Origin of the sequence: uncultured Parabacteroides sp. (genome assembly GCF_947855115.1) — a bacterium.
Lineage (GTDB): Bacteria > Bacteroidota > Bacteroidia > Bacteroidales > Tannerellaceae > Parabacteroides.
The window spans coordinates 1-53,381 of record NZ_CANTZW010000029.1 but is presented as its reverse complement, the minus strand read 5'-3'; the positions used below and the strand labels follow the sequence as shown (position 1 = coordinate 53,381).

Annotated in this window: 34 protein-coding genes, 1 tRNA gene and 1 pseudogene; 14 read left to right on the top strand and 22 right to left on the bottom strand. The window is 44.3% G+C overall.

The genetic code is table 11. From position 1 onward, the window contains the following. The first annotated feature begins 359 nt into the window (after window positions 1-359). Window positions 360-447 (top strand) — tRNA-Ser (locus Q0110_RS15175). A 135-nt stretch (window positions 448-582) separates the two neighbouring features. Here the strand turns inward: Q0110_RS15175 and msrB are convergent. From msrB to Q0110_RS15135, 8 genes and pseudogenes are all read right to left on the bottom strand, one after another. After that, window positions 583-1,026, bottom strand: a pseudogene (gene msrB / locus Q0110_RS15170) (peptide-methionine (R)-S-oxide reductase MsrB); the annotation flags it as partial. A 396-nt stretch (window positions 1,027-1,422) separates the two neighbouring features. Beyond that, entirely contained in the window at window positions 1,423-3,201 is a 1,779-nt protein-coding gene (locus Q0110_RS15165) for a RagB/SusD family nutrient uptake outer membrane protein (RefSeq protein WP_297908223.1), read from the bottom strand. A 39-nt stretch (window positions 3,202-3,240) separates the two neighbouring features. Continuing rightward, window positions 3,241-6,531 carry a TonB-dependent receptor gene (locus tag Q0110_RS15160; RefSeq protein WP_297908220.1) on the bottom strand — a complete coding sequence of 1,097 codons (3,291 nt, stop codon included), beginning with the start codon at window positions 6,529-6,531 and terminating at the stop codon, window positions 3,241-3,243. Window positions 6,532-6,910: 379 nt separating this feature from the next. Further along, window positions 6,911-8,554 carry a diphosphate--fructose-6-phosphate 1-phosphotransferase gene (locus Q0110_RS15155; RefSeq protein WP_297908217.1) on the bottom strand — a complete coding sequence of 548 codons (1,644 nt, stop codon included), beginning with the start codon at window positions 8,552-8,554 and terminating at the stop codon, window positions 6,911-6,913. 139 nt (window positions 8,555-8,693) lie between these two features. Beyond that, a complete protein-coding gene (locus Q0110_RS15150; protein ID WP_297908214.1) occupies window positions 8,694-9,413 on the bottom strand; it encodes a hypothetical protein in 720 nt (239 codons plus the stop codon). A gap of 1 nt (window position 9,414) precedes the next feature. Then, the gene (locus Q0110_RS15145; protein ID WP_297908210.1) at window positions 9,415-10,434 is read right to left on the bottom strand and encodes an AAA family ATPase; all 1,020 of its coding nucleotides are present in this window, start codon (window positions 10,432-10,434) and stop codon (window positions 9,415-9,417) included. After that, on the bottom strand, window positions 10,434-11,585 hold the full coding sequence (locus Q0110_RS15140) for a DUF262 domain-containing protein (RefSeq protein WP_297908207.1): 1,152 nt from the start codon (window positions 11,583-11,585) through the stop codon (window positions 10,434-10,436). Before Q0110_RS15140 ends, Q0110_RS15145 begins: the two co-directional genes overlap by 1 nt. A 132-nt stretch (window positions 11,586-11,717) precedes the next feature. After that, a complete protein-coding gene (locus Q0110_RS15135) occupies window positions 11,718-16,691 on the bottom strand; it encodes a type ISP restriction/modification enzyme (RefSeq protein WP_297908204.1) in 4,974 nt (1,657 codons plus the stop codon). A gap of 556 nt (window positions 16,692-17,247) precedes the next feature. Here Q0110_RS15135 and Q0110_RS15130 point away from each other — a divergent pair. The 11 genes from Q0110_RS15130 to Q0110_RS15080 all read left to right on the top strand — a co-directional run bounded on the left by Q0110_RS15130 (window position 17,248) and on the right by Q0110_RS15080 (window position 28,740). Then, window positions 17,248-18,372, top strand: a complete 1,125-nt coding sequence (locus Q0110_RS15130) for a TlpA disulfide reductase family protein (RefSeq protein WP_297908201.1) — start codon at window positions 17,248-17,250, stop codon at window positions 18,370-18,372. A gap of 9 nt (window positions 18,373-18,381) precedes the next feature. Then, the gene (locus tag Q0110_RS15125) at window positions 18,382-18,828 is read left to right on the top strand and encodes an OsmC family protein (protein ID WP_297908198.1); all 447 of its coding nucleotides are present in this window, start codon (window positions 18,382-18,384) and stop codon (window positions 18,826-18,828) included. 123 nt (window positions 18,829-18,951) lie between these two features. After that, window positions 18,952-19,644: a hypothetical protein gene (locus Q0110_RS15120; protein ID WP_057329343.1), complete on the top strand. Its 693-nt coding sequence runs from the start codon at window positions 18,952-18,954 to the stop codon at window positions 19,642-19,644. Further along, on the top strand, window positions 19,637-19,828 hold the full coding sequence (locus Q0110_RS15115) for a hypothetical protein (protein WP_297908193.1): 192 nt from the start codon (window positions 19,637-19,639) through the stop codon (window positions 19,826-19,828). Before Q0110_RS15120 ends, Q0110_RS15115 begins: the two co-directional genes overlap by 8 nt. A gap of 8 nt (window positions 19,829-19,836) precedes the next feature. Next, on the top strand, window positions 19,837-20,838 hold the full coding sequence (locus tag Q0110_RS15110) for a GGGtGRT protein (RefSeq protein ID WP_297908190.1): 1,002 nt from the start codon (window positions 19,837-19,839) through the stop codon (window positions 20,836-20,838). Between the two features lie 390 nt (window positions 20,839-21,228). Beyond that, the gene (locus Q0110_RS15105; protein WP_297908188.1) at window positions 21,229-21,993 is read left to right on the top strand and encodes a hypothetical protein; all 765 of its coding nucleotides are present in this window, start codon (window positions 21,229-21,231) and stop codon (window positions 21,991-21,993) included. A 142-nt stretch (window positions 21,994-22,135) separates the two neighbouring features. After that, window positions 22,136-26,725 carry an FtsK/SpoIIIE domain-containing protein gene (locus Q0110_RS15100; RefSeq protein ID WP_297908185.1) on the top strand — a complete coding sequence of 1,530 codons (4,590 nt, stop codon included), beginning with the start codon at window positions 22,136-22,138 and terminating at the stop codon, window positions 26,723-26,725. A gap of 7 nt (window positions 26,726-26,732) precedes the next feature. After that, window positions 26,733-27,011: a WXG100 family type VII secretion target gene (locus Q0110_RS15095; RefSeq protein ID WP_297908182.1), complete on the top strand. Its 279-nt coding sequence runs from the start codon at window positions 26,733-26,735 to the stop codon at window positions 27,009-27,011. 12 nt (window positions 27,012-27,023) lie between these two features. After that, window positions 27,024-27,512: a hypothetical protein gene (locus tag Q0110_RS15090; protein WP_297908179.1), complete on the top strand. Its 489-nt coding sequence runs from the start codon at window positions 27,024-27,026 to the stop codon at window positions 27,510-27,512. 29 nt (window positions 27,513-27,541) lie between these two features. Beyond that, on the top strand, window positions 27,542-27,772 hold the full coding sequence (locus Q0110_RS15085) for a hypothetical protein (RefSeq protein ID WP_297908176.1): 231 nt from the start codon (window positions 27,542-27,544) through the stop codon (window positions 27,770-27,772). Between the two features lie 107 nt (window positions 27,773-27,879). Then, window positions 27,880-28,740: a nitroreductase family protein gene (locus Q0110_RS15080; protein ID WP_297908173.1), complete on the top strand. Its 861-nt coding sequence runs from the start codon at window positions 27,880-27,882 to the stop codon at window positions 28,738-28,740. Window positions 28,741-28,748: 8 nt separating this feature from the next. Here Q0110_RS15080 and Q0110_RS15075 read toward each other — a convergent pair whose 3' ends face one another. Beyond that, on the bottom strand, window positions 28,749-28,925 hold the full coding sequence (locus Q0110_RS15075) for a DUF4250 domain-containing protein (protein WP_297908170.1): 177 nt from the start codon (window positions 28,923-28,925) through the stop codon (window positions 28,749-28,751). A gap of 163 nt (window positions 28,926-29,088) precedes the next feature. On the opposite strand from Q0110_RS15075, the gene Q0110_RS15070 reads away from it, so the two are divergent. Then, window positions 29,089-29,541, top strand: a complete 453-nt coding sequence (locus Q0110_RS15070; protein ID WP_297908167.1) for a copper resistance protein NlpE — start codon at window positions 29,089-29,091, stop codon at window positions 29,539-29,541. A 91-nt stretch (window positions 29,542-29,632) separates the two neighbouring features. On the opposite strand, the gene Q0110_RS15065 is transcribed toward Q0110_RS15070, so the two are convergent. The 4 genes from Q0110_RS15065 to Q0110_RS15050 all read right to left on the bottom strand — a co-directional run bounded on the left by Q0110_RS15065 (window position 29,633) and on the right by Q0110_RS15050 (window position 32,572). Further along, window positions 29,633-30,637, bottom strand: coding sequence for a M20/M25/M40 family metallo-hydrolase (locus tag Q0110_RS15065; RefSeq protein ID WP_297908229.1), 1,005 nt, complete (start codon window positions 30,635-30,637; stop codon window positions 29,633-29,635). 233 nt (window positions 30,638-30,870) lie between these two features. Continuing rightward, a complete protein-coding gene (locus Q0110_RS15060) occupies window positions 30,871-31,032 on the bottom strand; it encodes a hypothetical protein (protein ID WP_297908164.1) in 162 nt (53 codons plus the stop codon). A gap of 186 nt (window positions 31,033-31,218) precedes the next feature. Further along, window positions 31,219-31,761: a carbonic anhydrase gene (locus Q0110_RS15055; protein WP_297908161.1), complete on the bottom strand. Its 543-nt coding sequence runs from the start codon at window positions 31,759-31,761 to the stop codon at window positions 31,219-31,221. A 34-nt stretch (window positions 31,762-31,795) separates the two neighbouring features. Further along, window positions 31,796-32,572 (bottom strand): Cof-type HAD-IIB family hydrolase, encoded by a 777-nt coding sequence (locus Q0110_RS15050; protein WP_297908226.1) that lies wholly within the window; start codon window positions 32,570-32,572, stop codon window positions 31,796-31,798. A gap of 174 nt (window positions 32,573-32,746) precedes the next feature. Here Q0110_RS15050 and Q0110_RS15045 point away from each other — a divergent pair, with 174 nt between their 5' ends. Beyond that, window positions 32,747-33,916 (top strand): porin, encoded by a 1,170-nt coding sequence (locus tag Q0110_RS15045; protein ID WP_297908158.1) that lies wholly within the window; start codon window positions 32,747-32,749, stop codon window positions 33,914-33,916. A gap of 225 nt (window positions 33,917-34,141) precedes the next feature. Here Q0110_RS15045 and nifJ read toward each other — a convergent pair whose 3' ends face one another. From nifJ to Q0110_RS15000, 9 genes are all read right to left on the bottom strand, one after another. Continuing rightward, window positions 34,142-37,693 carry a pyruvate:ferredoxin (flavodoxin) oxidoreductase gene (gene nifJ, locus Q0110_RS15040; protein ID WP_297908156.1) on the bottom strand — a complete coding sequence of 1,184 codons (3,552 nt, stop codon included), beginning with the start codon at window positions 37,691-37,693 and terminating at the stop codon, window positions 34,142-34,144. A gap of 37 nt (window positions 37,694-37,730) precedes the next feature. Further along, the gene (locus Q0110_RS15035; RefSeq protein ID WP_297908155.1) at window positions 37,731-38,909 is read right to left on the bottom strand and encodes an AAA family ATPase; all 1,179 of its coding nucleotides are present in this window, start codon (window positions 38,907-38,909) and stop codon (window positions 37,731-37,733) included. Window positions 38,910-39,031: 122 nt separating this feature from the next. Beyond that, window positions 39,032-39,241: a four helix bundle protein gene (locus tag Q0110_RS18345; RefSeq protein ID WP_366139686.1), complete on the bottom strand. Its 210-nt coding sequence runs from the start codon at window positions 39,239-39,241 to the stop codon at window positions 39,032-39,034. Between the two features lie 189 nt (window positions 39,242-39,430). Further along, window positions 39,431-40,453 carry a branched-chain amino acid aminotransferase gene (locus Q0110_RS15025; protein ID WP_297908152.1) on the bottom strand — a complete coding sequence of 341 codons (1,023 nt, stop codon included), beginning with the start codon at window positions 40,451-40,453 and terminating at the stop codon, window positions 39,431-39,433. A 257-nt stretch (window positions 40,454-40,710) separates the two neighbouring features. Continuing rightward, complete coding sequence (locus Q0110_RS15020) at window positions 40,711-43,287, bottom strand: M14 family metallopeptidase (RefSeq protein WP_297908149.1); 2,577 nt, start codon at window positions 43,285-43,287, stop codon at window positions 40,711-40,713. An 8-nt stretch (window positions 43,288-43,295) separates the two neighbouring features. Continuing rightward, complete coding sequence (locus tag Q0110_RS15015) at window positions 43,296-44,894, bottom strand: RagB/SusD family nutrient uptake outer membrane protein (RefSeq protein WP_297908146.1); 1,599 nt, start codon at window positions 44,892-44,894, stop codon at window positions 43,296-43,298. Window positions 44,895-44,912: 18 nt separating this feature from the next. Further along, window positions 44,913-48,149 (bottom strand): TonB-dependent receptor, encoded by a 3,237-nt coding sequence (locus Q0110_RS15010; protein ID WP_297908144.1) that lies wholly within the window; start codon window positions 48,147-48,149, stop codon window positions 44,913-44,915. Between the two features lie 417 nt (window positions 48,150-48,566). After that, window positions 48,567-50,195, bottom strand: a complete 1,629-nt coding sequence (locus Q0110_RS15005) for a RagB/SusD family nutrient uptake outer membrane protein (RefSeq protein WP_297908142.1) — start codon at window positions 50,193-50,195, stop codon at window positions 48,567-48,569. Window positions 50,196-50,208: 13 nt separating this feature from the next. Next, window positions 50,209-53,223: a TonB-dependent receptor gene (locus tag Q0110_RS15000; protein WP_297908139.1), complete on the bottom strand. Its 3,015-nt coding sequence runs from the start codon at window positions 53,221-53,223 to the stop codon at window positions 50,209-50,211. Window positions 53,224-53,381: the final 158 nt, after the last annotated feature.

The following is a 53,381-nucleotide window of genomic DNA, read 5'->3' as shown; positions in this document are numbered from 1 at the left end:
AAAAATGATGTTTCGTTTGATATTCATAATTGGGTGCGTTTGAAATTCTACACCCAAATATACACCCAATATTTGGAATAGCAAAAGATATTCAGAAAGATTTAGATTTACTATGTATTCCAAATTGTGTGTGATTATCAGTAATTTGCAATTTTATGATATTTCTTGAATGTATAGGTTCGAGAGCCTGTCTTTCCGCTGAAAGCAACTAGAAATAGTTGCTTTTTTTATTTCTACCTCACCATTTATCCTCTCAAACACAAGCCCTGAATTCTCCTAAAAAGATAAAAGAAAAAGGAACCGACCCCTTGCATATTTGAAAAAATTCAATACCTTTGCACCCGATTTCACAAGACCTTGGAGAGATGCTCGAGTGGTTGAAGAGGCACGCCTGGAAAGCGTGTAAACCCCTAAAGGGTTTCGCGGGTTCGAATCCCGCTCTCTCCGCGATAATATTGAAATATCAATTACAAGACTTACCCCCTTTTAACGTAAAAGCAGGAAATGAGATTTATACCCAATACGGTATAAAGTATTCACTTAAAATAGAAAAAGAAAAAACTAAATCATATAAATTTATTTTCATAGCAAATCCAGATATTCCTCATATCCTTCCTCACGCATCTTTTCTTCAGGAATAAAGCGTAAAGAGGCACTATTTATACAATAACGCAAACCACCCTTGTCTGATGGTCCATCCGTAAAGACATGCCCCAAATGGGCATTTCCCGTATGACTGCGAACCTCAACCCGTTGCATACCATACGATGTATCCCGATGTTCCGTGACTACATCCTTCTTAATGGGTTTCGAGAAACTTGGCCAACCACATCCGGAATCAAACTTATCTGTCGAGACAAATAAAGGCTCTCCGGTTGTAATATCTACATAAATACCTTTACGATGCTCATTCCAATACGCATTCTGGAATGGACGTTCAGTGGAGTTCCGCTGGGTTACGGCATATTGCTCCTCTGATAAAACGGAGCGCAACGTCTCATCATCGGGTCTCTGATAAATTTTACTGTTTTTGGGCATAGTATCTTCTTTCTTTATTTTAATTGTATCGGACTGGGCCTTACTGATTAATGGCCCTAATAACAATATGATTAATAAAACTATTATTTTCATCTCGACATATTTTATATATAACAAAGACGACGTAGTTTTTGTTACCTATACCGAGCCTCCTTACCGGATAAGCGATGTAACGCTCAATTTACAAGACAACAAACCTTACATAAAAAAGGATTTTCATCTTTTTACCTTATCAAAAAAGGTATAACCAAGATAAACCCAGCTTTACAGGATAAAATAAAAAAGAGAGAGAAACCACATATAGGTCCTCTCTCCCCTTTTATCTTATCCAGAACTTTCTCTTTCATTTATTAAGAAAGCCCTAAAAGAAATCTATGGAATCTATTATCTCCAAGCCTCCGGTTGTACCAAGTACGGAGTACCTGTAGCCGGATCTGTACCCATTGTTAAAATCTCATTATCCGGAATAGGCAACATTGTCTTTTCGGCAGGCAGATAAGAAGCTCCGGCAAACTTAGAGATATAATTCTTCTCATAATCTATATAAGCTTTGATCTCGGCAGCCATCACATCACCACCCCAACGAACCAAGTCGAACCAACGTTCACCTTCCATCGCCAATTCTAGTTTACGTTCCATACGAATAGCCTTCTCGCACATGTCTTTGTTAGAGAACGCCGCATGAGAAGAGGGATATTCAGCGATTTTATAATTAGCGGCAGGCGTGCCATCGGCTTTCTTAGTGATGTTAACCTCCAAGGCCGCACGACGACGGATCTTATTCACCTGTTCCATCGCCTCTTTCAATTGCCCGTCATTCGCCAAACACTCCGCATACAACAACGTCAAGTCACGAACGTTCAAATATTGGATATTCATAGCCGAACCCGGAGCCCAACCACCATACATGCGGTACATTCCGGCATCTTGCTCTGCCTTACTTAGAATAAACTTCTTAGGAAGGAAAATACCACCATTCACGGGGTTACGTACCCAGTCGTTTGCCGGTTCACCCCAATCTTTATAAGGTATACCATAACGACCGATAGCGAAATCCAAACGAGGATCCACCGCAGCATCACTATTGATAGCCAAGACAGCCCCGGTTACCTCGGAAGGATTACGTTTTGACACAGATTCTTTCGTGCGATACTCTCCGTTCAAATAAGGCAAACCGTTTTCGTCTACCTGGAAAGAATTTGCCAGTTCATAAGAAGGCTGGAAGAAGCCACAACATCCTCCGGGACCCGAGTTATGCGGATAACACAATGTCAAGCAAGCCTGAGCGTTATTCTCATCGGCCGCAGAATATTGGATAGAGAAAATAGACTCCTTGCCATTCTCAGTCAAAGCATTAAAGTTATCGTAGATATAATCCTCCAAACCTAAAGATATTCCGCTTGAGTTCATTCCATTCTCCAAAACATCCTTCAAGATCGGCTTAGCTCCCTTCATATCCTTACGATACATCATGATTTTCGCCTTCAAAGCCTTTGCCGCCCATAGATTCGCACGGCCAATCTGCCCGGCATCAGCATCCGCTAAAGTTTCTGGCAACCCAGCTATAGCTGCGTCCACGTCGGCGATCACATTCTCATAGATATCCTTGTCGTTATGTACCAAAGGATTATTTTCCTCATAAGTATCATCTATCCAAGGGATATACGGACCAAACACGCGCATACCCTCAAAATACCCCAACGCACGCAGGAATCTCAACTCCGCCGTACGTCTGGCACGGGTAGCGTCATCCAAATCTTCTGCCAAATCCATTGTCTGAAGAGCCAGGTTTACACGTTTAGCCATCATATAAACCCATGCCCATTTCTGGTCAAGATATCCATTCGTAGACATGGTATTATAAAGCTCGATCTCATTCACCACAGACTGGTCACCAGGGTCAGACCCCTTATTGGCATCACCTCCATAAATACTTCCCCATACCCAGTTAAACGGAGATGCCTGATAAGGATCTTTATTCTCTACCGGGGTAGATAAAGCCGCATAAGCGCTGGTTGTAAGCAAATCCACACCTTGCGCATTAGCCAAGGCTTCCGGGGTCAAGGCTCCTTGCGGTTCCTTACCTAAGAAATCATCGCCGCAAGAACCTAAAGTCAGCATTCCGGCAAAAGCTAACGCATATATATATTTGTTATGTCTCATAATAAAATTCATTTAAAAAGTTAATCAACCACACTTTTTTTAGAAAGCAAAATTCACGCCGAACAAGAAACGCATTGTCGTAGGCCATCCCCCCATATCGACACCTCTCTGCAAGTCTCCACCACTCTCTTTGCTCATATCGGCGTTTGTATATTCAGGATCCAAGCCATCATAACCGGTAATTGTCAGCAAGTTCTCAGCTTGTACATACAAACGTAAGTTTTGAATACCAACCTTAGATAATACAGTCTTCGGAAGCGTATATCCTAAAACCACATTCTTCAAACGCAAGAAAGAAGCGTTCTCCACATAATAGGAACTTGAGTTTGTACCAGAATAGGTATCACCATAGTCAAGAACCGGCAAAACGGCATTGCTATTATCCGCACCCGGCTTCCAAGACAAATCACGCATACGTTCAGACTTATTACCCTCGAACAACCAGAAATCCGTAAAGTACTTATTATTATTGAACAAGTCATTACCGATCGTCGAGTACCAGAACATCGTGAAATCCCAGTTCTTCCAAGTAACCGTAGCGTTCAACCCGGCAATCAAGTCCGGATGAGGAGAACCGATAAAAGTACGGTCACTCTCTGACAGCTTACCATCTTTATCCACATCCTCGAACTTAAACTTGCCGACCCATCTCTTTGCGGACTCAGCGTCTGTAACCGTTTGTCCCAACGGAGGCAAAGCCAACACCTCTTCTACGCTCTCGTAAAATCCATTTACCTTATAGCCATAGAACTCAGAGATCGCATGGCCCTTGGTTGTACGGGTCACGTTGCCAGAAAGACGTGTACCACTACCCCAAAGAGAAGCATCGTCAGACTCAGAGATCCTCAACACCTCATTCTTATAATGAGAAAGATTCAGGTTAATATCCCAAGACCAATCGCCTTTTGAATCCCGATAATTTAGATTCAAGTCAACACCCGTATTCTTGATATCACCGAAATTAATATACGGCTTGCCAATCTCAGGATTAGCCAAAGCAGAATATTGGGCCTCAATCAACATATCTGTAGTCTTCTTCCAATACCACTCGGCACCGATATTGAATTTTCCATTCAAGAATGTAGCGTCCAAACCGACATTCCACATCTCGGTCGCCTCCCATTTCGTATCCTCATTACCATATTTATCAAGAATATAACCATTTACGGTGGAGGTATTCATTCCGTTAAAATCATATCTCGAACGTTTCGGGTACGTACGATATTCCATCGCATAATTCGTTTTACGAGGAACCTCAGAGTTACCAGTTTGACCATAACCAACACGTAGCTTCAAGTCGTCCAGCCAGTCACGGGTATTTTCCATAAAGGCCTCTTGAGAAATACGCCAACCTAGAGAGACAGACGGGAACACGCCATAACGGTTAGATTCTGAGAAGCGAGATACACCATCGCGACGGATAATACCTGTAAACAAATACCGGTCATCGAAAGAATAATCCACACGCCCGAAAATACCGAACAAGGCGAACTCTCCTTTATACTCGGAATCAGCGATACGCTGGTTATCATTCTCTCCCATATTCAAGACCCAAGTATCGGTATTATCCTCATATAAATAGGTATAACGACGTCCTGTCATCTTCCGGCCCAGACCATCACGAATAGCTTCCGTTCCCAACAAGACGGTTAACCTATGCACGTCGTTGAATGTCTTATTATAAGTCAACGTATTAGTCCATACCCAACGATAATTGAACTCCGAGACCTCCTCCAAATTATTCTGTTTTGTATCCTCCGAGAATTCCGGCGTATACTTATTCATGCGATATGAATAATTGTTCGTATAATCCAATCCGAAATTCGTACGGAACGTCAACCCCTTTATGATATCAGCCTCAGCCCATAAATTTCCGAAAATACGATTATGAGAATAAAAATTATCCTTATTCCGGACTTGGTTCGCTACCGGGTTCTGGAAGTTACCGGTACCGGCAAATTTCGAACCGGCAAAATTACCTTTGATATCATAAACCGGTACATAAGGAGACGCACGATAACTCCAAGAATAAGGATTTGATTCCGCACCATTGGCACTCAACCCATTATCTTTCGTGAAAGCATAGGTCATGTTCTCTCCTACACGTAACCAATCACGCACGTTAAACGAGGTATTCGCACGTACTTGATAACGTTGGTAATACGTATCTATCACCGTACCATCTTGCTTGAAATAGTTGGCGCTCAAATTATACTGGCCTTTTTCCGTACCACCCGACAAACCGATCTGGTGATTCTGGATCATCGCTACCCGATCGATCTCATCCCACCAGTTCGTATCGGAGAACGGGGCATATGTATTACCCGGGAAACTGTAATCACTCGGATCTATATCTTGGGAACCATTCGCCCCTGCCTGTGTCAAATAATTAGGGATTATCGGACGTTCACCTGTACCGAACTGTACATGGGAAGGATAACCACCCGCATTGGTCAAATCGATCTGATTCTTCTTAGCGTCCCATTCCAAATTCAAACGATCCATGGAATTCAGTACATCATATCTCTTGCCTGTCTTTTGCAAGCCGACATATCCGTCGTACGTCAATCTGGGTTGTCCGCTTTTCGTACCTTTCTTCGTCGTGATCAAGATAACACCATTCGCAGCCTGCGCACCATAGATAGCGGCAGAAGAAGCATCTTTCAACACCTGCATACTCTCGATATCGTTCGGGTTCAACGAACTCAGATCTTGATTACGGGTGGAAACTCCGTCAATTACATACAACGGGCCGTTATCATTCACCGTATTGATACCACGGATACGAACCATAGAAGGAGAACCCGGCGAACCGGTCTGACCGATATATACACCGGCAGCCTTACCTTGCAACTGTTGCGTAGCGGAAGATCCGGAAGAAGCTAACAAGGCCTCGGTATCCACTACCGCCACGGATCCCGTAATATCTTTCTTCTGCTGCGTTCCGTAACCTACTACCACTACCTCATCCAGGTTCTGCGTATCTTCTTTCAATACTACATTTACCACTTCACCTGAAGCGGGAATTTGCTGAGATACATAACCAATGTAGGAAACAATCAAAATGGAATTGGGCTCAACTTCCAAGGAATATTTACCGTCAAGGTCGGTAATCGTACCATTTGTAGTACCCTTCACTACAACATTTACACCCAAAAGGGGCTCCCCCTTTGCGTCTGTCACCGTACCGGTAACTTTTCGAGCTTGTTGAGAGATTGACACATTAGCATTAGATGCTTGGATAGGAGGAGTTACACCCGCACCGACCATAAGGAAACAAAGTGCCAAACCCAGCCCGCTTTTAACAAAAGCCAACTGTTTGTTCATCATAACACAAAAATAGGTTAACATTAATATTTATATCCACACTTCGGATATGGTTACAAATATAAATTATTATTCTTAAAAAGAATAATGATATACATATTTTTTTCATATATCCTCGAAATTCCCGATATATATACATACAAACATAAGCAGTATATCTAAAAAGGGTTATTCTTGTTAACAAAAAGACACCTTTGCGAGAAGTAACAATATGTTAAAAAACATGTTTAAAAACATCATCTATTCCTAATTTTCCCAAAGTCATTTAACCTGATAACCAATCCATAGCCAGAGAATAGGCAAGGAGATTCATATAAAAGAAAAGAGGATACCCAATAGATGGCATCCTCTCTCTCGCTTATATATATTAATGTAAAGTCTATTAAGCTTGCTCCAACTGCAAAGTCTTAGTCGGCTGGTCGCAAACCTCCGTCGGACCGAAATACTGGATCGGACCCGGATATACGTAGCTAGTAGTCAAGGCCCACTCGTCACGCTTGGCGGCGAATGTCTTGAAAGGAGCACCGTCAAGCTTAACCAAAGCCTTCTGGATAACCGGCTTCATCTCGCCATGACGTTTTTCCATGTTCATCATCATAGTAACAGGGATACCACCGGCGATCCATTGATCAGCGGGAGCGGTCGTGTTACGTACGGAAGACATGTAACCCGTCTTTCCTGCGGCGATCAAGCAAGATGCCGTGTAACCCAAAGAGTAGCAGTAGTCTGCATCGTAGTTAGACGGAGCGGCGCAACGACCCTCGTAACCGAAGAAGTGGTGTTGTGCGGCGAACTTGCCTACGTACTTGCCCTCGGCTTTCCACTCAGCCAATTTCTTACCAACCATCTCCGACAATAATTTCTCAGTCTCGATCAAAGAAACCTGTACGTTTCCGTGCGGGTCGCGATCCAAAGACAACTGACGAGCTACACCTTCTGGAAGAGAAGCATACAGATCTGAGTTCTCTTTCGTCAATTTGCTGATGATATAAGCACGTTGCTCGCTCTTCTTGATCATCTTGAACTCTGCGTCATGCTTAGCCAAGAAATCGTTCAACTCTGCGATCAAGCGTTTCATGGCCGGAACGAACTCAATCAAGCCCTCAGGGATCAATACCGTACCGAAGTTGTTACCCTCGGCAGCACGCTTAGCCACGATATCCGCGATATAAGTAACGATATCATCCAAAGACATATTCTTTTCCTCCACTTCCTCGGAGATGATACAGATGTTCGGTTGAGTCTGTAAAGCGCATTCCAATGCGATATGAGAAGCCGAGCGACCCATCAACTTAATGAAATGCCAATATTTCTGGGCTGAGTTACAGTCACGTTGGATATTACCGATCACCTCAGAATAAACCTTACAAGCGGTGTCGAAACCGAAAGATGTCTCGATCTGAGCGTTCTTCAAGTCACCATCGATAGTCTTCGGACAACCGATTACCTGTACACCGGCACCGATCGCCTTGTAATACTCGGCCAATACGCAAGCATTCGTATTGGAATCGTCACCTCCGATAATAACCAAAGCCTTGATATCTAGCTCCTTCAAGATTTCAAGACCTTTATCGAACTGCTCTTTCGTCTCTAATTTCGTACGTCCGGAACCGATCATATCGAAACCACCCGTATTACGGTATTCATCGATAATATCAGCCGTCAGTTCCATATATTTATGATCAATCAAACCGCCCGGGCCAAGGATAAAACCATACAGACGAGAATCTGCGTTGTGGGCCTTGATACCATCAAACAAACCAGCGATCACGTTGTGACCACCGGGAGCCTGACCACCGGAAAGGATCACACCTACATTCATAACGGGCATAGCCTTAGCCTCATTACTCTTCTCGAAAGTAATAACCGGCATTCCGTAAGTGTTCGGGAACAATTTCTTGATTTCTTCTTGATCGGCTACTGATTGAGTATACTCGCCGTCAACGGCTTTCACTGCACCTTTCAACGCAGCGGGTACCTTCGGTTGGTAAGCTGCTCTTGCGATCTGTAATGCACTCTTTGTCATTTCTTAATTGATTTATTTAGAAATTATTTGATACGTGTTCAAAAGTGACGCAAATATAAGGAAAAAAATCCGTATTAATAAAAGAGAAGGGGGATATGTTCATTGAAAAATCACCCTAAAATTGGTTCCGAAGGAATGATTAACACTTTACAAGCCGATTTCCTAAAACAGGTCTGACAATATAGGTCAACTCCTTCATCGTCCGCCCCAAATACATAAAACCGCTCGATAATATAATCTCCATTTTATCGTCTATTATAATATACCTGTCATGATGGGTGAGCAACGAATTATTTCCCCTGAAGCTCCATTGCGGACAATAAGTCCCCAAGGCTATTATATCACTCATAGCCAGCTGATCCGGATGATAAATAACCTCCAATTCCTTTCTTGGCAAAAACAATTTTAGGATATCCGTACTTTGGTTTAAATACTTATCGTATAAACACACCTTTTTAGCTCCTTTACATAAAGACTTTATATGCATGCAAGCTTTATCCCTAGGTGTATCTCTATAATAACATCCGGCTATATAGCTGCTGATAGGGTCTGACATGATACTCACATAAGGAAAATCCACATTATCATCCAAAGATAATATTAATTTATAATCGGTTTTCTCTGCCAGTTCTTCCAATGATTGTTGTCTAAAACCCGCTTTATATAACGATATATGAAGAGAAGGAGAAACTTCCTTATCCACCCCTATATTAACCAATTGCCTCACGTTTGTCAAAAACTCACCTGTATAAAACTTCAGCAAATGTGATATAATTTCTTTATCATAATTTTGATGTGTTTTAAACAGGTAATATTGCTTATACAGAACATCAGACAAGACAAAACTATATTTTCCCATATCATTCCATTTCTAACAGCTCACTCAAAGTAGCATCGAAAAAACCTTCCGGGAAATCACGGGTAAACTTACCCTCATCATTATAACCGATCTGGAGGAAAGGCAACTGAATGCCTTCTTTATACAAAATTGTCACATTCTCTTTTGAGAACCTTTTCTTATATACCTCATACCCTACCCTATAAATAAGATGCTCACAATGTGTCTCTATAATCACCTGAATACCCGCATTTACGATAAACGCAAAAAACTCTCCCATTTTCGCTTGGCTAAATGGATGTAAATGAATCTCAGGATTCTCGATAATAACTATATCATTATTCTTCGCTCTCAAGCAAGTTACCAATATTTTAGTCAAGTAACTCACTCCTGCCCCTAATTGAAAAGGAGAGATATTCCCTAACCCATCACTTTTAAACTGAACACCAACCACATCATCAAGCCGTCGCTCCGTTTGTAACTCGGTTGGTATATTTAAGATATAAGACAACCAATAATTAACTTGAGAGGATAATGTATACGAAGCATCATCCTTTACCAACGCCATTCGTAAAGGGCTTGTTTTCTCATTCTCAAAGGTTCCAAGCACATATTCGCCGACTGTTCCTATTTTAAAAACAGGAGAAATCTTGGAAGACAACTCCGCTCCGACCCGGTTTGCAGACAAATAATATAAATTCCGCTCTATATCTATCGGTAATTCTTTTTCCCTAGGATGAACTAAAACCTCAGATTGCTCCTTCGTACTTGTATATACCACTTTCACATCCCCCAGATCTAACTCGATATCTACATTCTTCGCATTGTAATACCGATTACGGATCGTATCAAAAGTGAGACTTACAGTATCTCCCAATAATACCTGCCCATTTCTACCCTCTTTATAAACAGATGACAATATCGCTTGAATAAGACTAGATTTACCCACCGAATTCAAACCTGTAATTATAGTGAGAGGTTTTATTCCCAGATCCTCATCATGAAGACATTTATAGTCTGTTATCTTTATATTTCTTAGCATCACCGAAGTTCTTTTACTATGTTATTTATATGATCAAAACGAAACGCGACACTTGTTGTCGAATCTATATTTCCCGTAAAATAATTGGAACGATCAAAAAAACTCTTCACTTGATCTATTTGCCCTAAAAGCCAAGATCGCGAACGATTATCCATATCCGCGGGACAAAAAGAGAACAAATAAGCCAACGACTCGAATAGAGGCATGTTAATAGGTCGCCGAACCTTATTTCCCTCGAAACGAAATCCATCCTCTCCCAAAAGATCAAAACCAACTGACATGGAATGAATAAACAACCTCGCATATTGATTAAGTATATCTTCCGACACCTCCTCATTTATATAAACCATAAAACGAGCCAAGAAATCATCGATATCCCCCCTATATTGCAACGACGGCATATTTTCAAACACACCACGGAAATACATCATGAAGGCTATCGCTCGCAGAACGACATACTGGTCTTTCATCCGGGTCTTGTTGATAGAACGTCCGGTGGCATTCAAGAACGCGATAGAACCGCATAACTCACTTAACATTTGCGTACACCGCCCCCGATACAAAGCGTTGCGCATCTCTTGCTTATTAAGAGAAGTACCTCCCCGGTTCACACGATCAAAGATATCGTATTTAACACGTTCTGGAGTTGGCGGCTGTATAATATAAAAGAATAATTGGTAATCCTCAAAAACACCCTGCAATTTAGGATCCAGATCTTGAAAGTAAGCGCCATTCAACCCCGTCAATATTCTCAGATTACATAATTTGAATTTTCCTTCTAGAAAGTTCAAAATAGCGGTTATTCTTTGACGGCCATCCACGACTTGTCTCTTCCCGTTTCTCCCCTCAAACAAATACATCAAAGGAATGGGTATCCCCATCAATATCGATTCGATCAACTCTGATTCTTGCCGAGGTTTCCAAACATTATTCCTTTGAAAGTCCGGATTAAGTATTAACTCTTTCCGTTTTCGGCAAAGGACCTGCAAATGTAAGATACTAAATTGCGCCTTCTCAACCCTCACCTCCGCATTTGGATAAATAGCGAAAGAATCATTATTAATGGATAGATCAACCTCCTCAACATCATTCAGATCGTTTATCTCATCTTGAGATTGCCGCAGTTCATTTTTTATGTCTATATCATTCATAAGCTTTTATCCGTTTCCAATTAATCTACAAGGGATTAAGTTTCTATCAGTCTTTCGCAAAGGTAATAGAACTTCTTAGATTATAAAATAATAAATATCAATTCCTCACAAGAAGCCCCTTTTACTATTTTCTTATTCCAACTTAAAATCCGGTAACTTTTTGACGATCTCCATGGTTTGTACGCTCACGTTGATTACGGAGAGTAGCAAGTCCAAGATATAACGAGGGTTATCATGCTCACGACTCCAGTCATTCGGATCGTTCTTGATCAAGCTACTTGGATCGATTTTCACTTGATAACGTTCCATGATCCATTCGATAGCGGATTTACCGTTCACGATGTACTCATACGCCTCATCGGGTATGTTCTCTATGCGAATAGAGCTGTTGTAGATAATTGTATCCTTTTGTCCCTTTTTGGGGAATCGCATTTTCTCTACCTCATAGTATTTATAATCCACTTCGGCCACATATAAAGCAGTAGTTCCGGCAATCATACGACCATCCGGAGCTTCCCCCTTTTGCCTGTCGCCAATGACTGTCACACCCTCATACGCTGGTATTTCCTCATAATTCAGATGCAGATTCGCAAGTTGCTTACCTGCATAGGAGAAATCGAGGAAAGCATCTATATCTTCCACAATCGGGATACGTGGCAAAGATTTCTTCAGATCGGCGGCAAAGGTTTCCCGGTATTTCGGGGAATGAAGCAAACCATACACATAGTAGAAGATGGTTTCCTTCGTGATCTTCCGGGCATTACCGAAACGAGTACGGACTTCTTTCAGTATCCAGTCGGTGATTCCGTCTCGACGGATGTAATCATCGTTTGATTCGGTATTGAATAAGGACAAGGTTCGTTGCTTGTTCTTGTTTTCTTCGTACCAGTAGAGAGGGAAACATTGACTCTTTCCTATAAGTTCTAAATCAGGAAGCATATCTGTTATGATACAGCTAAAGTCTTTTGTTACACCGATGCCGCTAACACAAATCACTAAATTTTTATATTTAGATGTTGGGAAAAGTTTAGGTAATTGATAAACACGCTCGTTCCAAAAACGAGAATAGCACCCATATTGCTTGAAATATGGTCTATATAAACAAATGCTATTTTCTCCTATTTTATCCAATGAAATAATCTCATTCTTTTTTGCAGCATTCAATACATTTGTAGTCCAACTAATCCTCGTAGAATCGTAATTTACATCTTGTATTTTTCCTAAAGCTAACAACTCTCGTTGTTTATTATAAAAAGCTGTTGCTTGTTCCATATTGAAGCTCAAGCTGTCAAGAGATGAATTATAGCACCAACTATCTCTTTGAGTTTTTAAGCCACAAGAATAATATGGCACAAACACCGTCTGCTTATTCTTCTTATCCTCCTTTTCACCCAATATAATCAAAGAGTCAAACACATCCCCTCTCTGGTTAATCCAATCCCCTTTCTCATTCGGGGCAACAATATCCCATTGTAATTTACTAGAGTCTACCGAACCAAACTCATTTATCTTTTTCAGTTTCTGCTCACGCGATAAATAATCACCAATATCATGATAATAAATTGTCGCTTTTCCTTTCTTATTCGGATTCTTTACCAAAAAGGTTATTGATATAGGTGTACGAGAACCTGAGCCAAATATCTTACCTCCCTCTCTACGAGATAACTCACCACTCGTCCGTTGATTTCCTCTCAAGTTCAATACGTATATACTCAAATACTCATCCTCAAGGCATTTCCTAAATCCTTCTTGAGCACTACCGTCAATCCAAGCCCCATTGCTGATGAAAGCAACCACACCCCCATCCTTACAATTGGAGATACGATCGCTTGCCCAACGGAATGCCTTAATATAACTATCATAAAGAGAGTTTTTATTCGTCGCTTGGGCGGCTTTGGCATACGTCTCGGCGATTCGTTTATCCAAATGGGTATAACTCATATTCTGCGCATTATCATTTGCCGATCTCTGCCCGACCGAATACGGAGGATTACTGATTATAACTCTCACCGGAACTCTCTTTTGCCTATCCACATTCTCCGCATTCTCGGAGAACCAAGTCTGATCCAAGACCTCCTCCTTGTTCTCGGTTGTCTGGAAGGTATCCGTCAAGCAAATACCCTCAAACGGCAGATAAGTATCCCGCTTTACAAGGCTATGAAACACGCTCTCTATATTGACTTCCGCGATATAGTAAGCAAGCAAGACCAGCTCATTACAATGAATCTCATTCTTGTATTTACGCTCCAGATCCTCCGGACGGATCAAACCGCTTTGCAGCAAACGGGTAATGAAAGTACCAGTCCCCGTGAATGGGTCTAAGATATGTACATTCTCATCCGAAAGGCAACAATTAAACTCCTTGCGCAAAATATCATCAACAGAATGAATGATAAAATCCACGCATTCCACCGGCGTATAAACGATACCGAGCTTATCTACGGTTTTCGGGAAAGCACCCTTGAAGAACTTCTCATACAGATTCTTGATAAGCATCTGCTTTCCCTCCAGATTATCTATATCGCCCACATTCATGCGTACGTTCTCATAGAATTTATCCAATACATCCGTATCCTTTTCCATAGCCTCGCTCTCCAGCAGCTCCAACATACGCTGCATGCTACGGCTGACCGCATTATTCTTGACAAACTGATAGTCTTTAAACAAGGCGTCGAATACCGGACGTGTAATCATATGCTGCGCCAACATTTCCACGGCCTGTCCCTCATCAATGGAAGGATTCAAGTTCTTTTGCAAACCGCTCAAGAATTCAACAAATGCCTCTTTATGCAGCCCGTCTTTTACGACACGGGCGATACGTTCTATAAACTTCTGGGCGATCAGACCTATCTCCTTCGCCCAATTCTCCCAATACAAGCGATCTCCTACCTTCTCTACCATCTTCGCATAGATTCCATCTTGCAAAGAGCCGAAACGAAGTTCCAATTGGCGGGCGATCTCCTCATTACTTAGCTCGGTCGCCCCAGTCTGTTGATCCTGCGGATCTCGCATCCAATCCTTCTCGTGCATCTGGCCAGAACCTCGCGGTATCCCACCGATGACCACCTTGGAAGGCTTCACCTTATTCAATTGTATTTTATTAACCGTAGCGTTAAACTCATCATCATGGGCGCGTAAGGCGTTCAGGATTTTCCAAACCACGGAAAAACGCTCGTTATCCGCCATCGCCTTTTCCGGTTCCATATCTGCCGGAACGACAACCGGGACAATGATATAACCATATTTCTTCTCATCCGAGGCTCCCTTATGGAAAGTACGCATCACACGTCCCACGCTCTGCACGACATCTACCTCGCTGTTACGGGCGGCAACAAAAAGAACAGCGTCCAAGGCCGGCACGTCTACCCCTTCGGACAGGCAACGCACATTCGATAGAATACGGCACTCGTTCGGATTGCTGGTCTCTTCCTTAAGCCAAGCGATCATCTCTTCCCGTGTAGCGGCATTCATCGACCCGTCGATATGTTGAACCTCGATATCCACGACCTCTTCCCGTACTTCCTCCGACAAGGATTCCTTATATTTCCTCACCATCGTAGGCATCACGGCGGCAAAACCTTTGGAAGAGATACCACTCCCCCGCTTGCTCGGATCGATTGTCGAGCAAAACGCCACGGCCCGCCGCATCAATACCGGGTCCGCCTCTTTCGTAACCCCCTTATCTCCTTTTATACGTTTGGACAAGCCATTGATACAACCGATCAATTTACTGGCGTCGTCCATCTTTATTTCCTTTTGTTGTTTATCCTTGACATCCTCAAGGATAGAATCCGGGATATCATCCTCACTAATCGTCAGCACCAAGACCTTATAATCCGTCAGCAATCCATCACGCACAGCACGTCCGAACCCGATCCGGAAAAATTCATCGCCATAATAGTCCGGGTTATTCATGCTCCACAGCACCAAGTCCTTGTCTTTAGCCGTAGCCTTGGCATTATCATTATAATACCGCGGGGTAGCCGTCATGTAAAGACGTTTTTTCCCCCGGATCAGGTCATTGTTATGTATTTTAGTAAAATTACTTTCATCACGACCTTTCTGCTTAAAACCGGTTGTTCGGTGCGCCTCATCGCAGACGATATAGTCGAATACGCCAAAAGAGGGATCGGCCTCCAACAACGCTTGCTGCGCCTCGGCCAAGACATCTATACTCTGGTAGGTGGAAAACACGACAACCAGTCCATCCGTATTTTTATAACCCGATAACTGCCGCTTAATCGAGTTAATATTTGTAGTGGCGGGTAACGGGTTATCGATGATACTTGTCTCGTCATTATCGAAATCATTCCTTTTGGAGGCTTTGGAATCCGAGCAGATACAAACGGCCTTCATCCTGTATTTCGTGTCGGTCATCCAAGCATTCAGCGATTGACCTAGAAGCGCTATGCTGGGTACCATGAACAAAACCAATCCCTTGCCCTCGGTCTCTTGCTCCACGATTTTCAAAGATGTGTATGTTTTTCCCGTTCCACAAGCCATAATCAGCTTTCCGCGGTCATGGGTCATAAAATATTCGTGAGCCGCTTTCATCGCTTCCAACTGATGCGTTCGAGGCTGTTTACCTTCTCGTAAAGCTATTTTTCCCGTATCACCCTTCAGAAGCTTATCCCAATCGACAGGAGAAGCCTCCAATTCATACATATTAATACGGGTCAGCGGAATGTCTTGGCCCTTCAAAGTCTCTTCTGCGTTCGCCCCCCAATGCACGGTGGTAGAAACCCAGATCAGGTTGCTGAAATAAGTCGTCTTCAGGGTTAAATCATCAATAAACGAACGATGGGCCGTAGATATAAAAGAATCGACAGCCGCCTTACCGATGACAGCTTTCTCATCAAAACATTTACATTGGATGGCCCAATAATCCCCCAGATCGGTCTTGGCTACCAAGTCTATGCCTAAATCTTTCCCCCCGAAATACTTTTTCCCCGGAAACTCCTCCCAAAGCCAGATTTCCTGTAATTTATCCGCATAACGGGGATCTGTCTGAAACCATTTTTTTATTAATCTCTCAAACTTCGCTCCTTTTTCTCTTTCGGTAAAAGATTCGGCACGGAATCTTTGAAGTATTTCTTTAAATGTCATTCTCTTAATCGTACGTTGTTTAGCCCTCAAAAGTACATAAAACTCCACTTATTTCAATACCTTGAACAGATTTTCATTCGAGCCTACCCGATTCCCTTTATAGGACACGTCTATACCTCTCAATAGAAATTCTAATTTCTTCCTAAAGAAACTAGAGTTTCTTCTACGAGAAACTTTAGTTTCCTTGACGAGAAATTCAAGAGTTATCAAAAATCCGTGTAGTTTAACGATTCTAGTTGACTACTTTCTGCCTAATCAATAAAAAGGGTTGACTCAGTTCATAGTTAATAATAAAAAGAGTTGTCTCTTTTGTTGTTTATTTCTAAAAGAGGTTTACTCTCTTTATTTACCGGCAAAAATAATCAAGGGTATGATTCTCTTGTGTGTATCATATCAAACCGACAAACAACACCCTAACCAAATTCCCAATCAAATTGATGCGTTTGACCTGACGATTCATTCGGTTTACATCTTTTTTATTCAAAAGACTTCGTATATTCGCGAAGTTAATATCTCATACATATATAATACATTACTTACATAACACAAACACAAAATGAAAAAGTATCTTACTCTTGCCGCGTCAGCATTGCTTTTGGTAGCTTGCAGTGAAAAACCGGGTTACGAGATTTCCGGTACGGTAGCGAACGCCGATCTAAACGGAAAATACGTCTACATGTATGAATATGGCGTACAGGATGCCGCTCCAATGGACAGCGCGTTGGTGCAAAATGGCACGTTCACCTTCGAGGGGACGCAAGACACGCCAGCCTTGCGCAAGCTCGCCTTCGCCGAGGATGTAGTGGAACCCAAACGTGCCGCTGCCGGAGAGAACGCCCCTTTCACGAGTATATTCGTGTTGGAGAACGGCAGGTTACAGGCTGTTCTAGACGAGGCAGCTTCCGCTGTTTCCGGGACACCGGAGAACGACGGCTTAAAGGCCCTGCAAGCACAAATGAAAACCTTACGTGCGGACCTGGAGAAACTTTCCGATGATATGAGATCGGAGGATAAGGAAGTCGTAAGCGCCGTCGAGAAGAAATATGACGAGATCGACCAGAAGGTAACCGATGCCGTCAAGACCTATATCCTGAATAATACAACCAAGCAATCTGCCGCCAAATTGTTGTATGATTTCCGTTATAGCCTGGACGAGGCAACCCAGAATGAGATTATCGCCAAGGCAGACCCTACTTTCAAGGCCGTTCCGAATATCGACAAATTGATGGCACATCTGGATGTCTTGAAAACCGTAGCCGTAGGCAAGAAATTCACGGATTTCGAGATGGCAGACGCCAATGGCAAGATGCATAAACTTTCCGAGTTCGTCGGCAACGGAAAAAATATCGTACTGATCGATTTTTGGGCAAGCTGGTGCCCTCCCTGTCGCCGGGATATGCCGAACTTGGTAGCCGCTTACAAGAAATATAAGGACAAAGGCTTCGATATCGTCGGTATCTCTTTGGATAGCAAGGCCGAGGCTTGGGCCAAAGGCGTAAAGGACTTGAATATCACATGGACCCAGCTTTCCGATCTGAAAGGATGGAAAAACTCCGGGGCGCAACTTTATGGCGTAAACAGCATCCCTCATACCGTATTGGTAGACAAGGACGGGACGATCATCGCCAAGAACTTGCATGGAGAGGAGATCGACGCTAAACTTCAAGAGATCTTAAAATAAAAGAAGCATATGTCCGCCCAAATTTCGTTAAACTGGACAAAAGGCTCGACCTTCGAGTCCTTGCTGGACGGCCATAAGGTAACGATCGACACAACCGCCGAGAACGGGGGCAACAATGAAGGCCCCCGTCCCAAGGCGTTAATGCTGGTAGCCTTAGCCGGATGCAGCGCCATGGACGTAGTCTCCCTTTTCCGCAAGATGAGAGTACGTTTCGACAAGATATCCATCGATGCGTCTGCCGAGACCTCGGACACGATCCCGATGGTCTATACCTCCTTCCACGTGACCTATCATATCGGAGGAAACGCAGAAGATGCCGCCAAGATAGAGAAAGCCATCCGCCTCTCGCAAGAGAAATACTGCGGCGTAGGTCTCATGATGAAAAAGATAGGCCCGATCACTTACGAGATCCTCCTCAACGGAGAACCGATCCAACCGCTAACAAACGATAAATAACAAATCCCGCCTCTTGCATGGCTGGATTAAAAAATTTATCTTTGTACGGTCTTTAGAGAAAGCGATATTACTATAAAATTAGCATAAAGTTTTATTACACTTTAATATAATAAATTAGCGATTATGATTTATTCACATGAAGTTCAACACATGTGTGTTGTAAAGAAGGGAGCTAACCACCAGTGCGCTCCGATTCCTGAAGAAGGAAAGTGGGTTAGGGCAACTCAGATCACTGATATCTCTGGTTTGACTCACGGTATCGGTTGGTGCGCGCCGAAACAAGGTGGATGTAAGCTGACATTAAACGTTAAAGAAGGAATCATCCAAGAGGCTCTAGTAGAGACTATCGGTTGTTCCGGTATGACTCACTCGGCTGCCATGGCTTCCGAGATCCTTCCGGGAAAGACTCTCTTGGAAGCATTGAACACAGACCTTGTCTGTGACGCTATCAACACCGCTATGCGCGAGTTGTTCTTGCAGATCGTCTACGGTCGTACACAGTCCGCTTTCTCTGAGGATGGTCTGCCTATCGGCGCCGGCTTGGAAGACCTTGGCAAAGGTTTACGCAGCCAAGTTGGTACGATGTACGGTACATTAGCCAAAGGTACTCGTTACCTTGAGATGGCTGAGGGATATTGCACTCGCATGGCTTTGGACGCAGATGACGAAGTAATCGGTTACGAATTCGTTCACCTGGGCAAATTCATGGATATGGTAAAGAAGGGTATGGACGCTAACGAAGCACTGGAAAAGGCGAAAGGCTCTTACGGTCGTTTCAAAGAAGCTGTAAAATATATCGATCCTCGTAATGAATAAGAAAACATTTACACGTGTCCTCATCGGGCTGAGTATTATCACGGCAGTGGCTACGCTCATCACGTATTTCGTGCTGGAGCCGGAAAAACCATGGCTGGCGTTTTACGTGGCTTGCTGTGGCGGTGTATTGGTTTTCAACTTCCTGATATCTTTATTCCTTGTAAATAAGAATTTTAAAAAGTAAAAAATAATATGGCTTTATTTGAAAGTTATGACCGTCGTATTGATCATATCAACGCGGTATTAAACGAATATGGTATCAACGGTATCGACGACGCGAAGGCTATCTGCGATGCCAAGGGTATCGACCCTTATACAATGTGTAAGGAAACTCAACCAATCTGTTTCGAGAACGCTTGCTGGGCTTATGTGGTAGGTGCCGCTATCGCTATCAAGAAAGGTTGCACGAACGCTGCCGAGGCTGCCGAGGCTATCGGTATCGGTTTGCAGGCATTCTGTATCGCCGGTTCTGTAGCCGACGACCGTAAGGTGGGTATCGGCCACGGTAACTTGGCTGCTCGTTTGCTTCGCGAGGAGACTAAGTGTTTCGCTTTCTTGGCCGGCCACGAGTCTTTCGCAGCGGCCGAGGGCGCTATCAAGATCGCTGAGATGGCAAACAAGGTTCGTAAAGAGCCGTTACGTGTTATCTTGAACGGCTTGGGTAAGGACGCAGCTAAGATCATTTCCCGTATCAACGGTTTCACATATGTACAAACTCAGTTCGACTACATGACGGGCGAGGTCAACGTTATCTCTGAGAAGGCTTACTCCAATGGTCTTCGCGCGAAAGTTAAGTGCTATGGTGCTGACGATGTTCGCGAGGGTGTCGCTATCATGCGTAAGGAAGGTGTTGACGTATCTATCACGGGTAACTCTACGAACCCGACTCGTTTCCAACACCCTGTAGCCGGTACTTATAAGAAAGAGTGTATGGAGAACGGACATCCGTATTTCTCTGTCGCTTCAGGTGGTGGTACGGGCCGTACTTTGCACCCGGACAACATGGCCGCCGGTCCTGCTTCTTACGGCATGACCGACACGATGGGCCGTATGCACGGTGACGCTCAGTTCGCAGGTTCTTCATCCGTTCCTGCTCACGTTGAGATGATGGGCTTCTTGGGTATGGGTAACAACCCGATGGTAGGCGCTACGGTTGCCGTAGCTGTCGCTATTGAAGAAGCCATGAAGAAGTAATCAAGTAATTACTGATATATAAACTCCTGTAATCTTAATGGTTGCAGGAGTTTTTTGTTTATGGGAATTATCGTTTATACAGCTCTTTTCCCGGATTACAGGCAAAATCAAAAGTAAACGAAGATTTTCATACTCTTATTTGGTTGATATATAAACACTTTTCGTAGCTTTGCGATAATTCTACAAGTTCATGGCGTTGAGCCTCTATGGAAAGGCATATATTTAACGAATGGTGTTATTGAAAATTATCCCGTTATCGAGAAACCGGGCTACGACAGGATAAAGCAAATACAGTTTCCACACCTTTTTCATCATAAACACTCCAGAGGGAACAGGGGAGGCAAATATCAAAAAATGAAAACAAACAGATTTTCTACAGCGATTTTAACAATGGCTTTATGTATAAATTTCGTTTCCTGTGGAGATAACGAAGGCGAAGGCGGCAATATCGATCCAGCAAACACCACGAAGCGTATAACCAATTTCACAAAAGAAACAGAAAGCTACAGCTATACTTGCAACCTAGGATATGACAGTAAAAACAAAGTCTCTGATATTTCCCGAAAAGGGACAGAGAATATTTATACAGAAGCTTATGCCTTTACATTCTCCAATAACGAGACTGTTGCCACCTCTGAGGAGCAATACGGTTCATACACCTTTATCGATAATATCAAGTTCTCTTTAAACGGAAACGGATTTTGTACAAGTGCGACATGGACAGCCATAGAAAAAAACGATACGTTTTATGAGGAAAACTCTGATCATTATACGTTCACCTATAACTCGAATAATCAGTTGACGAAAGCCGAGATCAACGGTAATACCGAAGAATACATATATAAAAACGGCGTGATGGCCAGCAGCGATGTCGCAGAAACGATCACTTATACAGATATTCCCAATATAGGCAATCTGTTTGTCGCACTTACTACAAATTACGATGACCCGTTTGAAGAATGGCGTCTGGCCGGTCTGTTGGGAAAAGCCTCGAAGTTCTTACCTAAAACGGCCGCATGGGATGAAGGCACGGAAACATACGATTACGAACTGGATGAGGATGGATATGTAAAGACCGTAAAGATAACGTTCCGTGACACAAAGGGAAGCGAACGTACCTACTCTTATAAATATACTTATGAAAATGTAAAGTAAGTACGGCAGGCGCAATGGCGCATGGCAACGCCCGGTTCGCCCCCTCCTTTCGTACCTACCCGTATTGAAACGGGCTCTTCCAGAAAACGACATAGCAAGATACAAAACGCTTATTTAAAGCAACAATAATAACGTTAGCCTTATGAAGCCTAAAAATGAATTAGATACAATAGAAAAACATATTCCCGCAGAATATGCGAGTATCAAAGACGAAGTTGTCAAAGGGATTTTAATTAAAATAGGGACGATAGAACAAGAGATATCTTCCAAACGCAATATTGCCACAAAAGAATATAATCAAAAAATCCAACAGCTCCAAGAAATCAATGAGAATATAAAGCTCACAGATAAATATACAAATGACCTAAAAATCACAATAAAAAGCATATTATCCAATTATAGCGCTAGCCTAAAAAATAAATACGATGAGATCTTTTATAAGGTAAACAATATCTTAACACAATGCGGTAATGAATTAAATAAAATCAACAAGCAAAAATCCAGGGCCAACGAAGCATACCACGAAGCTATCAACCAAAAATACACCTTAAAGCTTCCTTCAAAAAACAAACTGGAATCTTGCCGGGACACAGCCGAGATCATAAGCGGAACCATCATATGCCCCTTATTCTTATTTCTACTGGTACTAGTTATCACATTTTACAGCCAGGCTATTTATCATGGTTATCTTTCATACAGCCATGAATTATTGATCATTACTTTATTAACAATCATAGGATATCCGCTCGCTATTTTTTCGATACCCATTTTCGAAAAAGTACAGCTAGAACACAGAACAGGCCAAGTTGTATTGATTATACTTGAACTCTTATTCCTAAATTCTATTCTTATCGCATTGCCTGTTTATCTTACAAACGGGTCTGATCTTATCAAGTTAATGAAAGCGAATACATCTAACGATTTCGTGAATACTTTCGCAAGCAAAACATATCTTATCATATCATGGATTATAGAGGTTACAGCGGGTATTATTTATATTCTATCAAGTAAGCTATTGAAACTCAAAGATGCACTTGTTACGCAAACACCCTCTAAAAACAAATTAGAGCTTTACATAAACGGAACTAATCCCATAATCGTCATTGTTGGGATCATTTTATTTTTACTCCCACTCACGCTAGTTATCACATTTTACAGCCAAGCCATTTATCATAGTTATATTTCATACAGCCACGAATTACTAATTATCACTTTATTAACAATCATAGGTTACCCGGTCTCTCTTTTCTCCATACTAATTCTCGGAGAAGCAAAGAGAGAATATCGAGCGGGCAAAGTAACGCTGATTATAGCCGGGCTCCTTCTAAATTGTATTCTTATCATATTGCCAGTCTACTTTATAGGCTGGTCTGACCTAATAGAATTAATGAGATCCAATACATCTAATAATTTCGTGTATGTAATCACAAATAGAACATTTCTTTCTATACTATGGGCTGTTGAAATCATTACAGGCGTTATTTATATTTTTTCAAGTAAACTATTGGATGAAAAAGTCTCATTAACAAATCAAATATCTTATATAGAATCACAATTAAGCAGATATAAAGAAGCAGAAATAAATACAATTAAAAATCACAGGGAACAATTACGGCTATATAATGACAGATATTTAGACATAGAAATATTTTTCACCGAAAATACTTTTACCGGATTGCCCTTACACCGCTCCGAGATAGAATTGGATTATACCCATCGTCTATATTTTATGAGCCAGATAGCAGACCAATACGCTTCTTATAATAAAAGATGTATAGCTGTATTAGCATACGACCCTAAAGGTGTATACGACAGAGCCATATTATGTCCTGATAAAATCGCGACTATAGAAAATGAAAGTTTTAATCAGATAGAAATAAAACGAAAGGCAATCATAAGCTCTTTAGAGGAAAAGGCAAAGCAAATCCTTAATGACAAGGAGATTAAAAAGAGTCAAATCCAAGGTATAGAAACATTGAGGATAGCGGAGGAAAGCAAGGCCATTCAATTACTAATCGGCAATTACGACGTATTGAGCCAAAACCTATCCGAACATTCTTTACTTTTAACGCCGAGCTATGTATCTCCGACACAATCTCGATCTCACGTGTTATCCGGTAAACCCGATCATCAACTATTACTTGAACAGGCTAAGCGAAGATATATCCTGCCCTACATTTTATTAGGGAAAGAATGGTGCGGAAACAGTCTAGTTCCAACCGGAAAGTTCTTGATTCCGATATATGCCCCTTGGCACAGCATCAATGGGTCTGAAAACAAGAATTTCGCCATTTTCCATAATAAGAGAACCCGCCCAAACGCTATTGAGCTGATGAATAACCTGTTATTAAATATGCTAATGGCCTTTCCTCCGAAAAAGATACAATTTACTTTTATCGATTTAATGCATTCAGGAGATATTATCGATTTCACATCAAAGCTAGATAACAGTTTATACCAAATAATCAATACCGATCCTGGACTACGAAACACCATTGATTCCTTACAATCGGAAATCCTTAGTTTGCAGAAAAGACGATTGTCTGAATGTAAGAACCTAATGGAATACAATGTAAAAAACTCAACGATCATAGATCCTTACCGAGTAATCGTATTGCTGGATTATCCCAGCAATATGGGCACATCGGTAATCTCCTCCTTAAAGCCTTTTGTCGAGAATGGATATAAAGGCGGCATATTCTTTATTATCTTGGTCAATGAAGAGATGAAACAAAACAGCAAATTATCAGCGAATATAGAATTGCTATCCCAAGAGAACTTCAACTTTATCAAAACAACAGAATCAAAAGAGGAAATCGAGTTCAACAATAAAAGAATCCTCCCCTATTACCTACCAGAGTTAAACACCACCCCACTCATTTCCACTGAGAACAAACCATTTTTAGACATATACCTTGAGGCACTAAAAAAAGAAACCGTAAAAAAAGAGAAACCAGTCAGTCTCCGGATTAACGGAGACTCATTATATAATACCCCGTATCAAGATGCCACAATAGAATTTAAAATAGCAATCGGCAAGCGAAATGGCGAAGACGTATATTTTGAGTTAAATGAAAAAGATCACGTACATTCTTTTATCTTAGGTATGTCCGGCTCTGGAAAATCAGTGCTCCTACATGATATAATCAGTATAGCCACATTAAAATATTCTCCGGAAACATTACAGTTATACCTTATGGATTTCAAAATGGGCGGTGTCGAGTTCAATCAATATAAGAACCTGAAACATGCGAGAGCCATTTTAGTAGATGATTCCGACAAGCCTATCACCTTGGAGATATTACGCAATTTATATAGCGAAATGGATAAGAGAGGCAAAGCGATGAGCGAACATGGCGTTACTGAGTTCCAGGAATACAACAACAAGACATCAACCCCGCAAAAATTTCCACGCATCATCCTCGTGATCGATGAATGCCAAGAGTTATTCTGCGAGCGGGCAGACCAAGTTCAGCTGGAAATCAACTCTATCATCAGCAGGATCGCCAAGGAAGGGCGCAGCAAGGGAGTTCACTTATTGATGGCTACCCAAACTTTCTCTAACGCAAATATCCCACCCGAGTTATTAAACAACATAACGGACCCATACCTATTAAAGGCCAACACGATCGACTCGGAGAAATTAGTAAAGGATAGCTACAGGAATGTCAATCAGATAAAGCAATCCGGCGAGACTTTTTATCCATTCAAGGATGGCGGTTCTTGCCTGTTCCAGCCTTTCAACGCAAAAGAGAATTTATCGGACAACATATCATTGGCTATTCAAAAAAGCAAGTCATACATTAATAATACATTCTACTTCAGTGGAAAACAGACCTGCAAAATACAACCAGAATATTGTCCTGCCGCCATCAACAAAGTGATTGTCGGTAAAAAGATCAGTCTCGACGCCAAGTCTGTGGAGATAACATTCAGGCCGGACGATCCGAATCTAGCCGTTATAGGTATCAACGAGAGAAACGCATGCAGGATTTGTTTTAGCGCAATTCTGTCAAGAACGTGTTCTGCAAGCGTAAATAAGAAAGATATCTTTATTATCAATTGTATCAATCCGGAAGAAGAGGATAACACATGGATCGCCCCCATAATTAATCATCTGGGAAATAATAGCCGATGCGTTGTTATAGGACAGAGCCGGAAAAAGACATCGGAGCTTCTCCTTCATCTGAATGCCACTATCGAAAACGATATGGTCTCGGCACAAAATACAATGCTTGTTATCTTGGGGCAAAAAAGATTTAGGGATTTAATGAACAACAGCCTAATAGATGCCCCCCAAAGAGAATCTCAGGCGCTTCCACCCAGACTCGGGTATGGATCCGAGGCACGCGACGAGGTTAGATCTTCCGGCTCCAAGGCAGCGGTCACCTATAAGAGCATCCTAAAAAACATATTGAAAAACGGGCCGGATAAAGGAATCCATACGATCATCCAAGTAGATCGTCCGGAGAATCTTCTTTTCGATGATACATTCAGTCCAAAAGAAAAAGCAATACATTTTTTTGCCAATCAGGTATATTTACGTACAGCGGAAGAAAGCTCTTCTAAAAGCAGATTACCGGAGGAAATCAAACCGAAAGCATTATCTTCTGATGATCCGGAGAGGCTCAGGGCTTATTTTTATAATGCGGCTCATTCTCCGTCGTCCGTTTTATTCATGCCTTTTGTTCTTCCGGAACCAGACGAGATAAACAAATTTATTAAAGAATAATTCAAACATGGGAAATCAAGTTATCGCAAATACAGATGAAATGCGAAGTTTCGCATCCAATCTACGTAATCTAAGCAATGATCTTATCAATAGTTTCGCTATGGCCAGAAAACAAATGTATACGGTCAACGAGACATGGCTAGATAAAGAAAATACCGTTTTCATGGCAGAGTTTGAAAAAAGCCTCGCGGCTATCGAACAAATGGCAGAGCTAATGCAAGACTATAGCAACTATGTCGACCGAAAAGTCGAGCAGCTTGAAGTTTATTTGCATAATACCTATTAGCAGGCATTCCGGATGAATAGTAATATTTACATTCATGACACAGATAGCATACATCATTTAAAAGAGGCTATCCGAACATTTTCCGAGGAAATATGCGGCAACAGGCAGTTGCTCTCCTTCACACTTCAGGAGAGGATCTCCTCGTTGGTTGTCCGGCAGAAAAGCCTATACGATATCCAGGATCGCATAAAAGCAGAGCTTCGGAACGCACGGGAAGAATATGAGAATTGTCTTGATAACCCATATACCGATGAAGACGACGAGGATGAGGAAGAGGAACCCGACTGCCAGCAGGAAGAAGAGCAAGTACAGGAATTAGAGAACTTTCTCCAAGAGTTACAAGATGACATTGAACAAACGGAAAGTATTATCTCGCAAATACAATCGCTTGCCGAAGACATCGATAATAAATCGTTTTCATACCAAAACTTTATTATCGGGTTGGCTGAGGATACCTCGTACCGGCTGGATAAAATTATTTGCCAGTTAGATAATTACTGACAGTAAACATAAACTCTAATTAAAAAGATATGAGACAAATCATTCAGTCGTTTATCGCCGAAGCTGAAAAACTCAAAAGAGAAGCGGCCATAGCCAACGAACAATGGAACGACGCTGTCCAACAACATTTGTACGACAATTATTGTTACCCAATGATCAAAAGCACGCAAGATTTCACCGGGGAGATGCTGGCCCGTATTACTGAAATAGAACAACTGGAAGCCATATTATTTCAGCTAACAGATAAATATGATAAGTAATCTTCCGTAAACCATCGCATTATCTCAGCGAATCTTGAAGTTGATTCATTATAAAGTAACATTATATACGAAGAAATAGTACCTTCGCATAAATAGATAACTCAAATATGACACTGAACATAGATCAAGACACCTGCGTCAAATGCGGGAAATGCGTAAGGGTTTGTCCCTCGGATATATTTACGCAAGAAAAGACAGGAGAGCACATTAGCCTGATACATGTGGAAAGTTGCATTGTTTGCGGACATTGCGTGGATATTTGTCCTACCGATTCCGTGCGGCATAGCGAGTTTCCACCGGAGAAGGTACACGTTATCGACTATCAGGAAATGCCTACGCCGGAGCAAGTGATGTTGCTGATCAAGTCACGCCGTTCCAACCGGACATTGACCTCGAAGCCTATACCCAAGGATATGCTAGACAAGATCGTGGAGGCCGCCCATTACGCACCGACGGCGACGAACTCCCAAAGCCTCTCGTTCACCGTCATCACCGACCCGCAAAAGCTACGGCAAGTAAGCGATTATACGATAGGCGTGTTCGATTCCTTGGCGAAACTATTATTGAATCCTGTCGTGAAATGTGTCGTCAAACCGTTTATGAAGGATGTCTATAAATACGTACCGGTATTCAATCGGTTGAAAGAGAAACACAAGGCAGGTAAAGATCCGATTCTCCGGAAAGCCACCGCCCTGCTATTGATCCATACACCGAAGTCCAACCGGTTCGGAAGCGAGGACGCTAACCTCGCCTATCAGAACGCTTCCTTGATGGCGCAATCTCTTGGAGTAAGCCAGATCTACATGGGCTTCGTGCTCACCGCCATCCGGCAGGAAGGAAAAAATACGCTAGCCAAGACTTTAGGGATCGATGGCAAGATACAAGCGATCATGGCGCTCGGCATGCCGGCTTTCAAATACCCGAAGTATACGGACCGGAAAGAGATCGTCAAGAATTATATCGAGTGAGATCCCGATCACCAGAACTTATTATGTTCCGAGCTGTATTCAAAACCAGCGTCTTTAAGCTTTGTGAGAAGGGATTTCTTGTTTACTTGCAAGTCCTCGCATAAATCGTCGAGGGAGGAATAATTGTCTCGAAGTTTCATATTGATGAAGCTGAACAGCATCATCGGATCATTGGGTAATGACATAACTTTAGTAATAAAAATGTTATCTATGTTTTACAACACAAAGATAATGCTTTTTCGTGAGATGTAACCTTGGCATGATCATTATTATTTGAATGTAGGTTCGCAACAAAACAATATAAAAACAGGTTTTAAATAACGAAAACTTATAATTCAATTGAATAAGATGAAAAAATATGTATTAGCAGCCATGGTAGCCACAGCCCTATTCAGTTGTAGCGGCAACCCAAAGGCAGATGCTACGAAAACAGACAAGAATAAGCAGGAAACCGCTCAAGCTCCGGATATGCACAACGCCGAGACTTCCTTGGATTACTGGGGAGTTTACGAAGGAACATTACCCGCCGCCAGCTCGCCGGGTATCAAAACGACCCTGACCTTGAACAAGGATAAGACTTTTACCCTCCGCTCCGAATATATAGACGAGAAAGATGGCGTATTTAACGATAAGGGAACTTATACGCTAAACGGTAACATCTTGACAACGAAACAAGAAGGAGGAGACACCACCTATTATAAGGTAGAGGAAGGCCAACTGAGAATGTTAGACCAGCAAGGGAAACCGATCACAGGCGCTCTCGCCAAGTTCTATATCCTTAAGCAAACGAAAAGATACTAGGCTTTACAAAAAAACATCCCCATGCCTTGAGACCAGGCCGTACCCGCCCCGCTCTCAAAGCATGAGGATTCATAAAATGATCTACTATTTCTCAAAAATCTTTCTCGTTCGCCAGATTCCACATGTTAAGGAATGAGGCTTTCGTGATATTCACCACTTTATCCCAATTGATCCGCTCGGCGTGGTCGCTCGGTTGGTGATAATCCGGATGTCCGTCGGTATGGTACCAGATAATAGGAATCCCTACCTTGGCGAACGATCCGTTATCGCTACCTCCTACCGGCTTATCCCACGGACGGTAATCCGGGGCCAGGTTCAGGTTATATTTCTTGATATCATTCTTCAGCCACTCACCGAAAACGGGATGCGCCTCCGTATAGAAGTAAACCACATGGGTAGGCTTCGCCTCGTTATTGTTGCGACCGATCATATCGAAATTCAAGTATCCTTTCACGTTCTTTATCTCCGGGAAAGACTGGACGAAGGCTTTCGATCCGAGAAGACCTTTCTCCTCCCCGTCCCAGAAAGCGAATATGACAGTCCGCTCCGGTTGCTGGCCCGTGGCAAGGAAAGCCCTCGCTATTTGCAAAACGGCAGATACCCCGGAAGCGTTATCGTCTGCCCCGTTGTAGATCCGGTCGCCATCCAGCATCGGGTCTATCCCCAGATGATCGTAATGAGCGCCGACGATCACGATCTCATTCGGGTTCTTACCCTCGATCTTGCCCAAGATGTTATTCAAGGATAGTTTCTGGAAAACACCGATCTGCTTGATCGCGGCTACCGAATCCGGATGTACCTGCCAACGGGCCCCTTTTTTCTGACGTTCCAGATGATATGCCTCGAACGGGTGGTAATAAGAGTCGCCCAAAGGACCGATGCCCAAGGACTTCAGGTTCGCCACGATATAATCGCCCGCTATACGGCCTCCCCGGAAACCGGCCTCACGGCCTTCCAAGTCATCATCGGCCAAGAAACCGATATGCGCCTCGGCGGTAGATCTATTTATCACGTCCAACCCCTTCTTCTCCGGGCTCTCTGCCCAAAGAGTCGTACTTAATGCCAACGACATTAAGAGTAATCCTGCTTTTTTCATCGCTTTTGTGTTCAAATGATTATGTTTTAGCTTTTTCATCCACAAATATATATAATTTCCCCGATATGCGGAGGCGAAGGAAAGGAAAGGACACAAAAAAAGGCTCACCCGGCCTTATCGCCAAAGGTAACCCCTCGTTTTCTATCTCTCACCATACCGTTTAAAAACGGAGGTAAGAGATAACATCTAAAAATATTTCTTACTTTGATTCTTTACTAAAAAAGACGCGGTCTTCAATTTTTCTCCGCATCTACATTCATTTCGCTCATCAGGCGACGGATCTCAGCGTTCAATCGCTGACTCATGGCACCATTACCAGCCGACTGGTAACGATCTGCTTGGTAACGCAACATCGCTAAAGCACGAAGGCTTTTCTCATTTTCTCTTATCATCATAATCTTTTTGTTTTACGCTTTCCACGCTTGGAAAGCCAGTTAATAAATACCTAAAACGATCTTTTTTTTCTTAGTTTGTTACAAAGATAACCATTTTACCCGAAATAATGTTGTAGAACATAATAAAATATTTCGTTTTTTCGATTATTTATGAATTATGCTAATAAGTCTAAATACGCCGGGGAATCATTCCACCGGTGTTAATTCCCCTGTAACAGAATCTATTACAAATCCTCTTACCGTTATATCCGATGGAATCAAGGGATGATTCCGGATTTGCTCCACGGTCTCGTGTACGGATGTCTCGGAGGTATCGAATCCTCGCAACCACGACTCGAAATTTATGCCGCAATAACGGATCATATCGATACGTTCCTGCGGGATTCCCCGCTCCTTCATCTTCTCGATCATCTCGTCGCTATTCATGTGCTTGGCCCCGCAATCGGTATGCCCGATAATCATTACCTCCACGACCCCCAACTCGTAAATAGCCACCATCAGGCTCCGGATAACGCTCCCGAAGGGATGGGATATGATCGCCCCGGCGTTCTTGATGATCTTCACGTCTCCATTCTTGATGCCCAAGGAGGCGGGTAGCAACTCGGTCAGGCGGGTATCCATGCAAGACACGATGGCGATCTTCTTGTCCGGATATTTATTCGTGATATATTTCTCATATCCTTTGTTCTTTACGAACTCACGATTATAGCTTATCAGTTCATCAATCATAGCGTTTGTGATTTAATGTTATTAAAAGGTTTATTTATATGATGCCGAAATGTCTCAAAGCGTTCATGATACCATCATCATCCACGGAATCGGTCACGTAGTCTGCCGCCTCTTTCACCTCATCATCGGCGTTGCCCATGGCTACCCCGATCCCGGCACGGCGAAGCATGGCCATATCGTTGCCTCCGTCGCCAAAGGCCATTGTCTCATCGGGCGAGATCCCGTAATACTCGATGATCTTATCGATCCCGACAGCCTTGCTGCTTCCCCGCGGCACTACATCCGCGAACAACGGGTTCCAGCGGGTAGACTCGCAATGCGGCAGTACGGACATGATACGTTCCTCCTTCCCGGGCGTGAAAAAGGCGATCAACTGGAACACGTCTTTCCCATTGTTTCCCCGGAGCGGGCGAAGCGGAGGCATCGGGAAATCAAGCATTCCGAAGAGCTCCTCTACCGCTCCGTCCGTATAGTTCAGGTAAAGATTGTCTTCCTCCACCAAGGCGCAAGGGAATGCCTCCTCATTCTCTTGATAGCGGATCAACGCCTCTATATCTTCGGAAGGGATGCTGTGCTTGTAGATCACCTTATCCTTACCGGCCAAGCAATATCCTCCGTTCAAGGTAATATAGCCATCGAACTCTTGCGTCCCGAGGTTATTGATAGATTGTAATTGGCGGCCGGTAGCGATGAAAACCTTGATTCCCTTTTTCCTCAACAGCTCCAAGGCCCGTACCGTGGAGTCTGGTAGTTTATGGGTCTTGAAGCTTACCAACGTTCCGTCAATATCAAAAAATACTGCCTTAATCATACTCATATATTCTTCTTTTCGTACAAAAGTAGGTAAAAAATATGATGTCAAGATCTTTTAGGGGGAACTTGAAAAGCAAATTAACCTGTATTTAGATAGGTTACTATTGTTACTCAAGCCGGAAGCAAAAAACAATTTGTACTTTTGCAGTCTGTTACCAACTAAATCTATCGTATGAAGAAACATTTTATACTTTTCTTGCTTTGTCTAGCCACGAACGCCAGCCTGACGGCCCAAGAGACCCTTCGGGAGAATAACGGGGAACCTACACTCGTGGAACGATTGTCGAACGGAGGGATCAAGATCAACAGCGCCGAGATGAACTTCCAGCTTTTCACCTCGGCCAATGCCGAGTTTGTGGGGAACGAGCTGGACGGGATGAACTTCAAGCTAAACCGTGTCCGGCTGGAGATCAAGGGGGATGTAGGCAAATGGCTGGGGTATCACTACCGGCAGTCGTTCAACAAATACTCCGATCCTTACTCGCTCGACAATCTCTCCTCCTCGCTGGAACTGGCTTACGTGAACCTAAAGGCACGGCATAATTTCAATTTCACGATCGGCAAACAGTTCGTCAATTTCGGGGGATATGAATATTTCGTCAATTCTATCCGGGTACGAGAGTTCAGCGAGTTCAATAATCTACTGACCGCCTACCAAGCCGGTATCTCAGGAAACTGGCAGGTCAACCCGGATCACGAGCTTTGTTTCCAGATCGTGAACAATCGCAACGGCAACGACGAAGACATCTATCCTACGGGGCTTCCCGAGGGCACAGGCAAGGCCAAGATCCCCTTCATGTATACGGTCAACTGGAACAGCTATTACCTGGACAAAACCTTGCAACTGCGTTACGCTACCGCCGTCGGGCAACAGACCCGCAAACGCTACTCCTATTATTTCACCTGCGGCAATACCTACGAGAAAGGCCCGTTGCTGACATACCTAGACATCATGTACACCCGCCAAGGAATCGACCAGCACGGAGTCATCAGCCGTCTGCCCGGCACACCCCATACCGCCATGAACACCGAGTACCTGTCGATTATCGGCGATATAGACTACCGTATCCATCCTCAATGGAACGTTTACGTGAAAGGGGCGTACGAGACCGCCCGGGTATACAAGAGCAACGGCGATTTCCAGAAAGGGATGTACCGCCGCTCATGGAACGCACAAGGCAGCGTGGAATTCTTCCCCTTCAAGAAACTCGACCTTTTCGTGTTCGCCCTATACACCTACCGGGGTGTTATCCTTGAGAAAGCCGCCACGCTCATGGGGGCCGTAGAACCGGATACCCACCGGATATCGCTAGGCTTGGTCTACTCAATCCCGGTTTTCTGACAGGCGGTTACGCATAAGGTCGCACAAGGCCACACATAAGGCAGCGTAGGCTTACACATAAGGTGGCGCAGGCCAACGCTACCTCATGCGTAAGCCTACGCTACCTTATGTATAAGCCTACACCGATATACGTGTAGAAAACCGCCTACATTACCCCAAAAAAGGCGGTGCCTTCCGTCGCCGGAAACACCGCCTTTATTCTATATATAAAAGACTTGTTTATAATTAAGCCTCTACATCCCAATTCTCGGCAGCCAGACGCTTGTAGCTACGCAGACGCCATTTAGCGTTCTCCTCGGCGGCGGCAAACAACTCTGCGGCCTCGGCCGGATATTGCTTAGCTACGGAAGCGAAACGAACCTCACCCTTCAAGAAATCTTGGAACTTACTCCAATCCGGCTCCTTGCTATCCAAAGTGAACGGATTCTTGCCCTCGGCCTCCAAAGCAGGGTTGTAACGCCACAAGTGCCAGTAACCGCATGCTACGGCTTCTTTCTCCTCAGCTTGTGATTTGCCCATACCCTTCTTCAAACCGTGGTTGATACAAGGCGCATAAGCGATGATCAAAGAAGGACCGTCGTAAGCCTCAGCCTCGCGGATCGCCTTCAATGTCTGAGCTTGGTCGGCACCCATAGCGATCTGAGCTACATATACGTAACCGTAAGTAGTAGCCATCAAGCCAAGGTCTTTCTTACGTACTCTCTTACCGGAAGCGGCGAACTTAGCGATAGCGCCCACCGGAGTAGCCTTAGAAGACTGTCCACCCGTGTTAGAGTAAACCTCGGTATCCAATACCAAGATATTCACGTTCTTGCCGGAAGCGATCACGTGATCCAGACCACCGTAACCGATATCGTAAGAAGCACCGTCGCCACCGATAATCCATTGAGAACGTTTCACCAAGAAGTGAGACAATTCCTTGATCTGGGCGCAAACCGGACAACCTTCCTTGATGCCTTGCTCAACGAATGCCATTATCTGCGGAGCCAATTCCTTCGTCTTCTCAGCGTCGTTCTTATTAGCGATCCAAGCAGCGGCTACTTCTTTCGCCTCGGCAGGAGCATGCTCACCCTCGGTGATCTGTTGCAACAGACCTTCCAGACGGGCACGCATCTTCTCGTTCGCCAACTCCATACCTAAACCGAACTCGCAGAAATCCTCGAACAAAGAGTTTGCCCAAGCCGGACCCTGCCCCTTCTCGTTCGTAGTGTAAGGAGTGGAAGGAACGGAACCGGAGTAGATAGAAGAACATCCGGTAGCGTTGGCTACCATCTCACGGTCGCCGAACAGTTGGGAGATCAACTTCACGTACGGAGTCTCACCACAACCGGAGCAAGCGCCGGAGAACTCAAACAACGGAGTAGCGTATTGTGAGTTCTTCACGTTGGACTTGATGTCTATCAAGCTCTGCTTAGAAGAAACATTAGCTACGCAGTAGTTCCAGTTATCAGCCTCAGCCAACTGACCTTCCAGCGGAACCATAGCCAATGCCTTGTTACCCTTGAATCCCGGACAAACATCGGCGCAGTTGCCGCAACCCAGACAGTCGAGAACGTCTACCTGCATACGGAACTTCATACCCTTCATAGCGGCCGGAGCCTTCACGTCTAACATAGCGAAGTTAGCGCCCTTCTGCTCCTCGTCGTTCAATACGAACGGACGGATAGAAGCGTGAGGACAAACGTAAGCACATTGGTTACATTGGATACAGTTCGCCTCATTCCAAACCGGAACGAAAGCGGCCACGCCACGTTTCTCGTATTTAGCGGTTCCTTGCGCCCAAGTACCATCCTCGATGCCCTTGAATGCGGAAACCTTCAATAAGTCGCCATCCTGAGCGTTGATCGGACGAACTACCTCGTTGATGAAAGCAGGATCGTTGTTTACGACAGCCTCATCATCCGGAAGATTAGCCCAAGCGGGATCAACCGTCAATTGGTTGTACTCGCCACCACGGTCTACAGCCGCATAGTTCTTGTTCACTACGTCCTCGCCCTTCTTGCCATAAGACTTAACGATGAATTTCTTCATCTGCTCGATAGCCAAGTCTACAGGGATAACGCCCGTGATACGGAAGAAAGCAGACTGAAGGATCGTATTGGTACGGTTACCCAAACCGATCTCCAAAGCGATCTGTGTAGCGTTGATATAATATACAGTGATATTCTTCTGGGCGAAATAACGTTTCACACGGTTAGGAAGGTGCTTAGCCAACTCCTCGGCGCCCCAAACGGTATTCAACAAGAAAGTACCGTTCTCACGCAAACCGCGAGTCACGTCGTACATGCGCAAATAAGCCTGAACGTGGCAAGCCACGAAGTTCGGGGTATTCACCAAATAAGTAGAACGGATCGGATGATCGCCGAAACGCAAGTGAGAACAAGTGAAACCACCGGATTTCTTAGAGTCGTAAGAGAAATAAGCCTGGCAGTATTTATCCGTGTTATCACCGATAATCTTCACCGAGTTCTTGTTAGCGCCTACCGTACCGTCGGCACCCAAACCGTAGAACTTAGCCTCGAACATACCCTCACCGCCCAAGGCGATCTCTTCCTTCTGAGGCAGAGAAGTGAAAGTAACGTCATCCACGATACCGATCGTGAACTGGTTCTTCGGCATCGGCAACGCCAAGTTCTCGAATACGGACAGGATCTGAGCCGGAGTCGTATCCTTAGAACCCAGACCATAACGGCCACCTACGATCACCGGAGCATCCTCCTGACCATAGAAGCAGTCTTTTACGTCCAGATACAACGGCTCACCGTTAGCACCCGGCTCTTTCGTACGATCCAATACGGCGATACGCTTAGCGGTCTTAGGCACGGCAGCCAAGAAATGCTTAGCGGAGAACGGACGATACAAGTGAACGGATACCAAACCTACCTTCTCGCCCTTAGCGATCAAGTGGTCGATAGCCTCGCGAGCGGCTTCCGTAACAGAACCCATGGCGATGATCACACGCTCAGCGTCCTCAGCTCCGTAATAATCGAACAAACCGTACTTACGGCCCGTGATCTTGGAAATCTCGTTCATATATTCTTCTACGATAGCGGGAACAGCCTCGTAGTAGGTGTTGGAAGATTCTCTGTGCTGGAAGAAATGATCCGGGTTCTCGGCCATACCGCGAGCGACCGGTCTCTCCGGGTTCAAGGCACGGGCACGGAACTCTGCCAAAGCTTTCTGGTCGATAAGCGGAGCCAAGTCCTCATTCTCCAAAGCCTCGATCTTCTGGATCTCGTGAGAAGTACGGAAACCATCGAAGAAGTTCACGAACGGTACACGAGACTTGATCGTAGACAGGTGAGCTACACCGGCCAAATCCATAACCTCCTGTACGGAACCCTCGGCCAACATAGCGAAGCCTGTCTGACGGGCAGACATCACGTCTTGATGGTCACCGAAGATACACAACGCGTGAGAAGCCAATGTACGAGCGGATACGTGGAAAACGCAAGGAAGCAATTCTCCGGCGATCTTGTACATGTTGGGGATCATAAGCAACAAACCTTGAGAAGCAGTGTAGGTTGTTGTCAAGGCACCAGCTTGCAATGAACCGTGAACAGCACCTGCGGCACCACCCTCTGATTGCATTTCCTGTACCATTACAGTCTCGCCGAAAATATTCTTACGTCCGGCTGCAGCCCACTCATCTACATATTCTGCCATTGTAGACGACGGAGTGATGGGGTAAATAGCGGCTACCTCACTGAACATATACGAGATATGAGCAGCGGCCTGATTACCATCACAGGTTAAAAATTTCTTCTGTTTTGTCATAGACCTATAAAACTATTAGTATTAAAAAAATCTTCACTCAATATAGAAAACCGAACAACCAGAGCGGGACCATGTTCCCCTCCCCGATCTCGGTCTTATCGACAGCGTAATACATATCCGGATTGTTCCTCACTTTCATATTTTCCTCGATCCGGAAATTATACATCGTATTCACCAGAAAGTGGGCGTTCTTGATTCCTTCATTCAGCTTATTGTCTTTCAACAGTTGGTTATAAAAGAACGATTCGCGCACCGCTTGCGTATTTACCTCCATCGGACGGATGGGGTACATCAGGTTCGAGTTGTACATATATACCTTAGAGGGTTTCTTCGGGAAGGATTCGCCCACCGGATATAGCATGCTCATCAAACGGGCATCTGTCAAATACTTGATATAGTTCATCACCGTGGCCCGGGATGTCTCGATATCCTTGCTCAACTGACTCACGTTGGGGGTACAAGGGGCGCTCGTAGCCAACAAATAGAGTAGTTTGCGTAGCTTTGGCAGGTAGCTTTGCTCGATTTGCTTTATGTATAACACATCTACCTCTAGCATCATGTTCATGGTCTTCAGCAGATTCTCGGAGAAGTTACGCTTCTCCAGGAAGAACGGATAGAAACCATGATGGAGATAATCCTGGAAATAAGCCATGGGCCTTACGACCGAGCAGATTCGTTTGGCGATTTCCTGATGATTCTCTAATACCTCTTCGAACGTGTAGGCGGGAAACTGGTTCCCCGACATCAAGTTCAAGAACTCACGGAACGAGAACCCCCTGAGATTATACGATACCACCTTGCCGGACAAGTCCGGATTCTCTTCTTTCAGACGCATCACCGACGATCCGGAGAAGACGATCTTCAAGTCCTCGAAATTATCATAGCAGTACCGCAACTCTCTCGACCAATCGGAATATTTAAACACTTGGTCTATCAACAGCACCTTCCCGCCTTTGGCCCGGAACTCGGCGGCGAAATCAACGAGCGTGCGTTCCGTAAAATAAAAATGATTTAAATTAATGTATAAGCATTCCTTATTATCGGCCCCAAAACGCTCACGGGCATAGTCTAATAAGAAAGTGGTCTTCCCGACTCCTCGCGAACCTTTAACACCGATCAACCGATCCTCCCAGTTGATCTCATCCATCAATCCCCTTCGTACCGGAGAATACAGATGCTCTACCAGATATTTATGTGTCTTAAAGAATGCCTCCACTTGGTAATTGAAAATTAAAAATTGAAAATTGAAAATTACCGGCACAAAGATAAACATCTTTTCTTATTTGCAATGCGGAGATTGCAATTTTTTAGTTGAAAAGCAAAGTTTGAACTAACAAATCATGAGGCTCGTGTTGTTTTTACAATGCTTGCCAGTAATTTCAATATTTCTTCGCGGTCTTCCGTTATAGACTTGAATTCTTTCCGATCGAGATAATTTGTTCTGTATAGCAACTCTAGCCAGTATGCCGATTCATTCGTTTCCTTTAACGCGATACTCATTTTACTTACAAAATCAGCACGGAATTGAGCATGTTCGCTTTCTTTCAATAAAGCGCCAACAGCCGTCCCACTCCTTAGCAGTTGCCTAGAAAGAAAAACTCCTTTCTTCCGAACAAGGCCTTACGCAAATTCACGATCCGAATAGCAAAAGCCATAGCTTTGCTCATCACGACATTCTCTTTCATAGTTTTCAGTTTATAACGGAAGACCGCCTATCTAATTTTCAATTTTCAATTCTCAATTTTCAATTATCGAGATCCATCCGTAAGTATCCGGCTCGTCACCATATTGGATGGCACGCAGCTTATGATACAGTTTCTCGCAGATAGGGCCTGGCTTGCCGTCTTTCGCGATAACGAAAGACTTGTTCTCGTCTAAATCATCGATCTGCGAGATCGGGGCGATAACGGCGGCGGTACCGCACTCGGCAGCCTCATCAAACGTGGCGATCTCCTCGAACGGAACCGGGCGGCGTTCTACCGTCAATCCCATATCCTCGGCCAATTGCTGCAAGCTCTTGTTCGTGATAGAAGGCAAGATCGAGTGGGATTGCGGGGTGATATAGCTATTGCCGCGGATACCGAAGAAGTTCGCCGGACCGCACTCGTCCAGGTATTTCTTCTCTTTCGGATCCAGATACAATACGGCGGCGTATCCCTTGGAATGGGCGATCTCGCCAGCCACCAGACTGGCCGCATAGTTGCCACCAACCTTGATCGTGCCTGTGCCGTTAGGAGCCGCACGGTCGTACTCGCGAAGTATACAAACCTTCGAGGGCTGGAACCCGCCCTTGAAATACGGGCCTACCGGAGTGACAAATACCATAAACATATACTCGGGAGCCGGCTTCACTCCTACCTGAGCACCCAAGCCGATCATCAACGGACGGATATATAAGGCGGCGCCACTCTCATAAGGAGGAACGAAACGCTCGTTCAATTTCACGACTTTACGAACAGCTTCCTCGAACATCTCCACCGGCAACTCGGCCATCTTGATGCCCCGGCTGGAAGATTGCATACGCTTAGCGTTCTCGTCCATACGGAATACACGAACCTTACCGTCTTTTCCGCAGAAGGCCTTCAAGCCCTCGAAAGACTCTTGTCCGTAATGCAAGCAAGTAGAGGCCATGTGGATATTGATAATCTCGGATGAGGAAACTTCCAACTCACCCCACTTACCGTCACGATAGTAGCATCTTACATTGTAGTCTGTCTTGATATAACCAAATCCCAGCTCAGACCAATTTAAATTTTCCATATCTATACAATTTGCTGTAATTAGTTTAAAATTAACAAATTACACTGTTAATAATGTCGCTCAAAAGCAAAAACGCCCATAGCTGCCGCTACGGGAGATCTTGTGTACCGCAAATATACGCTAATTTATATATAGTTCGGCCTATAAACTAAAAAAAGCAAGCCTTTCGCTTGCTTTTCATTACAATTTATAGCGGGCCGGCCCCCGCGTACGGAATGGCCGGCTCTTCTCTTTCCCTGGATATATTGCCCGGTTTATCAGAAACACTTTCCGAAGAAGATCGCGTTCATGAACAACTTACTGGTTCCAAAATAATAAGAACGGAAGTTCATGTCGTCCGCGAAGACAACGACAGAGCCACTCTTATATTTCTTGGCGAACACCGCAGGCGAGTTCTTCAACAAATCCTCGTTCTTAGCGGACAAGAAACCAGATAGACGAGGCTTGTCCGTATAATATAAAGGAGAGACATAGGGATTGTCGTTCTTCTTGAAGATAATATTATTCTTCTTCATCACGGCGATCTCCGACTGATCAAGCCCCCATGCCAACGGATGCGTGATATCCAAGTGGCAGTTCAAGATAACGCCATCCATATCATTGCCCGCATCTGCCTCTTTTTTCTCGGCGAAAGCCCTGTAAGCGGAAGAATCCTCTTTAAAGGAGGCATCCTTCACCTCTATCGGGAAGATACCCGATTTATTCACCCAAGTATAAGCCTTGCCAGATGCGATCAACGTTCCACCGGCAGCTACCCAAGCCCGCAAAGCATCCTCTGAACGTTTCGTGAGGTTCGGGACTCCGTTCGCCAATATGATCACATTGTAACGCTGAAGTTTCTCGGGGGTCAACGTGGCTGTAGCCTCGATCAAGGTAGGACGCATCTGGAACCGCCGATCCAACAAGAACCAAGCCTCACCCGAATCCGGTATACCCATCGTACGCCCGACCAAAATGGCAACCTCCGGCAACCGCAACGTCTGGAAGACAGGACTTCCGAGATCCACGTCTTCCATCAGCCCCGTTTTCGCCGCATAAACCTCCACGCCAGATTCCTCGGCCAACCGGGAGATCAGCGTATACAACTCATCCGATGATACGGACTGGTTCTGTGCCGAGACAAGGATCGTTCCGTATCCCATCTCTTTATCAATATCTCCCGAACGGAAATGGAACGGACGGTTACTGGCGTGTATGTAAATCCCCTTACGCATCAACTCGTACATCACTTTCGGCGCATAAAACTCAACGCTGGAGAAGACATACCCGTAGTCGCTCTTCCCCCCGATAACCTTACCTGGAGTAAACTCATTCGTAGAGACCAACTCGCCTACCAAACCGGCCGTACTCTTAACAGGCGCATAACGCAGATTGAACGCATGAGGGAATGTCCATGTGGAAATATCATAAAAGACGCTATCCGTGTACTCGTGTACATTCTCCATCACGGTCCGGATCATCGCATTAAACTTCTGGTCTACGGGGATAACATAAGCGTCTTCAGACTTAAAAGCCTCACCCGCCAAAGTAACATCTTTAGCCAAGCGGTACACATCAATCTGATGATGTCTCATATTCTCCAAAAAATGATAGGCGACCGCCCGGGAACCTCTCGCATCGAAGACATACCCTTTCACGGGCTGTTTCGCTACCTCATCCTTAACATTCTTGAAAAAGTCTCGTTGATAGCCCAATAGATCCTGACGCATCCGGTAAGCGGAGAAAATCGTCCCGTAAGATCCATATGCCTGGTTACGGATCGTCCAGGCGAAAGACCGGATTCCATTCCTGGTCTCTCTCAGATGCCCCCGGGAAGTACCTTGCTCATACAACAGGCAAATAGAACCGTGAATATCACCGTAAGCGGCACCTTTACCCATGTAATAATCATCATATCCCTCTTTCGAATAGTAAAGCGTACCGATCTTATCCAGCTCTTCCGCTACCACCGCCGAGACCTTGGAGGCAAACGCCTGATTCTCGTCCGTCACCAAATCATGGATTCGTTTCGGATGTCCCGGACTGAAATAATAAGGACGTGCCGAACCTTGCTCATGCAAATCGGCCAAGACATTAGGCAACCAACCCATATAATTATCTACGCCATTCCTTCCTTCCGGATGCTGTAGCATCAACCAATCCCGGTTGCAATCCGCCCAATAATGATTCGTGCGGCTGGAAGGCCAAGGCTCCAAGAACTCCCGCGAATTCAAATCGCTTACATCTGTCTGGCTCCGAGAGGTGTTCACCCAAGAGGCAAAACGGTTGATACCATCCGGATTGGCTCCGGGGGTAAGCAATACCACCGTATTATCCAGCAAATCGTCGATATCGCCTCCTTTTGCCGCCGCCAAGAAATAAGCGACCGCCAAAGAAGAGTTCACGCCCGACGGCTCATTCCCGTGGATAGAATATACCAAGCTTACGACAACCGGCATCTTGCCTACATCCAAGGAAGCGGAACGAGCCGCATCTGTCAAAGCCAAGTGCTCCTCCTTGATCTGGTCTATCCTCGCCTGGTTCTCGGAGGAAGTGATCGTCACCTCGATAAAAGGACGATGTTGATACGTACGCCCGGTCTCTCGCACCGTAACACGATCCGACACGGCGGCCAAGGTTTTCATATATTCAACCACCTGTCCCCAATCGGCATGTTGTTCTCCCAGTTGGAACCCGAGCACCTTCTCAGGTGTCGGGATATCGGGATTATACATATAGCTTCCTTTTGGCAGGAAATAAGCTAAATCATATGCGTAGGCGGCAGCTCTCGGTTGCGCGGAGACAGCCGCGGTTATTGCTAAAAATAGTCCTAGGAAAATAAATCTCAATCTCATGTCTTATATTATAAAGGATTTTGTTCGCACAAAGGGTTCACCTCGATCTCATCTTGCGGGAATAACCATTGCCACTCCTTAGAGTCTGCGTCGCGGTAACGATTCTCCTCGCCCATGGGGTGCCCGTCGTACATATTATAATTAGAAGCTTCCGGGTCTACATTGGTAGGCATCTTGGTGTTGCTATTCCACGGATCGTTGCTATAGCCCAACTCTTCCCGGGTTTTCGGTCCTCTGTCTAGCGGCAAATGCAAACGTTTCAAATCCAAGAAGCGGAAACCTTCTCCCCACAGCTCGATACGTCTCTGGAACATGACCTCCTCGATCAGGTCGTCTCCCGTCTTCGTAGACAACTGATATTGCGGGTCGCGATGACTAGCCAACGGATACAAGGCATTGGCCGCCTCCTGATAACGTCCGGCACGTGCATATCCCTCTGCCTCGATCAGCATCATTTCCGGCAAACGCATCCAAGGAACGTCGCCGCATTTCATATTCTCGTCTGCCAAAAGGAACTTATTGGCCATATAATTACGGATACGCCCGCCGGTAGGTATAATAGGTCTAGGCTCAGACTCCGGATCCTGTGCCCGGGGGAACCACAACGTCTTACGGATATCTGTATCAGAGATCTTGTTGTAGAGCAAATTATAGATAGCCCGAGGCGTATTCTTATTATAGCTAGCGTTCTTATTGGACATGAAACTGTGGAAGTCTTTCAGCGTACCCGCTTGATCTTCTTGCCCTTTCTTGCCCCATAACCATTCTGTGTTACTCTGGTCGCTCATGCGATTCACGGTCGTTACATACGTATCATCTTGTAATTTCGCGCCAGACTGTTCTACGACCAACTTAGCCATCTCCGCGGCCTCCAGCCATTTCCCTTGCGTCAGCAAGACCCGTGCCTTCAATCCCCGAGCGACATGCACGTCTATATGCGACTTATTCTCCTTTTGAATAGAAACGCCACCCAATAAAGAGATGGATTGATCCAAATCCGCATTGATTTGCTCGTATACCTGGGCTACGGTAGAGCGGGGTAAATTATCCGTCGTATTCTCCAATCGAAGGATCACGCCGGGTTTATCATTGCTTCCGTCCGGCTCATAGCGATATCCCCAGCATTGTACCAGATAATAATACGCGAATGCCCGATAAGCCAAGGCCTGTCCCTTGATATAATCTCTCTCTTCCTGCGTACCCTCCGCTCCATCTATATTGGAGATAATCATGTTCGCGTTCGAGATAAAGATGTAGAACAAGTTATATTGATAATCCAAATGCCCGGAAGTCGGCGTACGATGTAGCGTCCATTTCGCTTGCGACTGGAACTGCGCGTTCGCCACCGTATATACCAAGTCCTCCCCCATCATGTCCAGCCAGATCATAAAGGTCTGGAATCCACCCTCCGCATAGGTACTAGACAAAGACGGAGTATACATCAACTTATGCAAGCCGTTGACGGCCATCATCCCTCCCTCGGTCGTCTCGAACATTTGCTCTTGATCGACATTCTGGGTAGATTTTGTCTCCATGAAATCATCGCCGCAGGAAGCGCATACCAATGATAATCCTACGAACAATGCCATTATTTTATTTTTCTTCATAATATACTTGTTTTAAGATTAGAATGTAATATTCAGTCCCATGGTAAATACGCGCGCCGGCAAATAAGTATCACCATTGCCTGTATAACCGGAGAAAGTATTCTTTTTCGGATAATTACCTTTCCGTTTCGTGATCTGGAATACATTCTCGGCAGAAGCATATAGTTTCAGGCCTTTCACGCCCAGCGTCCGGATCATATGCTCAGGGAACGTATACCCCAAATTAATATTCGACAGTTCCAGCATATTCGAGCTTATCAGCCAACGAGTAGAGGTAGCGGCCTCCAGGTCTGTAGCGTCGCTACCGTTAGAGATACGCGGCACGTTAGTGATATCGCCCGGTTTCTGCCACCGGTTCAGCATATCCACGTGCAAGTTTGAATAAGACAACGATCCCGTACCCGCAGACATCAAGTCAGAGTAGGTAGCGTCGTACATCGTACCTCCCAATTGATAATAAAATGTCAGAGAGAGGCTGATTCCTTTATACATCAAATCCGTAGACAAACCTCCCGTCAGCTTCGGCATAGATTCTCCCGCATAGGCGAACTCAGCCTCGTTACGAGAGGTCGTATAAGTCTTGCCATCTACCGTAACCAACGACTCGGATTCTTTCAAAGCCTCCTCGGTAGGAACATACAAGCTACTACCGGTCTCCGGATCCACACCAGCCCACTGGCGCAACCAGAACTCATAACGAGAATGCCCCTCTTCTACCTTGTGAACCCCGCTGACAAACGGATCGACCGGAAGTTCCGTGATACGGTTCTTGATATGCGTGCCGTTGAAGTTGACACCCCACGAGAAATCTTTCTTCTCAATGATCCGTGCCCCCAACTCGACTTCCACACCGCGGTTATACATCGTTCCGGCATTCAAATCCTGGCTGCTCATACCGGTAGAAGGAGATAACGGCACGGAAAACAGCAAATTACTCGACTGGCGATTGAAAAACTCGACAGTTGCCGTATAACGATTGAATAAACTCATCTCCAAAGCCACATCCAAGTTATGCGAAACCTCCCATTTCAAATTTTTGTTACCTAAAGAGGCTTGGATATAACCCGCCTCCGTAGCGTTCTGCGCAGGCTCGTAAGTAGCTCTCCAAGGATAATAGCCACCGATATCATCGTTACCTACCTCACCATAAGAAGCCCTCAACTTCAATAAATCCACGAATTGCAAGCCCCTCATGAATTTCTCCCGGTCGATACGCCAACCTCCACCTACCGACCAGAAATTACCCCAGCGAGAATCTTTATAAAAACGAGACGAACCATCCCGCCGGAACGACGCGGAGAAAAAGTATTTATTATCAAAATCATAATTCAAACGAGAGAGATAACCCTCTGTCGTGTATTTACTCGTATAAGAGGTAGGGGTCGTATTGATATTCGAGTAGTTCGCCAGCTCATAATTCCCCGCAAACTTCTGGTCTTTCATAGAGGCTTTCAGATAATTATACTCATAATCGTAACTCTCGTGTCCCACCAACACGTCTACATGATGTTTGCCGATGTCTTTATTGTAGGTCAGCAACTCATTAAAAGTCCAAGTAGTCGTGAAGGAGTTCGATTTCGTGGCCGTACCCGTATTTCCCTTTTCCTCGTAAACCACGCTCGCAGATGATGCCAGATAAGAGTTCGCGCCGACTCCCCCATTAAACGTAAACTTGAAATCTTTCAAGAAAGAGATCTCCGCGAAGACTTTCGCGTTAATCGTGTTACGCTTGTTCTCATCCTGCCGATCTTGCAATTCTTTTGCCGGATTATTACCGGATACGAACTCGCGGATAGGAATCTCCACACCATTGATGTTGTATCCCGTACCAAAATCATACATTAAGTTCCCATTCTCATCGCGGATATACTCTCCGGTATTCGGATCGTGCAAGTGGATCGGATAAATCGGCCCTACGAAACGAGTGAACCGGAACGGGTTCGAGTTATTACCGCTACTCTCATTTTGGTTTCCTTTCGAAGAGCTCATATTCGCAGAGATATTGGTACCAACCTTCAGCCATTTCGTGATCTGGGAATTCACGTTCGCCCTGGCGGTATATCGTTTGTAGTTCGAGCCGATAATATAACCGTTCTCATTCGTATAACCCAAAGACGCGTAATAATCCGTTTTATCAGATCCTCCGCTAATCGCTACGGAAGCATCCGTACGGCTACCCAGACGTTCCACGGCATCCTCCCAATCCGTATCATCTTCCCAAAGCATCTGCGCGTTCGGGTTCACCTGCCCGTTCGCGTCCATCACCTGATCTCTCGGCACATTAAAAGGATTGTAAGTCAAGTTATCAAACAGATTACGGGCCGCCAGCTCACCAGCGTCGGCCATCGCCTTACCATCTCTCATATATTGATTCCGGAGATTTTCCCAGTACAAAGTAAGATAATCGTTCAACCCCACCTTCCTATAGTCTCCACTCTGGCGGGCCGTAATACCTTGATTGAATTTCACGTTCACGGTCATCTTATCTTTCTGTCCTTTCTTGGTAGTAATCATGATCACGCCATTGGCCGCACGCGATCCGTACAAAGCGGAAGAAGCCGCATCCTTCAAAACCGTAAGACTCTCTATATCCGTCGGGTTGATACTACTGATCGCATTGTCGTACGGCATGCCATCCAATATGATAAGAGGAGAGTTACTAGAACTGTAAGAACCGATACCCCGAATACGGATGTCGGGCTCGGAACCCGGCTGTCCGTTCGCAGAAAGCACCTGTACACCGGCAGTGGCTCCAGTCAAAGCGCTCGTTATACCCGTCACCGGACGTATTTCCAATTTCTCTTGTTTGATAGAGCTGGCAGATCCCGTAAACGTACTCTTTTTAGACGTTCCGTAAGCCACGACCATAACCTCATCGATCTCCAACGCATCCGATTTAAGCAGCACTTTGATTATCGGCTTAATCGCCACCTCCTCAGTCTTCGTACCGATATAGGAAATTTGTAAAACTTGAGCGGAAGCCGGGATATCCGTCAGGACAAACCGTCCGTCTACATCCGTAATAGTCCCGATGTTAGTTCCCTTTACCAAGATAGTCGCCCCCACTACCGGAGATTGATCCTCTTCAAACAAAACAACTCCGGTTGTCTTCCGGCTTTGTTGATCTACTTCACGCAAGCCGGTATCGGCTCTCATACTTTGTATGTTAATCAAAGATAAACATACCATGCAAATTAAAAACACTTGTCCCCTAGCCCTGATTCGCTCGGTTAACATTTCAATAATGTCGCTCATAAAAAACTGTTTTTATAATAGTCCGATTCAAGTTTAAAAAAATAATCTTTTCTCTACATTAAGTTGACATCCTTAATAAAATTAGCCCAAATATAGAAAAAAAATAACTAAACAAGTCTTTCTCCCCATAAAAATAGGGGTAATCTCATCTAAATTCATTTAAAATTCGCTTACACTCTTATCTACAATGGCAGGCAAAAATCTGGAGTTCGAAAGTTGCCGCATCGTAACAACCGGCCGTGAGTTCAAAGTTCGTAGAAGCAAAACTTTAATCTCTCAATCAATACAAAAAGAGAGGTTGTACCGTAAAACTTTATTACGATACACCCCCTTTCTATTGATATTCCGGCCTTTTCCGACAGGACAAAGAGCCGCCAATCAAATTATTTATTCGGCACTTTCAGAGAAAGACATTATTTATTGATCATAGCCTTCATTTTGTTTCAAATTCGGGTTCAAAGTTGTCTGCTGATACGGAATCGGATAGATCTTCAAATGATCATCGTTGGTAGCTTTATGATCCCACCACTCGCCGGTCGTGAATTTACCGAAGCGAATCAAGTCTGTACGACGTTTACCTTCGAAGATGAATTCACGTCCGCGTTCAGCCAATAATTCGTCCATAGTCAATGTAGCGACCGTATATTTAGCAGCTTCCCAATCTTCGGCGGAGAAAGCACGTTGACGGCAAGTATTGATCAAATCGACAGCTTCTTGTGTAGCTTTACCGCCGTTCTTGCGCATCAGGCATTCAGCTTTATTGAAATACATTTCGGTCAGGCGATACAATACCCAGTCATTTCCCCAGTAATTAGGATCGCCATTCGCACCGGTTCTGTATTTATTGAAGCGAGCGCCACTGTTCTCTTCTCCTGTGTACATCGTAGACTCTTCTGTATTTCCTTCACTGAAACGCTTGATCTCTTTTACAAACACCAACGGCTGCCCGCTGTATTCGGATGTTCCGACAACCGGTTCGCCTGTTTCATAATCATATTGCGGACCGATCAGCATCCATTCGCTCTTACGCAAGTCATTATCCGCAAAAGCATCGTAAGCGGAAGGAATAACAACGATACCATCATTTCCGTTTGCTGTTCCACCGTAAATGTACTTCTGGTTGAAATGGAAGAAATCGGAAGCCCAGTTACAATACGTTCCTGATGCCAGATAATCATAAGCCAATACTAAGATATTCTCTTTAGAATCCGTCGAGTTCGTGCGGCTGAAAGATGTCAGGATATCTTTATCCAATTCCATCGTACCGTTTTGTCCACCACCTTCGCCTTTAATCAATTTATCGCAGTATGTAATACAATCATCCCAGCGAGCCGTTCCGGTCCAGGCTTCGGCATTCAAATAAAGAGTAGCCAACATGGCATAACCGGCAGCACGTGTCAATCGACCGCAATTCTGCTGTTCTTGCGACAATAAAGGCAGGTCGTCCAGTACTTCCAAAATCTCAGACTCCACGAAGTCGAATACTTCCTGACGGCTGTTTGTTTCAGGCATTTCCGGTTCGCCGACCTTAGTTACGATCGGCACATTTCCCCACAAATCCAACATACCTAAATAATAGTAAGCACGATTAGCCTTCAATTCTGCCAAGTAAGCCAAGCGTGCTTCTTCTGTGATGCTCATACTTGCGGCATCACGTTGTTCCAAGTTCGTAATCGCATCGTTGCAAAATCCTAATCCCATGAAGAACAAATTCCAGCTATCCTCAATGGCAGCGTGCATATTTGTCCATGTATGATAATGATATTGAATCCATTTACCATCATCGTATCCATGCGGACCTTTCACCGGCCAAGCCAATTGATCGGCAGCAAGTTCATTCATTTGCCAGTAGTTCTGTCGAGACTGGCAAGCAAATACGGCGCAGCTATGCGTATAAGGGCGCAATACGGCCGAGATTACCTCTTTCTCAGTATTATAAAAGTTGCTTGTCGTATTGTCGCTATAAATATGTTCGGTTAAGTCTGTACAAGCGCTCAAGGCAAAAAGACCTGATGCGGCAACTAACACTTTATGTATATTTTTCATTGTTTTGTCTTACTTAAAATTTAACATTCAAACCTACACTGACACTTCTTGTAACCGGCGTACGTCCGCATTCTTCCATACTTGGATTCATACCAGTATCATCCATTTCCGGATTCAAACCTTTATAACCGGTGATTGTAAACAAGTCGGTTGCTGATACATACACACGGAATGAAGGCCACTTATCGTTTTTATTCTTGAAGTTATAACCTAATGTAATATTGTCCAAGCGGATATAATTACCTTTTTCCAAATAGTAATCCGAGTATTGGTAAGTCGCACTTACGTTATCGTCAATAGCCGAATTCAGTACGTTATAACCCGCTTGTAAAGTCGTTAAGTTATTATAGAACATATTCAGACGGTTCAATATATCATATCCGAAACGACCTTTGAACATGAATGATAAATCGAAGTTTTTATATTCAAAACTGTTCGTCCATGATAAATACCATTTCGGCTGACCGTTACCGATCACTGTTTTGTCGTCATCATAGATCTGGTCTGCCGGAACCTTATCACCTTCCTTGTTGTAGAACAGCCATTCGCCGTTCTCATCGAATCCGGCAAAGCGTTTTCCGTAGAAATCACCGATCTCACTGCCTTTATACAGACGAACGGCATTTCCTAACGCTCCATATCCACCGATACCACCGAATTCCAAATAGTCTGCACTGCTATAAGAGAAGTCTTCCAAACGGTTGTGGAATACTTTCGACATAGTAACCGTACTTCTCCATTGGAAATTCTTCTTCACAATAGGCACAGCATTCAAGGTCAATTCCAAACCGGAACTTGAAATACTACCGATATTTAACGTACTTGTTGAATTTATGTTTGCCGGAGTCGGAACTTTTACACTTGTCATCAGCAAATCGTCAGCACGACGCTTGTACACATCGATAGCACCGGTGATTCGGTTCTTCAATACACCGAAATCCACACCGAAGTTCCATTCTTTCTTCTTTTCCCATTTCAGATTGTCGTTCGGGTTACGACTCGGTCCCCATGTTTGCAGCCACTGTCCGTCCGGATTCAGATAAGCATTACCACCGCTTAATGTAACCATTGACTGATAAGGATCGATACCGGAGTTACCCGTTACACCATAACCGACACGCAACTTCAAGTTAGACAAGACATCCTGCTGTTTCATGAATTCTTCGTTCGAAACGTTCCATGCCACGGACGCTGACGGGAAATTACCCCATTTGTTATTCGGACCGAACTTGGATGAACCTTCGCGACGAATAGAGAACTGGGCTACGTAGCGATCTTTGAAGACGTAATTGACACGGCCGAAGAAAGCGATCAATGTTTCATCTTTCTTCTCACTGCCCATACCTGCTTTGATAGCGGCGTCACCATTTAAGCCGCTACCGGAACCCAAGTTGTTATCTTCAACGGAATTATTCAGGAAACCGTTGTTGTTGGCTTCGAACTGTTCATATACCTGATATTGATAACTGTAACCCGCGATCGCATTGATCTTGTGGTTATCCAAGAATGTCTTCGTATATTCGATGGTCGGCTCGAAAGTACGTGTCGTCTTCATGTAAGACTTCTTCCATGCGTAACCACCGTTATTATAACTATTGTAGGAAATACGGGAATCCACATCATAGAAACGGCGTTCTTTCTGATCATCACGTGTGTAACTTACGAACAACGATCCTTTCAAATCCTTGATCGGCTCGAAAATCATTTTCCCGTCGAATGAGCTGGTTGTTTGTTGCCTGTCATACTGCTGTTGATCCAAACGCGCGACTTTATTTTCGTCCTTAGCGTAATCTTCGTAATAAGTTCCGTCTTCGTTGTAAATCGGATTCGTCGGATTCGAACGCAAAGCCGATTCCCATTCGCCATCGCCACCTAACAAATTCATATTGCCGTAGTTCAAACTTAAATTCGTCTGGAAGGTCAACATGTTGTTCAGAGCCTTTGTTTCCAACGACATTCTACCTCCGTACTGTTCACGATCGGTAGATTTTCCGATTCCTTCCAAGTCGCTGTAATACAAAGATGCACGATAGAGCGTAGCATCGTTTCCTCCCGAAATGGATAAGTTATGGCTATGAGAGACATTTCCTTTCTTCAACAACGTATCGAACCAATCCGTATCGCTGCCTCGATCCTGCATATAAGAAGGATTACCAAACTTCGTCATCGTATTGCGCCAGTCGGAAGCCGTCATGAAGTCCGGACGTTCTACTCCCCAATAATGAGTCAAGTAAGTAGAATAGTCGACAGATGTCTTTCCTTTTGCACCGCGTTTTGTCGTGATCAAAATGACACCGGCATTCGCACGAGAACCATAAATAGCCGCAGCAGAACCATCTTTCAAGACATCGATACTTTCGATATCTTCACTTCTCAATAAGTCCAAGTTTCCCCCCGGGATACCATCTATAACCACCAACGGAGCCTTATCACCGTTTACAGATACTACACCACGCATTTGCACAGCTACACCGTTATTCGGGTTACTTCCGTTTGTTCGAGTGATAGATAAACCGGCCACTTTACCGTCCAATAATTGGCGTACATCTCGGCTGTTTGCACCGGCCAAATTCATTTCTTCAGGCTTTACAGAAGTAATAGCTGTCGCTACATCGGAACGCTTCATTGAACCGTAACCTACAACTACTACTTCATCCAGTATTTGGTTTTCTTCGTGCATTACGATATTAATCGTACTTTGTGATCCAACTGTGATTTCTTGTGTTTTAAAGCCTATGTAAGAGAATTCAAGAATACTGTTCTTCTGAACATTTAACTGATAGTTACCATCAATATCCGTCACGATACCATTGCTTGTCCCTTTCTCAACAACACTAACACCAATCAAAGGTTCGCCTTCAGGATTGGTGATTGTTCCTTTTATAGTCACTTTACTTTGCTGAACATTCATCAAAGTCGGCCCGTTTTCAACAGCATACACATCTAAAACCGTTCCGGCAAAAGTGAATGGCAATGCAGCTAAAAGCAAACAACGCTTAACACTGCTTTTTACTTTTCTTTGTTCCATGATAATAAATCCGGTTAAATTATATAAAACAATTTCTAATGAACATGTAATACAAAAAATGAGCGTTTAATATTTAATCATTGACTATCTTTCTATCGCAAGTAGTTGTCTTATAGATAAATGCAGAATCAATAAGAACCTTAGTACTTGTGATACTA

Coding starts and splice junctions, on each gene's coding strand:
- Q0110_RS15005 (WP_297908142.1), bottom strand. CDS start 50,195: ATGAAAAATATACATAAAGTGTTAGTTGCCGCATCAGGTCTTTTTGCC.
- Q0110_RS15115 (WP_297908193.1), top strand. CDS start 19,637: ATGAATAAGAAAACATTTACACGTGTCCTCATCGGGCTGAGTATTATC.
- Q0110_RS15055 (WP_297908161.1), bottom strand. CDS start 31,761: ATGATTGATGAACTGATAAGCTATAATCGTGAGTTCGTAAAGAACAAA.
- Q0110_RS15095 (WP_297908182.1), top strand. CDS start 26,733: ATGGGAAATCAAGTTATCGCAAATACAGATGAAATGCGAAGTTTCGCA.
- Q0110_RS15050 (WP_297908226.1), bottom strand. CDS start 32,572: ATGATTAAGGCAGTATTTTTTGATATTGACGGAACGTTGGTAAGCTTC.
- Q0110_RS15085 (WP_297908176.1), top strand. CDS start 27,542: ATGAGACAAATCATTCAGTCGTTTATCGCCGAAGCTGAAAAACTCAAA.
- Q0110_RS15145 (WP_297908210.1), bottom strand. CDS start 10,434: ATGCTAAGAAATATAAAGATAACAGACTATAAATGTCTTCATGATGAG.
- Q0110_RS15155 (WP_297908217.1), bottom strand. CDS start 8,554: ATGACAAAGAGTGCATTACAGATCGCAAGAGCAGCTTACCAACCGAAG.
- Q0110_RS15105 (WP_297908188.1), top strand. CDS start 21,229: ATGGCTTTATGTATAAATTTCGTTTCCTGTGGAGATAACGAAGGCGAA.
- Q0110_RS15160 (WP_297908220.1), bottom strand. CDS start 6,531: ATGATGAACAAACAGTTGGCTTTTGTTAAAAGCGGGCTGGGTTTGGCA.
- Q0110_RS15060 (WP_297908164.1), bottom strand. CDS start 31,032: ATGATGATAAGAGAAAATGAGAAAAGCCTTCGTGCTTTAGCGATGTTG.
- Q0110_RS15140 (WP_297908207.1), bottom strand. CDS start 11,585: ATGAATGATATAGACATAAAAAATGAACTGCGGCAATCTCAAGATGAG.
- Q0110_RS15020 (WP_297908149.1), bottom strand. CDS start 43,287: ATGAGATTGAGATTTATTTTCCTAGGACTATTTTTAGCAATAACCGCG.
- Q0110_RS15165 (WP_297908223.1), bottom strand. CDS start 3,201: ATGAGACATAACAAATATATATATGCGTTAGCTTTTGCCGGAATGCTG.
- Q0110_RS15130 (WP_297908201.1), top strand. CDS start 17,248: ATGAAAAAGTATCTTACTCTTGCCGCGTCAGCATTGCTTTTGGTAGCT.
- Q0110_RS15025 (WP_297908152.1), bottom strand. CDS start 40,453: ATGGAAAATTTAAATTGGTCTGAGCTGGGATTTGGTTATATCAAGACA.
- Q0110_RS15070 (WP_297908167.1), top strand. CDS start 29,089: ATGAAAAAATATGTATTAGCAGCCATGGTAGCCACAGCCCTATTCAGT.
- Q0110_RS15075 (WP_297908170.1), bottom strand. CDS start 28,925: ATGTCATTACCCAATGATCCGATGATGCTGTTCAGCTTCATCAATATG.
- Q0110_RS15150 (WP_297908214.1), bottom strand. CDS start 9,413: ATGGGAAAATATAGTTTTGTCTTGTCTGATGTTCTGTATAAGCAATAT.
- Q0110_RS15135 (WP_297908204.1), bottom strand. CDS start 16,691: ATGACATTTAAAGAAATACTTCAAAGATTCCGTGCCGAATCTTTTACC.
- Q0110_RS15045 (WP_297908158.1), top strand. CDS start 32,747: ATGAAGAAACATTTTATACTTTTCTTGCTTTGTCTAGCCACGAACGCC.
- nifJ (WP_297908156.1), bottom strand. CDS start 37,693: ATGACAAAACAGAAGAAATTTTTAACCTGTGATGGTAATCAGGCCGCT.
- Q0110_RS15120 (WP_057329343.1), top strand. CDS start 18,952: ATGATTTATTCACATGAAGTTCAACACATGTGTGTTGTAAAGAAGGGA.
- Q0110_RS15015 (WP_297908146.1), bottom strand. CDS start 44,894: ATGAAGAAAAATAAAATAATGGCATTGTTCGTAGGATTATCATTGGTA.
- Q0110_RS15080 (WP_297908173.1), top strand. CDS start 27,880: ATGACACTGAACATAGATCAAGACACCTGCGTCAAATGCGGGAAATGC.
- Q0110_RS15010 (WP_297908144.1), bottom strand. CDS start 48,149: ATGAGCGACATTATTGAAATGTTAACCGAGCGAATCAGGGCTAGGGGA.
- Q0110_RS15090 (WP_297908179.1), top strand. CDS start 27,024: ATGAATAGTAATATTTACATTCATGACACAGATAGCATACATCATTTA.
- Q0110_RS15110 (WP_297908190.1), top strand. CDS start 19,837: ATGGCTTTATTTGAAAGTTATGACCGTCGTATTGATCATATCAACGCG.
- Q0110_RS15100 (WP_297908185.1), top strand. CDS start 22,136: ATGAAGCCTAAAAATGAATTAGATACAATAGAAAAACATATTCCCGCA.
- Q0110_RS15000 (WP_297908139.1), bottom strand. CDS start 53,223: ATGGAACAAAGAAAAGTAAAAAGCAGTGTTAAGCGTTGTTTGCTTTTA.
- Q0110_RS15125 (WP_297908198.1), top strand. CDS start 18,382: ATGTCCGCCCAAATTTCGTTAAACTGGACAAAAGGCTCGACCTTCGAG.
- Q0110_RS15065 (WP_297908229.1), bottom strand. CDS start 30,637: ATGAAAAAAGCAGGATTACTCTTAATGTCGTTGGCATTAAGTACGACT.